Source organism: Ligilactobacillus salivarius DSM 20555 = ATCC 11741 (assembly GCF_001435955.1).
Classification (GTDB): Bacteria; Bacillota; Bacilli; order Lactobacillales; family Lactobacillaceae; genus Ligilactobacillus; species Ligilactobacillus salivarius.
Map to the genome: position 1 here is coordinate 1 of NZ_AYYT01000011.1, position 57,671 is coordinate 57,671.

A 57,671-nucleotide genomic window follows, 5' to 3' on the forward strand; every position below is an offset into this window, starting at 1 on the left:
CTCTGCCAGCTGAGCTAACCACCCATAGCGTATCAACAAAAAATATATTACCAGAATTTATAACGTTATGCAAGAATTTTTTTTAAAATAAGTTATTTCTAGAGTATTTCCACTGAAAACATGTATAATATAAAGCAAAATTCTAATGAGAGGCAGGAAGAAATATATGGCTGTGATCTATACTAGAAAAGCTACGATTGATGATTTAGATAAAATTATGTCAATTGTTGAAGATGCAAGAGCATTGTTTAAAAATGATAAAATTCCTCAATGGCAAGGAGGTTATCCTGATGAAGAACGATTTAAAGAAGATATAAATAATGAAGAAGCCTACGTACTGGTAGTAGGTGATGAAGTAGCAGGTATAGGAGTATTAACTACTGAGCGACAAGAAAATTATGATGCCATAGAAGAAGGTAGTTGGAAACGTGATGATGATTATGCGGCTATTCATCGTGCCGCAATTTCAAGTAAATTCAGAGGAATGCATCTAAGCAATTACTTATTTAGTGGACTAATTACAATTGGCATTCAAAAAGGATATAAAGATTTTAGAATAGATACTCATCCGGGAAATGAACGAATGAAAGGATTATCAGAAAAGTTTGGTTTTGAAAAACGTGGCATAATTTATGTTGATGAAAAAATTGAACCAATCAGATATGCTTATGAACTAAATTTATAAAGTGAAAAATAAGGTTGAAAAGTTTAGCGACTTTTCAACCTTATTGCGTCTAGTTGTTAAGAGCCCGACTTAGCTAACTAAGAGTGAGTGAACATTAGTTACAAACTCTGAAAATTCCCAGTTAAATCAGAATTATGACATATTCCAAGGAGAATGTGTTCCAAGAATCTAACTCAAGGGATATAGATTCTTGGATTGGAAAATGGAACTAATATTATCAACTTTAAAGCTAGTTAAAGCCCATCTGTATTATAGCATGTTTGCTTTTGAAAATAATATTTTTTTCAACATTTCATTGAAAATGTCTTGCAAAAAGTAAAAATGACGATATAAATATAGGACCAATTTTCTAATTTATGCAAATCAAACGTTTACTTGCACAAATTAGAAAATTGGTCCTATATCCAAAACCTACTTTACTAATTTTCTTAATCTCCAGAATAGAGGGACTGCTACAAGAGCACCAACTAATCCTTGAATGACATTCATAGGAACAGCTATGATACCAGTGGAGAACTTGTAAAGAAGAGAGTCAGAAACTAAATATCCTAAAACCATAAATAATACACCGGCAATTAAAGAAACAATAAGTGATTTAGCAGAAATTTTCTTATCTTCGGTTAATTTACCAACGATAAAGCCTTCTAATCCATGAACAATCAAAGAAAATACCATATATTGAGGATAACCAGAAATTAAATCTAACAAAAATCCACTAAGGCCGCCAACAACACCGCCTTTTTTAGAACCAAAAAGCCAAGCTGCTAGAAAAATACCAGTATCACAGAGATTGACATTTCCATGTGTCATAGGAATAGGTATCAAAAAAACACGAGCAATAGCGACGTTAGCAGCCACAATAACAGCAAGTAAGGTAAGTTGGTGTGTATTAACTAAATTATTAGTTTTCATAATTTTCACCTTCGTTTTCAAGAATTAATAGTTGTAATAAACGAGATAGATTGATTCCATAGCGACGTTCGCGATGCGATGTAGCTGTTTCCATTAAAGCATTAAAGGTTAATTTAGTAGTCTTTTTGACAGCTTGATGGAAATCTTTTCCATGCCATAGAAAGCTTGTTAGTAAGGCTGAAAAAACATCGCCACTTCCATAAAAGTGACCAGGCAATTGAGGATATGAACAAAACGTTACTTCTCCATCTTGCTCATAAACACAGCCGTGCTTATTTTCGAAAACAATATCAGTGATTACCACATTTCCGCCAGGATGAATTAGTTTTTTCATTGCTAACAGTAACTTGGTCAAACTCTCATAGGAGTTATCAAGTTCAGTTAATCCTGTTAAGAATTTAGCTTCGGTTAGATTAGGTGTGGTAACAGTCGCATGTTGTAACAATTTCTTTATTGTAGCAAGGTGATTATCATCTAAACCGGGATAAAAAGCACCATCATCAGCAAATGCAGGATCGATAACTACTAAATCAAGTGAATGACTTTCAATAAAATGAAGTAATTCTTGCCCAACAACTTGATTATTAAAATAACCAATTAATATCCCAGAAAAATCAAGTTGTTCTTTTGACCAATGATCGAAAGTAGATTTAATCCAATTCTCTGTTGGTAAAATGGCGGGAGTACCAAATCCTTCAGATTGAGTTGATAAGACACTTGTAGGTAGTACCGCTACGGGAATGTTCTGACATTGAAGTATAGGGGTGGCAACTGTTAGAGAAAGATCCCCTACAGCAGACAGATCTTCTGCTACGAGAAGCTGTTTGTTTTCCATTATCAATCCCCCAATATAATATATTGTGTTTAATTATATTTTAATTTTAATTTAATTTCAAGTTGTAAAAAGTCTGTCAAGAACTTATGTTAACTTGTTAATGATAAAAAGAAGAATTTAGGGGGAATGTGATATATTGAACATAGATAATAGTTATTAGTTAAGAAGGAGGGAAATTATGAAAGTTATAAAAAATAATATATTGGTTATAATTCTGATTTTGATGGTGCTGATATCAATCGCTGTATATGGTATTTTACCAACACGTTTGCCTATACATTTTACCTTAACTGGAACTGTTGATGGTACAGCACCTAAATTGGAGGGTATCAGTTTTATGCCGGTTATGGAATTAATCTTGTGGCTGATAAGCAGTTTTGGGATTAAAGACATCAATCTAAAAAAAGTAATAGATGGTATAGGAATAATATTATTTCTAGCACAGTTAGCAATAATAGGTGTAGCTTTGAAATCTACAGCAAATATTAACATGATTAATGCAGTTGCTTTGTCATGTATGATCATCATCATAGCTTTAATGACAAGAAATAACAAAATTAATCGCTATATTGGCATTAGAACCACTAGAATTATGAGTAGCGATAAAATTTGGAAAAAGACTAATACTTTTGCAAGTAACTTGTTATTGGCAGTAGGTGGTATTGGACTTATTTTAGCTGTATTTCTAAGTAACATGTCAGTTGTAATAATAATTGTATTACTATTAATGGCCGTGGTAGGGTCAATAGTATATTCTTACTATGTAAAATAAAAAAATCGAGAAGCAAAGTTCTCGATTTTTTTCGTTTAACGACTTACAGTTTCAGCATTATATTTCTTAGCATAAGCATCTTGCAAAATCTTTAAAGTCTTTCCATCTTTTCCACCAACAGGCTGACCATCAAGCTCGACTGCACGAATACCTAGGCAAGCTGAAGAGCTAACAATAACTTCATCAGCATTTCTAAGATCATCCATAGTGAATGGTGCTTCAGAAGTAGGAATATTATTTTCTTTTGCTAATTGCAAGAGATGTTTCAAAGTAATTCCTGGCAAGATTAAATTATCTCTAGGTGGGGAACAGAGAACGCCATCTTTTAGAATTAAGATGTTAGAGTGTGCGCATTCTGTAACTCTGTCACCGCGATGGAAGACTACTTCTTGGCAATGACTCTCATTAGCCTTTTGACTTGCAATAACGTTTGGAAGTAAATTCAAAGTCTTAATATTGCAATGTAAGAAGCGGGTGTCTTCGCGAGATATAAGTTTATATTCAGTATCAAATGGAACTAAACCATAAGGAGCAGTAAAAATTAATAAATTAGGTTGGCTATCTTCTGGGAAAATATGGTTACGTAAACCAGAACCACGTGAAGTTTGCCAATAAAGGATACCAGTATCAACTTCGTTAGCATCAATAACAGCGTAAAGCTTTTCTTTAAGTTCATCGCGATTTAAAGGGAAATCGATCTCTAGTAGGCGACAACTATTATAAAAACGATCAAGATGATCTTCTAAGGCAAATGCAACATTGTTCTTAAATGTAGTTGCATCGTAGCAACCATCACCAAAATAAAGTGCACGATCAGTAGCAGGCACCTTAAGTTCATTTAAATCAGCGATAGTACCATTGTAGTATCCAACTTGCTTCATAAAAATCACTCCAATTCTAAATATGATCTAGTAGCAACATCGTTACAACAATTTTAAGATCTAAATGGCAACGTTGTCAATTTATATTAATAAAAAAACCAGAAGCTTAACTTCTGATTTCTTAAATTCTACCAAATATTTACACGTTTTTCAGGAGCGAGATACATCTTATCATCTGATGTGATCTCAAATGTTGTATAAAAATCAGCTAGATTCTTAGGTTGAACATTAGCACGTAATACGTGAGGAGCATGAACATCAATTGATAATAATAATTTTTGACGTTCAATTGAAGACTTCATTCTCCAAATGCGAGCCCAGTTAATGAAGAAGGCTTTTAAATCAACATCTGGTTCACTCTTAGCAGCTTCTAATGCACAACTTAGACCACCAGCATCAGCGATATTTTCTGAAACTACAAGCTTTCCATTAACTTTACCTGCTTCAGTTTCTAGACCATCAAATTCAGCAATCATATCTTGAGCAAGTCCTTGGAAATGTTTCAAATCTTCATCAGTCCACCAATTGTGTAAATTACCAAACTCATCAAACTGAGCACCATTATTGTCAAATGCGTGTGAAATTTCATGAGCAATTACCGCACCAATTCCACCAAAGTTTTCACTTGAAGATTGATCTAAGCTATAAAATGGAGCTTGAAGAATAGCTGCTGGGAAAACAATGATATTAAATGAAGGATTATAATAAGCATTTACCATGTGAGCTGGCATTTCCCAACGACTTCTATCAACATCTTTACCCCAACGATCATAATGTTCCTTAAGGCTAATTTGAGTAAAGTTTAAGTCATTAGTAACTAAATCTGCATCTTCATCGACAACAAACTTAGTGTAAAGTGGATCTAACTTATCAGGATAACCTACATTTATTCCCAAAGTATTAAGCTTAACAATAGCTTTTTGGCGAGTATCATCACTCAACCAATCATTGGAAGCAAGGCGATTTTTATAAACATCAATCATCTTTTCTACCATATGATGAACATCAGCCTTAGCTTTAGCACCAAAATATTTATGTGCATAATATAATCCAACTACTTGACTAAATTGACCAGTAGCAAGGTAAAAGGCAGCTTTTGGGGCTTTCATAGCTTCTTTAGAACCAGACAAAGCACGAGAATATGTGCCAGCTAGAACACGAGTATCATCATCCAATAAGGTACTTACACTGATGAGAGTTTTTACTAAAAGCCAACTCTTGAAGTTTTCGAAAGTATCAGGATTAATCAAAGTTTCTAATGCTTCATAATATTTAGGTTCATCCACAATGACTTGATCAGGAGTTTGACCGATCAATTTCTTAGCAAAAGCTCCTAAATCTACACTCTTACTGAATGCTGTATAATCTTCAAAACTGTACTTATTATAGGATTTAGCATAATCAGCACGTTCGGTACTATCTTTTTGAACAGGAGCAAGTGACTTATCAAAAGCAAGCGCCTTTTCTAAAGTTGCTTGTGCAAAGTCATTGTCATAGCCAGCACGCTCAAACAAGGCAAGTACCATTTGACGATAAACACTGAGTAATGCTTCAGCTTGAGGGTGATTTTCTTCATAGTAGGTTTTATCTGGCAAAATTAAGCTAGGTACAGATGCATATAGGGCATAGTGTTGAGTATCTTTCATATCAGGTTCAACATATAATGGGAAAGGATTAGGTAGTCCCATCATAGTTAAATCATAGAGCTTTTCTTGCCAATCATTGATGTCTTTTAATGAAGTAATCTTATCAAAGTATTGTTTGGCAGGTTTAAATCCATCAGCATTACGCTTTTCAAAATTGGAAACGAGACGATAATATTTAATGAATTCATTTAAGTATTTATCATTAGATATTGCTTCACCTGTCATAAAATTGGCGAAATCTTCCATTAAAGTTTTTTCAATATCATCGGCTAAATCATAAAAGCCACCTGTAGCAGCCTTATCAGCTGGAATTTTAGCAGTCTTTAACCAGTCGCCGTTGACAGCCATATATAAGTCATCTTTTATTAATTCGTTATTAACCATGAATCCATCTCCTTAGAATATTTAATCTTATTTTAATGTAATCTGTAATTTTTTTAAAGCATAAGGCAATGTTGGTTAAAAAAATAGCCTGAAAATTACAATAGAATTTCCAGACTATAAAAATATCGAATTAAGATAATGCAAATATTCGATCTGCTTTTCTTTCTAAAGCAACGACAACGATGCCGGCTAAGACTAGATTGAATAGGAAACTACCACCATTAACAAATAAGGAGTAGAGTACAGGACTCATACCTTTTGGTGCATAGGATCCCCAGAAAATAATGCCAGCAATAAAGTGGCAGAAATATTTAGCAAATACGGCGATGAAAACAGCTAACAAACTGCGACTGAAAATTACATGCCAATTATTGTTGCTTAGTGCTTGCTTAATTTGATTGGAATAAATTCCAGCTAAACCAACAACCATGTTAGCTACAGGGTATTCCAAAATTCCTTGAGTAACTGTAAGAATAGAAGCACGACCAATTAAAATTGGAAGTAATCCCCAAAGTAATCCAGACAAAAGACCAGCTTTTAGACCACGGCGAATACTAAAAATTACGATTGGAATAATTCCCAAAGAAATATCGAACCATTCAACCGTTGGTACAACAGCACTTAGTACAGTGGCAATCGCAGCCATCAAAGCGCCTTCTAATAAAATTAATAGTTTTTCTTTGTACATAAAAAAGCCCCTCCTTGTGTGAACTCGATTAGAGCCAACACAAAGACGGTATGAATATCAGATTTATTTGTAGTTATATCTGATTTACTACACATTCCTACGCTCGCATTAACGAACAGGTTCAAAGGGTCTGAATAACTTCACTCTCAGCCAAAAAGGCTCCCCTTGTGCTAGTCAAATCTATCTTCACATAATATTGTACAAAGCACATTATAAATGAAAAGGTATTCAATTTCAAGGGTGATGCTTACTGAAATCATTTGTGAAATAAAAGATATGAAAGTTCGGTTTTTTCCTGTATACTGAAAAAGAACTGTTTTAATGAGTGTACAAAACAGAGAGGATTGGATGAATTTTGAAAAAGACAGAACTCAAGTTGGAGAGTGGACTGGTTAAGGCTTTGGAAAATGAATCATTTAACCAGTTGACAGTTGCGGAATTGGTAGCTGCCGCCGGTATTAGTCGTAGATCGTTTTATATATACTATAAAGATAAGTATGAATTTTTGAATGATGTTAGAAGTAGGATTTTAAAAGGTATTAAACAGGCGATGGAAGCCGATAGAAAAGTCATTGAACAGTTTGAAGTCCGCAGATTGCAGACAGATGAAGAAAAGTATTTATCAACACATGATGAATTTTATAAATTAGCCGTTTTTATTAATGAAAATAGTGATATGGTGCGTACTTTATTTTCAAGAAATGCAACAATAGATTTTTATCGTGATTTTATGGATTTATTAAAAGAAGAAATAACTATTCGTAATTCTTTTCATAAAATAACGTATGGGACAATGATACCTAACAGATATGCAGAGGAGATATTTGCAGGTGAAATCATAAGTACGATTAGAATTTGGGTATCAAACTATAATAAAGAATCAATGGAAAGTATCGATGAATTCCTTGATATTTTAGGGAAAATCCAAATTATTTCTCCATATCATTTATTTAGACCAATAAAGGAATAGTATACTATTTGTGCAAAATTATATAGTTTAAAATAAGTTTTCATGATATAATTATTTGTGCAATTTATGGCAAAAAAATATAATAGTAGTTTGATAAAAATTGTGAAAGGGGGAAGATTTTGATGCAATACACGGGAGAAACTATTGATTCTGCCATAAGTAAAGGATTGCAAGATTTGAGTGTAGATAGAGAAAATGTAGAGATTGAAGTCATCTCTCATGGTCGCAAAGGATTCCTGGGATTAGGAAAAAAGCCAGCAGTTATAGAATTGACTGTGAACTCAAGTGTGCAAACTGAAAGTGATACTAAACCTCAATTAGAGATTGTATCTGAGGATCAAGTAGATAGAGAATCAGAAACTTTAGATAACGAGGATAGTAAAAACATTGAAATAAATAGTGAGAAAGTAGAAAAAGAAAATCAAAATAATTTAGATGTGGTTATTCAAAATTTAGGTTACTATCTAGCTGATATAACTAAGCAGCTGGGAATAGAGGCTGTTATAGATGTTAGCCAAGGGAAAAGGGTAGTTTACTATAATTTTGATACTGAACTAGAAGGTTTATTAATAGGAAAACATGGTAGAACGTTAAATTCCTTACAACTACTAGCGCAAGATTACTTCGATAAGCATAAAAATAATAATCGAAGAATTCGTATTATGTTAAATGTAGCTGATTATCGTGAGCGAAGAGAAGAAACCTTGAACAATTTAGCTCAGAAAAAAGCACATGAAGCTATAATTTCTAGAAGTCAAATTAGTTTAGAGCCAATGCCAGCGTTTGAAAGAAAGATTATTCATTCATCCTTAGCTAAAGATGAGCATGTTAAAACTTTTTCGCGAGGTTCAGAGCCTTATCGTTATGTAATTATTGCACCAGCGAAAGCTAAATATTAATATGATAATTAAAAAGAAAGAAGTGACGGTAATATGTTAGAACATAAGCCAAATAAATTAGAAAATGAACTATGTTTTGCTGTTTACACAGCTCAAAAATTCTATAATCGTTTTTATACAGAATCATTGAAAGAATTTAAGTTAACTTACCCACAATACATCACATTATTGGTATTATGGGAAGAACAACGCCCAATGATGATCAAAGAATTAGGTGAACGTTTAGGCCTAGATACAGGTACTTTGACACCATTATTGAAACGTATGGAAAAAAATGGTTGGGTAACTCGTGAACGTACAGGTGAAGATGGACGTAAGGTATTTGTTTCCTTAACAGACTACTCAGTTAAAATGGAAGCAGAAATTAAATCACACGTACAAGATTGTTTTGAAAATGTTGATATGACACAAGCAGAATATAAGAAGAACGTTGAGCTTGTTAAAGAAATTGGGGACAAGATTTACGATAATAACCGTGAATTAGAAGAACGCCAAAGAAGAAGATTACGTTCATAATTGAAGATGTTAAAAGGCTATGTAGCTTACCAATGTTAAGCTGCATAGCCTTTTAAATTACCATACGAATGAGAGCTAATGAGATAATTCCCACAATAACTGTGATCAAAAGATTTTTAGAAATAATAGTACTGATTAGGGTTGGCAAAGATGCCAGAAGATTTTCATAGTTAATGCCAGGAAGACGCCCCAAGTGTTGAGTGAAAAGTTGACTAAACCATAAGGCAGACATAATAACAATTGGAACAAAGCTCAGATATTCAATAACAATTGCTGGTAAAGAAAATTTCTTAAGTAAAATAAATGGCAATACTTTTGAAAGCCACATTGCAAATCCACAACCAATGATTGTGAATAAGACATAATTAAAAGAAGACATGTTTCAACACCATCCCTACTGCACACCCTAATAATGTGATAATAATAATTAAAAGATTGCTAGGTATAAAAATAAGTCCTAAATAAACAAGGATAAAGGTAGCAACTACTACTAAAAGCTGTAGACTTAATTTTAATGACTTATCAGAAATCATTTGTAGGTATAACAAACCTATAAACATAGCTACCAAGGCAAAATCGATTCCTAGATTAGTGGGATTTTCGATAAAATTTCCCACTAAAGCACCTAAAACTGAAGAGAAAAACCAGACGAAGTATGCGAACCAATTGGCTGTGTCAAACCAAGCAAAATTGAGCTTATTATTTGTATAGTTGAGTTTATTCATTGCCAAAGCAAAGCTTTCATCTGTTAACAAGGATCCAATTAGGATATTATGTAACATACTATCGTTTTTGAAGTATTTAGCAGTTACTAAACTCATTAAAATCATACGTGAATTAACGAGAAAAGCAGCTGTAATGATGGAAATAATAGGACTATGTACTAACAGCATACTTACGATAATAAATTGTGCAGATCCTCCGTAGGCAATCAAGCTCATAAGACCAGCTTGCAAAGCCGACAAACCAGCAGCTTTACTAACAATCCCAAAAGCAATTCCAATACCAATATAGCCGAATGCAGTAGGAAGAACTTCTTTAATTGCTGTTTTACGATTAAGTTCAGCATTCATAAATAACACCTTCTTAAAAAAATATATAAAAAACTACCAGTAACATGATAATACTGGTAGTGAAAAGAGTTTAGATAACTGGGCGATTAGCTAATTTAGGCATCAATTCATTGAAATCATAATTTGCTAAATCAGATAATTCACCTTTGCTTGCGTCAAAGTAAGCTGTAAGAGCTTGAGAAATCATGAGATTCAATTCCTTTTCAGCATCGAATTGAACTACAATGACAGGTGTATTAGTACCAAAAGCAAGGCCAATTTCAAAAGCTGTACCAGAATCAGCTTCGTTATCACTTTCTTCTTTCTTATAATCAATAATTGCAACTACAGCATCAGCAGTATAAATATTATTGATATCAAGAGTAAAAGTAGCTTTTTGCCATTCTAGTGATCCGAATTCAGCATGTTCATATGAATGTTCTTCAGGTACAAAAATACTAGATACAGTTTTGTTAGCTTCAAGAGCTTCTTTTACTTGATTGATACGGTCGTGTTGGCCATCACTGAAAAATGGAGCCGCAAGATAAATTTTAGCCATTACAATTCTCCTCAAATATGTATATTAATTAATGATGATACAACATATGGTACCTTAATATTATTTTAAATACAAGATACCGAAAAATAATTCTTTATTTTTTAGGTTAAGATGTGTATTATTATATAGGAAAGTCTGGTTTGTATCAGAACTTTATTGAAATGCTGCTGCGTGTAGCATATTTTTTTGCTTACAATTACGGATATTTAGAAAAGAAAGGATGCTTCAATCATTTTGATTACATTATCGGGTATTATTGGCTCTGGCAAGTCAAGTTTAACAGAAATTTTAGCGAAAGAATTAGGGACTAAAGCATACTATGAACCAGTAAAGGATAACCCTGTATTACCAATTTTTTATAAGGGAAATGAAATTGCTGCTAAAAAGCGTGCTGAGGGGGATAAGGAAGCAACTAATCCATATGCTTACTTATTACAAACATTCTTTTTAAATCGTCGTTTTGCGATGATAAAGAAAGCTATGCAAGATGATAACAACATTTTGGATCGTTCAATCTATGAAGATGAAATCTTTATGCGTATGAACACTGAAATGGGAAATGCAACTCAAGTAGAATATGATATCTATAAGAGTTTATTGCACAACATGATGGAAGAATTACCACTTGCTTCACATAAAAAATCACCTGACTTGATGATCACAATCAAAGTTTCATATGAAACAATGATTAAGAGAATTGAAAAACGTGGTCGTGATTATGAATTAATTGAAAAAGATCCTTCCTTGGTAGATTACTATCAAAGACTATTGAAGCATTACGATATCTGGATGAAGGAATATGATGCTTCACCACTTTTGATCATTGACGGTGATAAATACGACTTTATGGAAAGTAAGGAAGATCGTGTTCAAGTTCTAGAAACTGTAGAAAATAAATTGTTAGAGCTAGGTAATATTAGTGAAGAACAATTTGAACATTTAAGAAAGAAACATCAAGCATTTTTAAATTAAGAAAACTAGGAATCGGGCTTTAGATCCGATTTTTTTTATATTATTAAAATCCATTAAATATTGATACATTTTTATTAAAATGTCGAATATCTCTTTTAGTGACGACAAAAAAGTTTATAATATATATTGAAAACGTTTTTAAAAGTTTTGTGAGGTGATCTTTATGAGGAAGAAGAAAGCTATAATGATAGGTGCCGGTTTAGCAAATATGGCTGGTGCAGTTTATTTGATCCAAGAAGGAAATTGGGATGGTAAAGATATTACTTTCTATGCTTTAGATACACATGGCGCTAATGACGGATCTACTGCTTCTGAAGCTGCTGAAGAATATTGGAATAAAAATCATCCAATGGAAAATACAAAGGGATTTATTGCTCGTGGTGGACGTATGTTAAACTATCGTACATACGTTGATTTGATGGATTTATTGGACAGAATTCCATCAGTTACAGAACCAGGCATGACGGCTGCTGAAGATACACGTGATTTTGATAGTAAACATCGTACCTATGATAAAGCTCGTTTGCTTCAAGGCGGCAAGGGCATCGTTGATGGTCACAAGCTTGGCTTAAATAATCTAGACAGAATATTACTTTCACGTTTAGTTATGATGCCTGATAATCAAGAAGAAAAGCTAGATAATGTAACAATTGCAGAATATTTTGAAGATTCACCACATATTTTCCAAACTAATTTCTGGTACATGTGGGAAACAACTTTTGCATTTAGAACACAATCATCAGCTCAAGAATTAAGACGTTACATGCATCAGATGATTTATGAATTTACTCAAATTGAACATTTAGTAGGGGTAAATCGTACACGTTACAACCAATATGAAAGTATTATGTTACCACTAATTAAGTATCTTGAAGGACAAGGATGTAATTTTGTTATGAATAGACGAGTTACAGATTTTGAATTTAAAGATACACCAATGCAAGATGAAATTACTGTAACTGGTTTAGAAATGGAAAACATCGAACAAGGCACAGTAGAACACGTAACTGTAGATGATGAAACAGTTGTCTTCTTTACTAACGGATCTATCACAGATTCTGCAACTTTAGGTGATTTCAACACGCCAGCTCCTGAAAATATGGATTATGGGGCAGCTTCATCATTATGGAAGAAAGCATGCGAAAGATTTTATAACCTGGGAAATCCTGATAAATTCTTCAATGATAGAGATGCATCAGAATGGGTAAGTTTTACTTTAACAACTAAGAATCATATTTTATTAAATGAAATCACTAGAATTACAACACAAGTTCCAGGAAATGCTTTAAATTCATTCATTTCAACTGAACCTATTACACCATTAGGACATAAAGATGTTAATATGTCGATTGTTGTACATCACCAACCACACTTTACAACACAAAAAGCTAATGAATCTGTAATTTGGGGATACTTCTTATATCCACGTCGTCGAGGAGAATTTGTTGATAAACAATATATCAAGATGACAGGTAAAGAAATGTTGCAAGAATTGATAGGACAATTATCTAAAGTAGATCCTGGTCCACACAATATCATGGACTTAGAAGATGAAATTATGGACAGTGTTATCAATTGTATCCCAGTATACATGCCATATGCTTCAGCATTATTTAACAATCGTGCTAAGAGTGATCGTCCAGAAGTAATTCCAAAGCATTCTACAAACTTAGCATTTACTGGAGAATTTGTAGAACAACCATATCAAATGGTATTTACTGAACAAAGTGCAGTTCGTTCAGGTGAAGTTGCTGCATTCCATTTTGCAGGAGTGTCAGAGGCTAAACTAGTTAAGAATCCACGCTTTGATAAAGATCCAAGAGTATTGCTTAGAGCAACGAAGAGAATGTTTGAATAGAGATAAAGAAAGAGTGCTAGAGAATTGAAATTTTCTCAGCACTCTTTTTAAATATCATCTTCACTGATATGTTCTTTGACTTGTTTAAAAATCATAATAATATGTTTATCTGCTAAACTATATAAAATTCTTTGACCATCACGTCGACCAGATACAAGACCTGTTTGACGTAACAGTTTAAGTTGATGAGAGATAGCAGATTGTGAAACTCCAATTTCAGAAGTGATTTCTGAGACTGAAAGTTCACGTTCATATAATAGATACAAAATTTTGTAGCGAGTATAGTCTCCAAATGCTTTAAATATTTGGACACTACGTTGAGTTTCTTCTTCTGAAGGTAATTTTGCAAAATGTTCTTTCATATAGTTCACCAAAACTAATTCTACCATTACTAGCAAAAAAAGACACGCAAAAAAGTTATAAGCTGGATTGATAGGGAAATGAAAACGTGTTATACTCTAGATGTAAATATATGAGCATATATTCATAATTTTAGAAAGTAGGTGTTTATTATGAGCTTAATAAAAAGAATGTCACCAGATGAGAAAAAAGAAAGTGGAGTAATTGCACTTTGCTTAATGCTTTTGATTCTCGCTCATTTTATACCGAAAAATATAACGATAGTTCTGTACATAGTAATTTATATTATTTCAGCTTATCCAATTTTAAAAGAAGCGATAGAAAATATACTTCATGGTAAGTGGTTTGACGAGAATTTTTTGATGTCGGTAGCTACAGTTGGGGCTTTAGCGATTGGACAATTTTCTGAAGCTATTGCAGTTATGTTATTTTATCGTGTAGGTGAAATATTTGAAGATTTAGCGATAGAAAATTCTAAAAAATCAATAACTAACTTACTAGATATTCGACCTGAATATGCTAATTTAGAATTGAATGGTAAATTACAGCAAGTTAAGCCAGAGTTATTAAACAAGGGTGACATAATCATTGTTAATCCAGGAGAGAAAATAGCGGTTGATGGAGTTGTTGAATCTGGAGAGGCATATTTAAATACTGCAGCTCTAACTGGTGAAACCAAACCCTTGTTAGTTACTAAGGATAGTCAGGTTTTAAGTGGAATGATTGTTGAAAATAGTGCCCTTAGGATAAGAGTAAGTAAAGAGTATAAAGATTCTACCGTAGTAAAGATTTTAGAATTAGTACAAAATGCTAGTGAAAAAAAGACAAAGACAGAGAATTTTATTACTAAATTTTCTCAGATATATACTCCAGTAATAGTAATATCTGCGATCATGTTAGCTAGCATCCCACCATTATTTTTAGGACAAGAATTCCAAGTATGGCTATATCGAGCTTTGATTTTTCTAGTTATTTCCTGCCCGTGTGCTTTAGTTATCTCAATACCATTAAGTTATTTTGGTGGAATTGGTGCAAGCTCTAGGGCTGGTATCTTAGTTAAAGGAAGCAATTACCTAGAGGCGCTTAGTCAAGCTAAAGCTGTTATTTTCGATAAGACAGGCACTTTAACTAGAGGTGAATTTTTTGTAACTCAAATTATACCTGCAAATGGAGTAAGCAAGAAAGAAATCGTAAAATTAGCTGCAATCGCTGAATCATCTTCTCCACACCCAATTGCCCGTTCGATTGTTAAAAATTACCCGGGAAATATTGCGCGAGTAAGCAATGTTGAAGAACTAGTAGGCCTAGGTGTTAGAGCTGAATATCAAGGTGATACTATTAGTGTAGGTAATATGAAGCTGATGAATAAGCTTCATATTGACGGAGTATCAACAATAGAAGATACTACAGGAACTGTCGTCTATGTAGCTCTAAATAATGAATATTTTGGTGCAATAGAAGTCTCAGATATGATAAAGAATGATGCTAAAGTAGCTATTCAAGGTCTTAAGAATGTAGGAATAGACAATGTTACTATGCTTACAGGGGATAAAAAGATTGTTGGGGAAAGTGTAGCTGAAAAATTAGCTATCCCTAATGTAAAGACCGAATTATTACCACAAGATAAAGTAACAGAAGTTGAGAAAATCAAATCTGAGATAGGTGATAAAGGTAAAGTGATCTTTGTAGGTGATGGCTTAAATGATACTCCAGTTTTAGCTAGTGCCGATGTAGGCGTTGCAATGGGGGCATTAGGTTCAGATGCGGCAGTTGAAGTAGCAGATGTTGTTTTGATGAAAGATAATCCAACTGCTGTTACCAAAGCAATAAAAATTGCTAGAAAGACAAAGGTAATCGTATGGGAAAATATTATCTTTGCTTTAGTAGTAAAAGCAATTTTCCTTTTGATAGGTGCACTAGGAATAGCGACAATGTGGGAAGCTGTATTTGCTGATGTAGGGGTAACCTTCATAGCTATTTTAAATGCTTTACGTTTATTGAAGATAAAGGAAGAAAATGAAAAAATAAATAAGTATCCACACTCTAAAACAGAAAAGTATAAAGTAGAAGTTAATGAAGTATAAAAAAGCGTTGAGAGTTTTTCTCAACGCTTTTGATATATATAACGACTAATAATTAGTCGATTAACTTGAATTGTTCAGCTTCGTCTAAGAATTCTTTATCACCAGCTGGAGCTTCGATAGAACCGAATGGCATTTGTGCACGTAATGTCCATTCTGCTGGAAGATCAAATTCTTTCTTGATATCATCATCAATTAGTGGGTTATAGTGTTGTAAGCTAGCACCAATACCTTGTTCTGCTAAAGCAGTCCATACAGCTTGTTGAGCACCACCAATACCTTGTTCTGCCCATGTTGCGAAGTTATCAGCATATAATGGAAATGCTTCTTCTAATTCATGAACTTTAGGTGTGTTTGTAAAGTAAAGGATTGTACCAAAACCTGCACGGAAGCTAGCGATTTTTGCTTGAGTATTCTTGAATGCTTCGTCATCATCAACAACTTTACGTAAGTTAGCTTCAACGATGTCCCATACTTTATTTGATTTTTCACCAAATAATACAACAGCTCTTACTGTTTGGCTGTGGAAAGCTGTAGGAGATTGTTGAATAGTTGTTTTTACTAAGTTAAAGATGTCATTTTTATCAGCAGTAACATTTTCACCAATAGCGTAAATTGAGCGACGTTTTTTTTGTAATTCGTTAAATTTTGATTCCATTATTAATTACCTCTTTTTCAATTATGTTGTGTTCAATAAGTACACATATAATATAACAGATTACAAAAAGTAAGTAAATAGAAAATACTAATTTTTTGTAATTAAAATGATTGATTTATTTTTTATAAATCTTAAAATTTTATTCAATAAAAGTTCACAAATTCTTCAAAAATAAAAAGTAGTATAAGTGAGTACTCAGTTTAGAGTATGTTTTTTGAAAGCATAGTTCCCAGCTGATGAACTGGGAATAACCCTTAAATATATTTCCTTTTTCTCCGCAGTTTCCCTAGCTGTGGAGTTTTTTTATGCTTTAAATAATCTAAAAAGTATTGTAAAATTTATTTAGAATATGTGTTCGGAGGGTTAAAATGGCAAGAAAAAAGAAAAATAAATCAAATAAATTTATGAGATGGTTAGCTACCGTTGCTGTAGGGGTTGCTTTAGCAGCAGTAGGGGTTAATACAAATCATATTAGTACACCATTTAATAATGAGGTTGCAAGTAGTAGTACATATAACAAAAAGGATTACACTCCTACTGAGGAACAAGCAAGTGTAGTATTAACAGATAATGTACGCCAACAATTAGGTGGTAATTTAAGCTTTAATAGGGCAGGAGCTTTCATTGTAAATAATAATAAGACTAACTTAAATACAAAAGTTTCTAGTGCACCATATGCTGTTAATGAGGTTGATTCATTGAATCGACCAACTGTTGCGAATGCTTGGCTAAATAGAACTAGTCGTCAATATAAAAATCGTCAAGCTACAGGAAATGGGCGTACAAGTTGGAAGCCACAAGGATTTAGACAGGTACAAAACTTGCCAGGTAGATTCAAGCATGCTTATGATAGAGGACATTTATTAGCATATGCGCTTGTGGGAAATGTTAGAGGGTTTGATGCTTCTGAGTCTAATGAAAAGAATATAGCTACTCAAACTGCATGGGCTAATGAATCAGCTTCTAAGGATTCTACCGGACAAAATTACTACGAAGGATTGGTAAGAAAAGCTTTAGATAGAAACAAGCAGGTTCGTTATCGTGTGACAGATGTCTATGATGGTAATAATCTAGTGCCAGCAGGAGCACATTTGGAAGCTAAATCATCAGATGGTTCGCTAGAATTTAATGTATTTGTGCCTAATGTACAAACTAACATAAATATTAATTATGCTACAGGACAAGCTACTAGAAAATAGAAAAAATGGTAAATCGATTTTTGATTTACCATTTTTATTTTTTGAAAAATTTAAATTAATTAACACCTGAAATAACAAAAAACTTAATAATAGAAATAAAGACCAAAAATAATTGTAGAATAAAGTCTATTTTATTGAAAATATTTTTGTCTGAAGTTGATTCATAAAAATGAAAATGGAACATCAACATAACCAATGAAGCAAACGCCAGTCCACCCAAATGAATTAGGTTGGAATCGATAATTGTCCAAATAAACAACAAAATTGTAACTACAAAGACAACGATTTTTGGAGTAGTAGTTGGATAATAAGAATTTTTCATGATAAATCAACCTCCCTGAATATAAGCTCCAACCATAGTATAACACGCTTTCAGTAAGAAAATTAAATGAGAGCTGTTATATTGGAGTTAAAAAAAACCGAAAAATGTGTTGACAAATAATTACAGTATGATTAGAATACAAAGCATAGAGATTAAATATAAAAGAACGCAATGAGAAAGAAGAGTAATTTGTTTGCCCTTTAAGCGAGCTTCGTTTGGTGAGAGGAAGTAAGACAGTAAGCAGATGAAAATCACTTTCGAGTGTTGTACCGAAATCCTAGTGAGAGTAAGGTGCATTGGGAACACCCATTACAGTGTTAGCGTATCGCCTAGACGTAGGCCGTACGTGAAAGGTAGCTGCAGCGATGTAGCTATAAATGCAGGGTGGTACCACGCGATAGGCGTCCTTGAATCGAGTAGTCGATTTAGGGGCGTCTATTTTTTTATTGCGTGCAAACTGAGAGTAACCAATCCGGAAGGTGCTTAATTAGTTGCTATATTTTTTCTAATAAATGAGAATTTGATGAGGGTATGATTTTATGGAGAAATTAGTAGAAAGAAAATTAACTAAAAAAGATTATTTTGTCGTTAGTTCGTTGCTATTTGCATTATTTTTCGGAGCTGGGAACTTAATTTTCCCACTACATTTAGGACAATTGGCAGGTCATAATTGGCTTCCTGCTACACTAGGATTTTTAGTAACAGGTGTTTTGTTACCATTGCTATCAGTTCTAGCTATCGCAATCACACGTTCTAAAGGTGTTTATGATGTAGGTTTACCACTAGGCCCAACTTTTGCTTTAGTATTTATGGTATTAATTCATGCTACAATCGGACCATTATTTGGTACTCCAAGAACAGCTACTGTTTCATTTACGGTTGGTTTGGCACCATTAGTTCCACAACAATATCAACAAGTAGCATTATTTGGTTTCTCTGCATTATTCTTTTTAGCAGCATTTTTATTATCATATAAAGAAAATAACATCGCATCTAATTTAGGTAAGGTTTTAAATCCAGTATTTTTGGTATTATTATTCTTAGTATTCTTGGTATCATTCTTAAAACCAATGGGTAGTGTTTCTCAAGCAGCACCTACTGCACAATATCTACATGGTGCATTTACTAATGGATTTTTAGAAGGTTATAACACAATGGATGCTTTGGCAGGTTTAGCTTTTGGTGTTACTGTTGTTACAGCCGTTCGTGCAATGGGTAAAAAACGTGAAAAGAGTGTTGCTGCCGTTACTGCTAAAGCTGGTTTCTTCTCAATGAGTGCAGTTGCAGTAATCTACTTACTTCTAATTGTTGTAGGCGCAATGTCATTAGGTAGATTTAAATTATCCGCTGATGGTGGTGTAGCATTTTCTCAAATTGTTAATGCTTATGCAGGTTCATTTGGTCAAGCTGTATTGGCTACATTAATCACAGTTACATGTTTAACAACAGCGGTAGGTTTGGTTGCAGCTTTTGCTCAAGATTTCCATGCACATTTTCCAAAGGTTAGTTATCACACATGGTTGGCATTATCATGCTTAGCATCATTCTTAACAGCTAACTTTGGATTAGAACAAATCATCGCTTGGTCAACTCCAATGTTAATGTTCTTATATCCATTATCAATGGTATTGATCCTATTATCTGTATTTTCACCTTTATTCAAGCGTGATGGTGCAGTATACTTCATGGTAGTTCTATTTACTGTAGTTCCAGCATTCTTTGATATGGTAGTTGCATTCCCAGCAGTTGTTAGTCAAAGCGCATTTGGTAAAGCAGTTGCAGCATTTAGATTGCATTACTTACCATTAGCTAGTATCGGATTATCATGGGTAGTTCCAGCATTAGTTGGATTAGTATTAGGATTAGGGGTTTACTTCTATAAGAAGGCTAGAGTATCTGTAGGAGTAACTGAAAAAGAATAGATTATAAATGTTAAAATATCGAAGTGCGTGTAGTGTATGCTATACGCACTTTTTGCGGTGTCTAGAATTATATTGGGAATTTTGTTATTATTTTATATAAAAGATGTTTGATTTTATTTGGATTTGTTTAGATGAGGTGCCAAATATGAGCTATATATTACAAAAGAAAATTGCTAATACTTTTCGTGAACAGATAATGAAAAAGGGTTTTAATCATGTTTCAGTAAGTTCTTTAATGAGAATATTAGATATCAGACGCCAAACTTTTTATGACAGTTTTCAAGACAAATATGATCTGCTAGAGTGGCAATTAAATGACACCTTGGAAGAAACAATTGATAATAATATTGACTACCTTCATTGGAAAGAAATTTTAAAGTTGTTCATTTACGAAATAGATGCTCATAAACGCTACTATTATGAATGTTTAACGGTACAAACCGAGGTTAATGTAGCAGATATTTTTGCGACACATTTGGTAGTATTATTAGCTCATGTGCTAGAAAGGCAGGAGCTTATCTCAAATAAAAAAGCACAGGATAATATGTGGATCCTATGCTTAGGTATATCTACAACTATAATTCACAATGTTACGACACCCAATCCGGTAGATTATGAATTAATTGTAAAACAAGCAATTAATGCAATTGAATATTCTTTTGAGAGTTAATTACCAAGCTGGAACATTAACGGGAGCTTGCAAGGCGTGAAGCCAGTCAGCATCTTCAACTTTTAATAATGATAGAGAAATCCCGTTAATTCCATAAGATGAAAGAAAAGTACCGACTTTATCGAATGCGATATTGATATTATCTAAAGCCAATAAAGAACAAACATCATTATTAAAAATCAAATTTTCAATAGGTGTAGTACCACCTAGAGAATTGATTAGAACAACAAATGTATCACCCTTGTACCATTGGAAATTTAAGCGCAATTTGGCTATCAACTCTCTAGCAAGTAATTCAGAAGACTTAAATTCTTCTTTGCGATAGCCAGGCTCACCATGAATACCAATTCCGTAGTATATTTCATTATCTTTTAGGTTAAAATTATCTCCAGAAAAAGCCACACCGATAGTTTTTAGGTTCTCTGTTAAATGCTGACCAATCATTTCAAGAGTATCAATATTAGCTCCTTTTTGGGCATAGTAGCCGAGAATTTTATGAATTAGGACAGTTCCAGCTACACCACGCCGTCTTTTTTCAAAGGATGAATCTACTGAGACATCATCTCTAACAATAACCATTCCAATTTGCCAGCCTTCATCTTCTAAAGTTACTTTAGCTTGAGTAAAAGCAGCAACATCTTTAGGAAAGTTTTTGACAATGTAAAAGGCTTTTTTAAGTTTAGTTGTTTTTTTAGTAACTGTAATTATTTCTTCTGGAGTAGGTGGTTCAAATAATTCTCCAGTAATTGAAGCACTTAGCATCCCAGACCCAACAAATCCCCAGTGAGCAGGATCATGACCAGCACCACCACCTGAAATTAAAGGAATGTGTTCATCATTAAAATTTCTATCTATAAATCCAAATATTCCTGAAACCTGCTTAAGAGATGGATAAGCAAGCTTGATACCTTGGATTGTGTTTTCTAAAGAAATATCATGTGTGTTTGTTAATCTCATATTAATCACTTCCATACTATTAGTATAATAATACCTTATGGGATAGAGTAACGGACAGATTTAAGATATTGTCCACTATAATTGAAAGCGTTTATATTATACAATCGAGTTGTAAATAATCATAGTTCGACATGGAGGTATAGTCATGAAGAAAATTATCAATAATCCAGCAGATGTTGTTCCAGAAATGGTTAATGGAATGGTTCGTTTATATCCACAATATATTGAAAAGATTGATGGTACTGAAGTAATGGTGCGTAGTGACAAAGAATCTATGCAAGGTAAAGTAGGTATTGTCAGTGGTGGTGGTAGTGGGCATGAACCATCACATGCAGGATTTGTAGGTAAAGGTATGTTGAGTGCAGCAGTTGCAGGGCAAGTATTTACCTCTCCAACACCTGATCAAATATATGAAGCAATCAAAGCTGTTGATAGCGGCAAAGGTGTATTTTTAGTTATTAAAAATTATTCTGGCGATGTAATGAACTTCGATATGGCTAAAGATATGGCAGAAATGGATGATATTGAAGTTAAATCAATTATTGTTAATGATGATATTGCCGTAGAAGATAGTTTGTATACACAAGGCCGCCGTGGTGTAGCCGGAACTGTATTAATGCATAAAATCTTAGGTGCTGCAGCAGATCAAGGTGCAAGTTTAGATGAAATAGAAGAATTGGCTAAGAAAGTATTACCTAACTTGAAGACTATTGGGGTAGCTTTATCAGCAGCAACTGTTCCAGAAGTTGGCAAACCAGGATTTGAATTAGCTGAAGACGAAATTGAATATGGTGTAGGAATTCATAGTGAACCTGGCTATAGAAGAGAAAAAATTAAGCCATCCAAAGAATTGGTAGCAGAATTAATTGAAAAACTTGATGAAGAACTTCATTTAGATAAGGATAAGAAATATGCTGTTTTAATTAATGGTATGGGTGCAACTCCATTAATGGAACAATATGTATTTGGTAACGATGTGCTAGATGCATTGGAAGCAAAAGGTGTTAAACCAGTATTTACGAAAGCTGGTAATTATATGACATCAATTGAAATGGCTGGTATTTCTTTAACAATATTTGAATTAGCTGAAGATAAGTGGCTAGAATATTTAAATTATCCAGTAGAAACAATTGCATGGTAAAAAGCTTAGGTAGGGAAGGAAGATTGAAATGTTAGTAACTAAAGAAAACTTAGAAAAATGGTTAGAAATATTTGGTGATTTAATTGAAACTAACAAGGCATATCTTAGTGATTTAGATACACCAATTGGAGATGGAGATCATGGTAATAACATGGCTCGTGGTATGGCTGCAGTTAAAGAAACTTTAGCAAGTAAGCAACCAGAAGATATTGTTGGAGTATTTAAGGTTACAGCGATGTCCTTGATTAGTAAAGTTGGTGGTGCTTCTGGTCCTTTATATGGAACTGCATTTTTAGAAATGGCCAAAGCTAGTGCTAAGACAGATGATTTAGCAGAATTAATGGAATTAGCTTTAGCTGGAATTAAGAAACGTGGTGGAGCTGAAGCTGGAGATAAGACAATGGTGGATGTTTGGACGGTATTAGTACCAAAATTGAAAGATAATAGTCTAACTCAAGCAGATATTGATGCAGCAGTTGAATCTACAAAGGATATGGTTGCCAAGAAAGGTCGTGCTTCTTACTTAGGTGAACGTTCAGTTGGACATTTAGACCCAGGTGCTGTATCAAGTGGTTACCTATTTACAGCCCTTTTAGAAGCGGGGGTTATGTAATGAGTTTTGGAATTACAATTGTTTCTCACGTTTATGAAGTTGCTAATGGATTGCCAAGATTGTTGACTCAGGTAGCTAAGGATGTTCCTATTACAACAGCTGGTGGAACTGAAGATAATGATGTTGGGACAAGTATGGAAAAAATCATGAATGCTTTTGAAGAAAATGATGCTGATGAAATTTTGGCTTTCTATGATTTAGGAAGTGCAAAAATGAACTTAGAGATGGCGATCGAAATGACAGATAAAAAAGTTCATCTCTATGATGTTGCTTTAATCGAAGGAGCATATACAGCAGCAACACTTCTTGAAGCAGGAGTAGATTTACAGGAAGTAGAAAAGCAGTTAGAACCACTAAAAATTAAATAGAGGTGAGTACTATGAACGGATTTATTGGTGAATTTCTTGGTACGATGATTTTAATCGTTCTAGGTGTAGGTACCGGCGCCGGCATAAATCTTAAGACGTCATATGCACGTAATGCTGGTTGGTTGTTCGTAACTCTAGCATGGGGTATGGCCGTAACGTTCGGTGTTTATGTAGCTGGTAGTTTTGGAGCCCAAGGACATTTGAATCCAGCGGTAACAATCGGATTTGCTCTTTTTGGTTTCTTCCCTTGGAGCCAAGTTTTACCATATTTATTAGGACAATTTTTAGGTGCTTTTGTTGGTGCAGTTTTAGTAATCATTCAATATGGAGCACAATTCAAGAATGCTAAGAATACTAGCGATGGTAATGTAGTTGGAATTTTTGCAACTGGTCCAGCTATTGACAATGGTTTATATAATTTCTTGAGTGAAACAATCGCAACTTTTGTATTTATCTTTACATTATTAAATCTTGGCGACTTTACAAAAGGATTGAAGCCATTAATCGTTGGTTTATTAATTATGGTAGTTGGTCAAGCTTTGGGTGGAACAACAGGTTTCGCTTTGAATCCAGCTCGTGACTGGGCTCCAAGATTTGCTTATACAGTATTACCAGTACCTAATAAGAGTAATGCAAATTGGGGCTATGCATGGGTACCAATGTTAGGTCCAATTGTTGGAGGTATCTTAGCTGCTGGCTTACAATATTTATTAGTATAAAATTTCAATTGCTTGAAATAGAGAATAGTTGAAGATTAGCTTTCAAACAGGCATAATTTTCAACTATTTTAATTTTATCCTGGACTTACGGAAAAACGTTTTATGTTATAATAGTGTCAGAATAAAGATAATTATGTTGAACACAGATAGAGTCGGCCAACTCTAAAAGTCGTGCAACATTGTAGAATTGAGAGCGGTTTTAATTTACCGCTCTTTTTTATTTGCTTAATTCATACAAATTTTTTATATTTTATGCTAGAATTAATTTATAGATAACACAAGGAAGGGATGATAGATAGTTTGGAGATAATAATTTTATTATTTGAATTGGTATTTTTTGCTGTTATCAGCATTATAATTGCTGAGATGTTTGCTAAGGTATCAATGAATTACGTTAGTCTAATTATGGGAGCGGTTTTAGGATTACTTCCTGTAACGACTTATGACATCCGTTCATTTAATCCGGAAGTTTTTATGCTTTTAATCGTAGCACCGCTATTATTCTTTGAAGGGCAAGCTACTTTCCTTAATGTAGTTGGTAAAAGGGTAAAACAAATTTTCAAAGTTACAGTTATCATGGTCTTACTTTGTGCAATCGTAGCCGGATTTAGTAGCTATGCAATTGGTAAGATTGGCTTGCCATTGGCTTTTATCTTAGCTGCAATCAGTACACCAACTGATGCAACAGCCACTCAATCAGTAACTGAAGGACTAAAAATTCCACGTCGCGAAGGATTCTTTTTAAAAATGGAATCATTATTTAATGATGCTTCAGGAATTATTTTATTAAACATGGCTGTTTTATGGTATATCAATGGAAGAATAAACTATCGTGAAACATTGACAGATTTTATTTTATCTGCTGGTGGTGGGATTGTAATTGGTTTTATAATCGCATGGATTATTGTTTTATTCAGGCAAGCACTCCTTAGAAGTTCGTATAATTCTGTAAATGCACAGGTGATTATTTATTTAATGACACCATTTATTATCTACTATCTAGCTGAAGAATTTCATGTTTCTGGGATTATTGCAGTAGTTTGTGCAGGATTGGTGCATAATGCTGAAACTCAACGCAGTCGGCTAGCGAATGCTCAAATGGTGTATATGGGTACAAATTTAGTTTCAATCATTACGGAACTTTTCAACAGCATCGTTTTTGTAATTTTAGGAATGATGTTGGTTAATATCATAAAAGATGAGAGTATCACTTATAATTCGTGGATCTGGATAACTTTAGGTGCAATTTTGTATCTATCCAATGTAATTGTACGATATATATATGGCAGAATTAAATTTAAAATGGATAATCGTGCAGGTTGGATCTTTTCTTTAGGTGGTGTGCATGGAGCTGTAACGTTATCCCTAGCATTTACAGTAGCTAAGACTAGTGTTAATAGTCAGGATTTTAGTTTAGTAGTGATGTCTGAAAGTGTACTGATTATTTTGAGCATGATAGTTCCTACTGTTATTTTTAGGTTCATTTTAGAAAAAGATGTGTCTGATGAAGACGGTGAGAAGGAATTAGATGAATTAAGAGAAGAAATGATTCAACAAGCAATCGACACTGTACAGAAAATGTACTTAGCGAAAAATGTAAAACAATCTGTAATTTTTGATTTGAAGTCTCAAAATCAAAATACAAGAACAAAGGATTTTGTTAAAGAATGGCGTAACGCAGTACGTCATCCACAATATACAGAAGCGGAAAAAGAAATGGAAAGACGTGCATTTATTAATGCATTCTATCAAGAACGACAATATTTAGATATGATTTCTCAAAAAGAAGCACGGTATGAAAAATATGTGTATCACTTATATAGTGAAATTCTTTTAGCTGAATCGATAGTTCTCAATTCGGAATTTGTTGAAGAATAGGGTTACTTTAATAAAATTGTGAGTTAGACTAAATATTAGATAATGTCTAAATTTGTCAAAGTAGCGTGAAAGGACGTTAATTCCTATGATAATTCTTACAAAAAGGCAAAAAGAAATTTTATCGATATTATTACGAATATCAAATGGGACAACGATTAAACAGCTTGAAGAAAGCATCAATGTTAGTCGAAGAACCATTTATCGTGAATTTAATGAGCTAAAACTGGATTTAGAGCGAAGAGGACTGACAATTTCTAACATTGATGGGAAATATGTACTTCAAGGACAAGAAAGAGATATTGAACAATTGCGTGAAGACATTGGTGATAGTCCTAGCCAACAAGAAATGTCAGTATCTGAAAGGCAAAGTATTTTGGCGGCAATGCTTTTACTAGAAGATGAGTCACAAAAAATTGTTAGTCTGGCGATGTCTCTAAAAGTAAGTGAAGGTACTGTACAACGAGATTTAACGGAAGTAGCCTTGGCACTTGGAAAATATGGGATAACTTTAATTAAGAAAAAAGGTGTAGGTATTTCAGTTAAAGGTACTGAGTTTCAAAGACGTCAGGTACTATGTGGTATCTTATTGAGTGAGATCAATGATTATCGTTTCTTTAAGTATATTGGCGACAATCAGGATGTTGGGGGAAACAATTACTTTTTGAGATTATTACCGAAAAAAAGGATTCAATTAGTAACTCAAGCTCTAAACAAAAGCGTATTAAAGAAAATAAATATCAAGTCAGATCACCAATCAATGCAGCTGATATTATTAACAACCATTTGTTTAGAAAGAGCTGCCTCATCTGATAATTTGGGTGAAATTAAAGCTATTGATGGTTCGTTGAAATATCAATCATTGGTTTATCAATTTATGGCTGAGTATTCACAAATAGAACCGTTAAAACTAGATAGAAAAGAAATTATCTATTTAGCTAATCAATTCCAAAGTTGTGATAATGAGAGTTCTCCGACATTTTATGATAATGATCAAGAACTGGCTTTATCACTACAAATAAAGTCTTTCGTTCAAACAGTTTCTGAAAAAATGAAATGGGATTTTCAACGTAATCCGGCATTTTTGAAACGTCTGACAACGCATATTGCTGGTTTAGTAAGTCATCAGGTTGAAAGGTTACCTAATACGAGAATTGAAACTTTAACTAGATTAAGCGAAAGGTATCAAGATTTATTTAATGCTATTAAACAAGCGTGGAAAGTTAGTTTTCCAGATGAAAAGTTAGCACAATCTGAACTACAATTATTGCTACTGTATTTCGCTAATGAATATACTAGTCGTCATTATCGAGGAGATTTGAAAGCGCTAGTAATTTGTGAAAATGGGATCGGTACATCATCGATCTTAGGACAAAGATTAAAGCAAGAAATTCCAGAAGTTAAGAAAGTAAAAATTTCTAAAATTGCACAACTTCAAGACCTTGATTTAAGTGGCTATGATTTAATTTTATCTACTTTAAAATTACCAGGTTTTCCAAGAAAATATCAAATAGTTAGCCCTCTATTATTAGATGATGAGATTAGTAATATTAAAGATTATTTGAAAAAATATCAGGAAAATTATATCGGCAAAGAAACAGAAAATAATAATGTTTATTTGAATAATTCTAAGTTACAACCAACTAAAAAGTTGAATGGTATTGCGATAGGGGCATTATTCTGTACGGAATTAGTAAATGGAATTGAAGTAATTAGGTTAAATAATAAGGCGACTGAAAGTTTATCACAGGTAATTAACGAAATTACTGGGCGAATTGGACAAGGGATTGTAAAGGATAAAAAACAAGTAGCTGCAAATTTGAAACGTAGAATAGATTTAGCTCCGATTGGAATTCCGAATAGTAACATGGCCTTGTTACATACTAGCAGCCCGGAAGTTAAACGTTGTTATTTTACCGTAATTGATTTAGACCAATCTCTAAAGATGAAAGCTATGGATCAAACTGAAATTGAGGTTTCAAGAATGTTATTAATGTTAGGGCCTGAAAGATTATCAGATATTGAGCAAGATGTAATGGGAATGGTAAGTAGCATGATTGTGATGAGCGATGATACTTTGAAATTATTTGCAACTGGTACGAAGGAAGAGTTACAAAATGCGATTGCTGTAAGGTTCTTACAAGAAATAAAATCAGCTATACCAATTAGATAAAATGATTGTTGACAAGCAATAAATATTAATGTATATTGTAGCTGTTACCTTGATTTATAAGCATTTTTAAGATTATATAATTATCTATCAAGGTCTATACCAATTTTAGAAAATAAAGATTTGAATTTGAGAGGTAAATAACATATGTGTGGTATTGTCGGTGTTACTGGTAATAATGATGCAACAAACATTTTATTAGACGGATTACAACAATTAGAATATCGTGGCTATGATTCAGCTGGAATTTATGTAAATGACCAAAATGGTAAGGACTTTTTAGTAAAAGAAAAAGGTCGTATTTCCGATTTACGCGCAGAAGTTGGTTCAGAAGTTAAGGGTTCAACAGGAATCGGTCATACACGTTGGGCTACACATGGGGTTCCTAGCAAAGTTAACGCTCATCCTCATGTATCAGCAAATGGTCGTTTCTTCTTAGTACACAATGGTGTGATTGGAAACTTTGCTCAATTACGCGATGAATACTTACAAGATGTAACTTTGGTAAGTAGTACAGATACAGAAGTTATCGTACAATTAATCGGTAAATTCTCTGATGAAGGTTTAGATACAGAAGCTGCATTTAAGAAAGTTTTAGGCTTAGTTGATGAAAGTTCATCATACTCCTTCTTATTAATGGATAAAGAAGAACCAGATACATTATTTGTTGCTAAGAACAAGAGTCCATTGTTGATTGGTGTTGGCGATGGCTTCAACGTAGTATGTTCAGACGCAATTGCAATGTTAAGTCAAACTCATGACTTCATTGAATTAGTTGACGGTGAAATCGTAATTGTAAAACCTGATTCAATTACTATCAAGGACCCAGAAGGAAATGTCATCAATCGTGAACCATTCCACGTAGATACAGATCCAGCAGCAGCTCAAAAGGGTGCATATCCATACTACATGCTTAAGGAAATTGATGAACAACCAGGTGTAATGCGTAACTTAGTTCAACATTATGTAGCAGAAGATGGTTCTATCAATATTGATAAAGAACTATTGGATGCTTTAGAAAAAGCAGATCGTTTGTATATCGTAGCTGCTGGTACAAGTTACCATGCTGGTTTGGTAGGTAAGGAATTATTTGAAAAATTAGCTAATATTCCAACTGAAGTTCATGTTGCTTCAGAATTTGCTTACAACCCACCATTGTTGTCAGAAAAACCATTCTTCATCTTCTTGACTCAAAGTGGTGAAACAGCTGATAGTCGTCAAGTGCTTACTCAAGTAAATGCACAAGGTTACCCAAGTTTAACAATTACAAACGTACAAAACTCTACTTTGGATCGTGAAGCAACATATACATTGTTACTATATGCAGGTCCAGAAATTGCTGTTGCTTCAACTAAAGCTTATACAGCACAAATTGCTTTAGAAGCTATCTTGGTTAAAGCTTATGGCGAAGCTAAGAACATTGATAAAGTTAAGGAATTCGATGTTGCTGCTGAATTAACTAAAGTAGCTAATGGTATGCAAGAATTAGTTGATGAAAAAGGTACTGTTGAAAAGATTGCTAAGGATATGTTAGCAACAACACGTAATGCTTTCTACATTGGTCGTGGAATTGACTATGATGTAGCTCAAGAAGCAGCTTTGAAATTGAAAGAAGTTTCTTACATTCAAACAGAAGGCTTTGCTTCCGGTGAATTGAAGCATGGTACAATTGCTTTGATTGAAGAAGGTACACCAGTTGTAGCTGTAATTACAGATCCTAAGACAGCTACTCATACACGTAGTAATGCTCAAGAAGTATTGGCTCGTGGTGCTAATGTGCTATTTATTGCTAGTCGCGATGTGGCTCAAGAAGGCGATCAAGTGGTATTACCAGAAGTAACACCATTGTTATCACCATTATTGGCTATTATCCCAGCACAATTATTAGCTTACTACGCATCAATCCAACGTGGATACGATGTTGATAAGCCACGTAACTTAGCTAAGAGTGTTACAGTTGAATAAAAAATAATTTATATTAATAGTAAAAGAGTTGGAATTGTCCAGCTCTTTTTTTATATGCAGCATAGGTCTTATGCTATTGCATGGTAAACTAACCTGAACTCAAACCAAAGGCTGGGGGAAAATACATTTTCAGATGAATTTTAGAAAATAGTAATAAAAAGACTATCCAATAAAAATTTCTTTCACTGAATAGTCTTGACTAAGATTTATTTTGCTGATAACGCAGCCATTGTTATATAATTATATGGTTGGTTAAAGTGTGGCAAGAAGAAAATATCTAATAAACTTAACTTATCAATAGTTACATGTTCTTGAATTGCCAGTGAGAACATGTGAATTGCCATTGAAACATCTTCCGTTGAAGCTAGTTGAGCTCCGACAATTCTCCGACTTTCTTTTTCATAAACAATTCTAATCTTAACTTCTGCATTTACATCTTTAGGCATGAAAGCTGGTTTTTGTAAGTCTTCAAAGTCTGTATACTCTACATCTAAACGGAATTTTTTCGCTGCCTCTACTGATAGTCCTGTTGAAACCATCTTCAAATCCCAAATGTTAATTCCATTTGAGCCTTGTACCCCTACTGATTCAAGCTTAGTCCCAGCAAGATTGTGAGCAGCTACAATACCTGAACGAACAGCATTAGAAGCTAGAGCAATATAAGTCATTTTATCTAGAGCATTTGAGTAAATTGTGGCACAGTCTCCAACTGCATATACATTTTTATCGCTTGTTTGTCCATAACGATCTACTAAGTAAGCTCCATTTTTGAATAGTCTCAAATGATCTTTACCTAATGAATTATTAGGTCTGAATCCGATTGCATTAATCACTAAATCAACATCATATTCACCTTCAGCAGTTACAACTTGAGTTACATGATTCTGGTCATTACCTTTATATTCTGTTACTAACTCACCAAAATGATTTTCAATACCGTGATCAGCTAAGTTTTTATCCATTAAATCGGTGAATGCTTTATCATAATGAGTAGATAAGGAACGATCAGCTGCGTCAAATAGTAATACATTCTTACCCCGACGTTTAGCAGCTTCAGCAATTTCAACTCCGATATAACCAGCTCCGATAACTGCTACATTCTTTACTTCTTCTGCAGAAATTTCTTTATCTACATCTTGACCATCTTGGAATAATTTCAAGAAATGAATTCCGTTTAAATCTTTACCAGCTACATTAGGAGATATTGGTAGAGAACCTGTTGCTAGAATTAGTTTATCGTAATCTTCAGTTAATTCTGTGCCATCTTTCTTAATATAGTGAACTACTTTTTTATCAAAATCTATATCTTTAACTTCTGCTTCAAGGGTAATTTTAGCACCTTTATTTGTGAAATCTTCTACTTTGGTATAGAACAACCCATGATAATCGTTCACTTGTCGTCCTACCCAAAGTGCTGTTCCGCATCCTAAGTAACTTAAATTAGAATTTCTATCAATCATCACTACTTCTTGATCTGGATAATTATCCAATAATGTATTAGCAGCAGCGATTCCAGCGTGATTTGTACCAATAATTACAGTCTTTGTCATCATAAAAGACCTCCTAAAATAGTTTGTAAACGTTTTAACAATCAAATTGTAACACTATTCACAATATCGTGCAATAGATTTTTTAAAATCAAAAATTCTTTTATTACATTTCTCTTATTTTTCTCTAACAAAATATCAATGGTAAGTGGTACAACTTTGATAAAGTGACCGGAACAATGACTATAGGAGAAAAATATATTCCTACACAAGATAAAGTAGTTTGGTATTCTGATGATGGAACGATGTTATATGGTTGGCAAAATATAGATGGTAAAGTACATTATTTTGACAAAATAACAGGTAAAATGACAACGGGACAAAAGAATATAGATGGTCACTGGTACTTATTTGATAGCAAAGGAGTTATGCAACAAGGTTTCCAAAATATTGGTTATCAAAATAAAACTGTTTACTACAATGAAGACGGTTGGATGCTATATGGCTGGCAAAATATAGATGGAAAAGTATATTACTTTGATAAAGTAACCGGCAAAATGACAGTAGGACAAAAGAATATAGGCGGACATTGGTATTTATTTGATAGTAAGGGAGCTATGCAACGAGGTTTCCAATACATTGCTAATCAAAGTAAGACAGTTTACTACAACAAAGATGGTTGGATGTTATATGGACATCAGTTGATAAATGGAAAGAAGTATTATTTTAATACTATAACTGGTGCGAAAGAATAATCTATACTTTTACAAGACACCTTATAATCGTTAGAAAAAAATTAACGATTGTAAGGTGTTTTTAATTTCTTGTGTGAAATTTATTGACAAAAAAGAAGTGAAATTGTATTCTTATAGTATCTTGAAATGAAGGAGTGTTAGAAAATGGCTAAAGTTTCATACCAAGCAATGTTGATGGCTCAACCATGTTGCATGATGTGTAACATGCTTTTTGGTATGTATAATTCTGGTCAAAGACTAACATCTTCACGCTAATGATGGAATATTTAATCGTATGTAAGTAATTAGATATTTAAATCGGTGAATGCTATTAGTCGGAGACAAGACTAATAGCATTTTTATTTTGAGAACATTACATAAGAAGAGAAGGTGAAAGTATATGTGGCATACAGTTATTAGTTCTTTACCTGAGTTAATATCAGCTGGAATAAAGTACACAATTCCGTTAGCAATTATTTCATTTATTCTAGGGTTGATTTTAGCTTTGGTTACAGCTTTAATTAGAATTTCGCAAACTAAAGGACCTTTCTTGGTTATCAAAGCAATTTTTAGATTTTATGTTTGGCTATTTAGAAGTACACCATTATTGGTCCAATTATTTATTGTATACTTTGGATTACCGTATCTAAAAATCAAGGGACTAGCACCAGAAGGAATAAAGTTAGATCCATTTACATCAGGAATTATAGTTTTTTCACTTAATACCGGGGCATATGCTTCCGAAACAATTCGTGCGGCAATTACTTCAATCCCTAAAGGACAATGGGAAGCTGCTGCCTCAATTGGAATGACTCATAAACAAGCATTGATGAGAATAATCATCCCTCAAGCAGCTAGAGTTTCATTACCACCGTTAGCTAATAGTTTCATTGGTTTAGTGAAAGATACATCTTTAGCAGCTTCCATTACAATTGTGGAAATGTTTGAAGTTAGTCAACAAATTGCAGCTGAAAATTATGAGCCATTAGTAATGTACTGCACAGTAGCAGTCTTATATGCAATTCTATGCACTGTATTATCCTTCTTACAAGGATGGCTTGAAAAAGTAACGTCACGTTATGTGGCAACTCAATAAGTAAAGTAAGTGAGGTGATTGAATGTTACGTTTAGAAAATGTGAATAAAACTTTTGGTGGTAATTTAGCTTTAAAAGATATTACGACAACATTTGAAAATAATCAGACTACAGTTTTAGTAGGTCCATCTGGTTCAGGAAAGTCAACAATGTTACGCTCATTGAATTTACTTGAGATGCCTGAGAGTGGGAAATATTATTTTGATGATTTAGAGCTGGACTTTAAGAAGGGAATTTCTAAAAAAGAGATTTTAGAAGTTCGTCGTGAAACAGAAATGGTTTTTCAAAATTACAACCTTTTTCCACATTTAACAGTTTTGAAGAACATTATTGAAGGACCAGTTCATGTGTTAAAAGAAGATAAGGAATCAGCAACTAAAAGAGCTTATGAATTACTCAAAAAAGTTGGCTTGGCAGATAAAGCAGATGCCTATCCGCAACAACTTTCAGGTGGGCAAGCTCAACGTGTGGCGATTGCTAGATCATTAGCGATGAATCCTAGATATATCCTACTAGATGAACCAACTAGTGCGTTGGATCCGGAGTTAGAATTAGAAGTTTTAAAAGTATTGTTACAGTTAGCTAAAGAAAAACAATCGTTGATAATAGTTACACATAATTTGGCTTTCGCACAGAAAGTTGCGGATAAAATCTTATTTGTTGAAGATGGACAAATATTGTTCCAAGGTCCTAAAGATGACTTTTTCAATTCAGATAATCAGAGAATAAAGAACTTTTTATCCGCGATGACGTTAAGTAACTTAGATTAATGGAGGGAATAATAATGAAATATGGAAAATTAATTAAATCAATTGCAGCATTTGTTGGAGTAGCTAGTTTGGGATTAGCATTTAACGTTGCTCGTCCAGCACAAGCTAGTGCAGATAAAATTTCAGCTGCTACAAGTAGTGAATTGAAGCAAAAGGGAACTTTAACAATTGGGTTAGAAGGAACTTTTGCTCCATATTCATACCGTAAAGATGGAAAATTAACAGGTTTTGAAGTTGAACTTGGTAAGGATATTGCTAAACAAATGGGCTTAAAAGCAAAGTTTGTACCAACTAAATGGGATGGATTAATTGAAGGTGTAAATACTGGTAAGTATGATATTGTTTTGAATAACGTTACAGTTACTAAGGAAAGACAAGCTAAATTTGGTTTTTCTACTCCATACATCTACTCTCACTTTGCTTTGATTTCTAAAAAAGGCAGTGGGTTGAACACATTAAAGGATATTAAAGGTGTGAAAATTGCTAGTGGTACAGGAACTGACAACTCTGTAGTAGCTAAGAAATTTGGTGCTAAAGTTGTTCCTTCTAGTGAATTTTCAACTTCCTTAGACATGGTTCGTCAAGGTCGTGTAAAGGGAACAATTAACTCAATGTCTGCATGGTATGCTTACAAGAAAGATGGTAAGAATGTCAAAGGACTTCAAGCTAAAGATGTTTCCAAAGATGAAAAGCCAGCTAAGATCAGTGCTTTGATGGCTAAGAAGAATACAGACTTGAAGAAAGATGTAAACAAAGCTTTGAAGCAATTACGTAATGACGGTACATTAACAAAACTTTCTAAGAAGTATGTTGGTGGCGATATTACTAAGTAAAGTCTAGCTAAATTAAGTAACGAGGTTTTAGTAAGACCTCGTTTTTTTATGCATAAAAATAAATCAACTTACAAATTTCTGTAATTATGAATTATAATATACTTATAAAGTGAAAGGGGCTGAGAATTATGTTTCCAGAAAAATTACGTGCCTTAAGGACTGGTAGAGGTCTTTCCTTAGCTGGTTTAGCTAAAGAAATGAATGAAATGGAAAAAGGCAAGCAAGAAAAAAAGAATACAGGGCCTCAGATTGGAAGTTGGGAACGAGGCGTAAATACACCTTCATATCTTGAAATTATAAAGTTATGTCGATTCTTTGGGGTAACACCTAACTTTTTAATTGGAGATATGAGAGGAAAAATAGATTTAAACGAACTCTTTGCCTCTAATGCACGAATGAAATTTGAAGGACGCACTTTAACTTCTGCTGATAGAACTGAGATTTATGGTTTAATTAAAGCTCATATTCGTGGAAAATATGCAGAAGTAAGTGACTTGAATGATGATGATACAGATGACCTTGTTTTACCATTAGATTAATGTAAATTTCTTGTAAAGGTAATGCTTAAAGTCACTTTAAGATAGAAAATTTTGATAAAATATACTTGGATAAAGATAGTTGAAGGGAGAATAAATTACTAATTGGATATATTACAACAATTATATGGCCCATTTTTTGATGCTAATAACTGGCGAACAGTAGTCACTTCTGGTGAAGATTGGATGATCATCCTATCACTAGTATTGATTGAATGTTTATTGTCTGTTGATAATGCGATTGTTTTGGCTGCACAGACACAGGTATTACCAGATAAAAAACAACAAGAAAAATCTCTTTTTTATGGACTTTGGGGAGCTTATATATTCCGCTTCATCTTGATTGGTTTGGGAGCCTATCTAATTCATTTCTGGGAAATAAAAGTGGCAGGGGCAGCATATTTAATGTATCTTGCTGTTAGTCATTTCTATCGTAAGAAGAATCCTAAACCAAAGAAGGACGGGAAGAAAGCTAAAAAGCGTATATTACCATTATTCTGGTCGGTAGTTGTATCCATTGAAATGATGGATATTGTATTCTCGGTTGACTCAGTTTTAGCTTCATTGGCGATTTCACCTAATCCTGTGATTGTTTTAATCGGTGGATTAATAGGTATTCTAGCAATGCGAGGAATTGCTGAAATTATCATGAGGTTAATGGAAATTGTACCAGAATTAGAAACGACAGCATATGGTTTGATTGCATTAATTGCAATTAAGCTATTCCTAACAATTCCTATGATTGATATTGAAATCCCTAATCTATTATTTGGGATAATTGTACTAGGTTCGATTGTCGCAACCTTTATTGTTCATAGAATTAAAAATTAATATGTAAAAATGCAATGAGTTGAAAAATTCATTGCATTTTTTATTGGTCAAGGACTATTGTGGTTAAAAAAATAAGAATGTGTCACAAATAAGTAGTAGAGAGAAAGTCGATTAAACCAAGCTTTTACACGCATTGTGAAGAAAATAATTAATTTTGACACTGACAACTGTGCCAAAGTCACATTTAGAATGAATTGTATCCGCATTCAGTAAACGTTATCATAAACTTGTAAGATAAATCAGGAAGAAAAGAGGAGAAAAAAATGCAAGAAGCAAAGAAGAAAACTTCACTTAAAGCGAAGGTTCAAAAGTTAGGTACATCGCTATCTAGTATGGTTATGCCAAACATTGCTGCTATTATTGCTTGGGGTTTAATCACAGCGATTTTTATGGAACAAGGTTGGTTCCCTAATGCACATATCGCTAAATTGATTACTCCAATGTTAACTTATTTATTGCCATTATTAATCGGTTATGTTGGTGGACGTATGGTGTACGAAGAACGCGGGGCTGTTGTTGGTGCCATCGCTACAATGGGGGTAGTTGTAGGTGCTAAGGTTCCAATGTTCTTAGGGGCTATGATTATGGGACCTCTTGGTGGTTGGTGCATTAAGAAATTTGACCAATTATTCCAAGATAAGATCAGATCAGGTTTTGAAATGATTTATAACAACTTCTCTAGTGGTATCTTGGGAATGTTGTTAGCTATTTTAGGAACTTATGTAGTTAACCCATTAGTTGTTGCAGGTAGCAACTTCATGAGTAAAGGTGTTGACTTCATCATCTCTATTCACATGTTGCCATTAGCTAATATCTTTATTGAACCAGCTAAGGTATTGTTCTTAAACAACGCTATTGGTAATGGTATCTTGGTTCCATTAGGTATTCAACAAGCATCAACTGCTGGTAAATCAGTATTGTTCTTACTTGAATCTAACCCAGGTCCAGGTCTTGGTATTTTGTTAGCATTCATGTTCTTTGGAAAAGGATCTGCTAAAGGTTCTGCACCAGGTGCTGCAATTATTCACTTCTTTGGTGGTATTCATGAAATTTACTTCCCATACATTTTGATGAAACCAGCATTGATTTTAGCTGCAATTGCAGGTGGTGTATCTGGTACATTTACTTTCCAACTTTTAGGAGCTGGTTTAAAAGCTGCTGCATCTCCTGGTTCAATTATCGCTATTCTTCTAATGACTCCTAAGGGATCATATCTAGCTGTATTATCAGGTGTGTTTGTAGCTGCAGTAGTATCATTCTTGGTTGCTTCTATTATCTTGAAACATGATAAGTCAACTGGCGATGATTTAGCAGAAAAACAAGCTGAAATGGAAGCTATGAAAGCTGAATCTAAAGGTAAAGAAATGCCATCAAGTCAAGCTGCACAAGATTCTGTTGATAGTTATGCAGATGTTAAGAAGATTATCTTTGCATGTGATGCCGGAATGGGTTCATCTGCAATGGGTGCTTCCTTATTACGTGACAAAGTTAAGAAAGCTGGTATCAAAGACATTTCTGTTACAAATACCGCTGTGAACCGTCTAAAAGATGAACAAGGATTATTAGTTGTTACACAAGAAGAATTAGCTGAACGTGCATTACAAAGAACACCAAGCGCAATGCATGTATCTGTAGATAACTTCTTGAGCAGTCCAAAATACGATGAAATTGTTGCAAACTTGAAGGCTCTATCCCAAATTCAAGATAAACCACAAGCAACAGAAAATACAGTAAAAACTGCAGAAGCAGGCGACTTAGGTAATGTAGACTTTGCTAAGGTTGAAGAAGTAAACTTCATTCGTCATGATCAACACATTGGTACAGTAACAATGGCTACAAGCTTGTTCAGTGATAGCATGAAGAAAGCTAACAAGCAAACACCAGTTAAAGCTGTAAGAATCAACGAACTTGAAGATTCTGATAAGCACTTAGTAATTGTAACAGCAGCTGCTAAGAAGAATTTGGCAGTTCGTTACACAGATATTCAAACTGTAGTTGTAGATGATTTATTAACAGACAAGAAGTTACAAGACGTTGTAGCTAAATTGAAATAAGAGGTGAGAGAGTAATGGAATTACAAGCAAATATGATTTCTTTAAATCAAGATGTTGCCACAAGAGATCAAGCAATTCGTATGGCAGGACAATTATTGGTAGATGCAGGTTGTGTTGAAAAAGAATATATCGACTCAATGATTGCACGTAATAATGATGTCTCAACATATATGGGTAATTTTATCGCTATCCCTCATGGTACAGATGAAGGTAAACAATACATTAAAAAGACAGGAATTTCGGTAGTGCAAATTCCAATGGGCGTAGACTTCAGTGGAGAAAATGATAGTGAACAATTGGTAACTGTTGTCTTTGGAATTGCAGGTTTAGGTAATGAACACTTAAATCTATTGTCACAAATCGCTTTATATTGCAGTGATGTTTCAAATGTCGCTAAATTAGCAGATGCACAAACACCACAAGAAATAATTAATTTATTGAAGGAAGTTGGAAAATAATGAGAGCAGTACATTTTGGAGCAGGTAATATTGGTCGTGGATTTATTGGTGAAACTTTAGCCGCAAATGGTTTTGGAATTGATTTTGTAGATGTAAATGACACTATCATTAGTGCTTTGAATCAACGTGGAGAATATGATATCGAATTGGCTGCACCTGGTCAAAAGAAGATTCATGTAGAAAATGTTGATGGAATCAATAATGGTGAACATCCAGAAAAGGTTGTTGAAGCTATTAAGACTACTGATTTAGTAACAACAGCAATTGGTCCTAAGATTTTGAAGTTCATCGCACCATTGATTGCTGATGGTATCAAGGCTCGTAAAGATGCTGATAACAAGCAAACATTAGATGTAATTGCATGTGAAAACATGATTGGTGGTTCGCAACATCTTAAAGAAGAAGTTTACAGCCACTTAGATGACGATGTAAAAGCTTTTGCTGATGAATATATTGGTTTCCCTAATGCAGCGGTAGACCGTATCGTTCCTTTACAAAAGCATGATGATCCATTGTTGGTATCAGTAGAAGAGTTCAAGGAATGGGTTGTTGATGAAAGTCAAATGAAGAATCCTAGTTTGAAGCTAGAAACAGTTCACTATGCTCCTGATCTTGAACCATATATTGAACGTAAATTATTCTCAGTTAATACAGGTCATGCTACAGTAGCATACACTGGTAAAGCTTTAGGATATGAAACAATTGGTGAAGCTATTAAGGATGAAAAAGTTCTTACACAATTGAAGAATACTTTGAAGGAAATTCGCTCACTATTATTAGCTAAGTGGGATTTCCAAGAAAAGGAATTAGAAGAATATCATGATAAGATTATTGGTCGTTTTGAAAATCCATACATCTCTGATGATATTGCTCGTGTAGGTCGTACACCTATCCGTAAGTTAGGTTATGATGAACGTTTCATTCGTCCAATTCGCGAATTAAAAGCTCGTGGCTTAAGTTACACAACATTAATGGAAACTGTTGGTAAGATTTATCACTTTGATGAACCAAAAGACGATGAAAGTCAAAAACTTCAAAAGATGCTAAAAGATGAAGATTTGAAGGATGTAATTGTTGAAACAACAGGCCTTAAAGATGATGCTGACTTAGTTGCCGAAATTGCTGCAAGTGTAAAAGCTGCTGATTAATTTAAAATTCGAGGCAGTCGATTGATGATAAAAATCATTGATCGACTGCTTTTTTGTTGACAAAGAAATTATTTTTATATATAGTTAGTTACATAAGTAATTAACTGAATATGAAAAAGAATTGAGGTGGAAATGAATGTTACACTTTAATTTCAATAGTACCGAACCAATATACTTACAAGTAGCTAATCAGTTAGAGGAAGCAATTTTTACAAAAGCTTTCTTAGATGGTACACAAGTTCCTTCTACGACTGAAATTTCAAAAGAATTCCATATTAATCCGGCAACGGTATTAAAGGGAATGAATATTTTGGTTAATGATGGACTATTGGAAAAACGAAGAGGTTTAGGAATGTTTGTAACAGAGGGTGCTTATATGAAGTTACTAGAAAGAAGGAAAGAGTCTTTTTACCAAGATTATATTGTAAAAATGATACAAGAAGCTAAGAAATTAGGCATGAATGAAGATGATTTGATTGAATTAGTGAAGAGAGGTGTGGATTAGTAATGACAGGAATTAAGATCGATGGATTATCAAAGAAATTTCGTAAGAAAAACGTATTGGATAATATATCAGTAGAATTTAAACCTAATAAGATTTATGGACTTTTAGGTAGAAACGGTGCTGGAAAGAGTACATTATTAAATATTATCGCTAATCGATTATATGCAGATCAAGGAACTTTAACACTGGATGATGAAAATTTAGTAGAAAATGACAGTACATTAGGTAAATTATATTTGATGAATGATGTCGATATGTACAACAAAAGCATGAGATTGGACAAAATTTTCGAATATACTGAACAATTTTATGGAAGTTTTGACTATGAATATGCTGAAAAGTTAGCTGAAAGATTTAAAATTGATACTCATCAAAAATTTGGGAAGTTTTCAACAGGTTATCACACAATTGCTAAGTTAATCATTGCATTATGTGTACCGGCAGATTACATTTTCTTGGATGAACCAGTATTAGGTTTAGATGCTAATCATCGAACAATTTTCTATGAGGAATTAATGACGACTTACAGTGAACGTCCACGTACATTCGTTGTAGCAACTCATTTGATTGGGGAAATTACTAATATTTTAGAACATGTCATGATTGTATCTGAAAGTAAAATTACTCTTGATGAAGATGTTGAAGATATTTTGGCTAAATCACATTTGATTGTGGGACCACAAGCTGAAACTAAAGATTATGTTGAAGGTCTAAATATCGTTGGAAAAGAAAGTTTGGGTAATTTACAAGGTTACTATGTATATGGTGATTTGAATGACGATAAGATATTACCAGATACTGTACAAATCGAACGCGTTGACTTGCAAAAGATGTTCATATATTTAACAAATCAAGGTGGTGAAAACGGTGTTAACAAGTAAAGATATTAGTGTAGTTAAGTATCTATCTAGGAAATACGCAGAAGATACAGTGAAAGGGTTAGGGATATTATTTGGAATCCATATAATTGGGACTATCCTTTTAATAATGATGTCAAGTTCTGAAGAAATTCCTAGTATTGCACTCGGATTTTGGAGCAATTTTCCGTTAGCATTTTATTTAATGGGTGCTTTATTTATAATCAGTGCGACTAATTACGAGATATTCGCATTTTTAAACCAAAATGGAATTTCACGTAAAACACTATGGAAAAATAAAATGATAGTGTTAGGGTTAGGAACTTTAATTTTAGTATTAATTGGAACTATATACGATGCAGTAGTATCAAGTAGTGGAACGAATGATTTGATAGCAATAACTTATTTAAAGGGAACTAATCCAGTAGTAAAAGTAATAGGAAGTTATCTTTTTGATGTATTAGTAACTTTTATGACAGTAACTTGGATCAGTGCAATCGGAGCAGCTTGTGGGTTACTTCCTAAAAAGCATCGTGCTTGGATAATCTTTGGAATTGTAATGGCTGCATTTTTAGTAATTACTAGAATTGTTTCATGGATTGCGATGTTACCATTTGCTTGGACAAGAGTTTTCATGATAGTTGTAAAATATTTTGGTTTATTGTTGGGCATTAGCTATCATGGAAATGAATATAGTTTTAATTTCTTACCACCAATTTTAACAATGATTGTATTAGCAATTTTAGGAGCGATTTTAACACGTCATCTTTTAATGAAGATGAAGATTAGAACGGAGGGATAATTATGTTAGTTGTAACAACAGAAAATATTCCAGGTAAAAAGTATGAAGTTTTGGGTGAAGTATTCGGTGTAACTACTCAATCTAAAAACTTTGTCAGAAATATCGGAGCAGGTTTGAAAAATATCGTTGGTGGAGAAATTAAAGATTACACCAAGATGTTACATGAAGCTCGAATGGTAGCAATTGAACGTATGAAACAGGAAGCTACTGAAAAGGGTGCGGATGCGATTGTGATGATGCGTTTCGATTCCGGATCTATTCTACAAGATATGCAATCTGTCGTGGCTTATGGAACTGCAGTTAAATTTATTGAAGATTAAAAAAGGGTAGTATCAGAATTTCTGGTACTACCTTTTCTTATTCTCTAATTAATAATTTAATGCCATTAGGATCGAACGTTTGAATTTTACGACCATAATCTTTAAATGTAATTTTAGCTTTTTGCAGATTTTCTTTAACTTGTTTTTATATAAAATATTGCTTACTAAAAGTAAACATGGATCTAAGTTGCTAAATAAATAATTTTTGTTAGAATTGAAAGTGTATACATCATATTAAGGAAGTAGAAAAATTATGAATGAACCAATGTTTTTAAAACCTGTATTCCAAGAAAAAATTTGGGGAGGAAGCCGCTTAAAGACAGAATACAATTATCCTATTCCAAGTGATCATACTGGTGAATGCTGGGCTATTTCAGCTCATCCACATGGCCCAGCAACTGTTGAAAATGGTGAATTTAAAGGACAAACATTAGATGAAGTATGGGCAAATCATCGTGAAGTCTTTGGAAATGCTGAGGGAGATGTTTTTCCATTATTGACCAAGATTTTAGATGCTAAACAAGATTTATCAGTACAAGTTCATCCTGATGATGCTTATGCTGAAGAACATGAAGGTGAATTAGGCAAAACTGAATGTTGGTATGTTTTAGCTGCTGATGAAGGTGCTGAAATGATTTATGGTCACCATGCTAAAACTCGTGAAGAATTAGCTGAGTTAATAGAAAATGGACAATGGGATAAATTGTTAAGAAGAGTACCAGTTAAACCAGGTGACTTTTTATACGTACCAAGTGGAACAATTCACGCTATCGGAAAAGGTATCATGGTATTGGAGACTCAACAAAGTAGTGATACAACTTATCGTGTATATGATTTCGATAGGGTAGATAAGACTACTGGTCAAAAACGTGAATTGCATATTCAACAATCAATTGATGTAACAAATGTACCTCATGTTGATCCTAAATTAGATATTAAGGACCAAAAAGTTGGGGATGCAGATGTAAGAACATTTGTAGAAACAGATTTCTTTAGTGTTTATCGTTGGCGCTTAGAAGGTGGAGAAGCAACTTTCACTCGTAAGGCAGCTCCATATACTTTGGTTTCTGTATTAAAAGGCCAAGGTCAAATCATTGTGAATGATAAGAGTTATGAAATTGAAAAAGGTGTGCATTTCATCTTACCTTATGATGTTAAAGAATGGACAATTAAAGGTAATTTAGAAATTATTGCTTCAGAACCAGGCTTAAAAGCTTAGGTAAAAAGTGATTTTCATATTCGATAAAAAATATGAGAATCACTTTTTTTATAGACAAAAATTATAGAGAGTGATTTTTTTTGATTGTTAGTGTAGAATTTAAGTATATTTAATGTAGGAAAGAGGAATAGGGATGGAAAACAGGAATTTGCAAGATGCGAAACGCATAGTTGTAAAGGTTGGTACAAGTTCCCTGATACGTGCCAACGGAAAAATTAATTTACAAGCGATAGATGAGTTGTGTTATACCTTGAGTGGACTGGTGAATGAGGACAAAGAAGTGGTTCTAGTATCATCAGGTGCAGTAGGTGTGGGACTCGCAAATATGGGCTTGGTACAACGACCCAAGCAAATTCCTGAACAACAAGCCCTGGCAGCGATTGGTCAAAGTCAGTTGATGACTATTTATCAACAAAGATTTGCAATGTACAGTCAAAAGACAAGTCAAATTTTATTGACGCATGATGTATTAACTTATCCTGAAAGTAGAGAAAACGTGTTGAATACTTTCAATGAACTTTTAAAATGGAAAGTTATACCAGTGGTTAATGAAAATGACACAGTTGCGGTTGATGAAATGGATCATCAAACAAGTTTTGGAGATAATGATTGGTTATCTGCAGTGGTTGCTTCTGGAATTGATGCTGATTTACTAATAGTTTTATCTGATATTGATGGATTATTTGATAAAAATCCTAAAAAATATGCTGATGCTAACTTAATTTCAGAAGTGACAGAAATTAACGAAAAAATCACAGGTGCTGCAGGTGGTACAGGAAGTCGTTTTGGAACTGGTGGAATGGCAACTAAGATTAAAGCAATGGATAGAATGATTAATGAAGGACGCAAAGCTGTCTTAGCTAATGGTAAGAGACCTTCAATCATTTTTGAAATTTTAAACGGTAAGCAAATAGGAACATTATTCCATAAGAAATAGAGGCGATATAGATGACTGTAGATTTAAATAAAATGGGACAGGCTGCTAGAGAAGCATCTCGACAATTAGCCTTGTTGGGTGAACAAAAGAAGAATCAAGTTTTAGAAACAGTAGCCCAAGAATTATTAGCAAAAGCTGACGAAATAATAGCTGCTAACAAAGTAGATTTAGAAAATGCTACTAATATGCCTGAAAAATTTATTGATAGATTAAAGATTGATAATGATAGAATTGCAGCGATGGCAGAAGGTGTAAGACAAGTTGCACAATTAGCTGATCCAATTGGTAAGATTGATGCTGGTTGGGTTAACTATGCAGGACTCCAAATTGAAAAGAAGAGAGTTCCTCTAGGTGTTGTAGGGATGATTTTTGAAGCACGTCCTAACGTAACTGTCGATGCCTCAGCATTATGCTTTAAGTCAGGAAATGCAGTAATCTTACGTGGTGGTAAGGAAGCTTTACAAACGAATATAAAAATAACTAAAGTTATTCGTCAAGCTTTGGAACAAGAAGGAATTAATCCTGATGCAGTACAAGTAATTACTGAAACATCACATGAATTAGCAAATGAATTCATGCAACTAACAGATTACTTGGACGTATTAATTCCCCGTGGATCTGCACGTTTAATTCAAACTGTTTTGAACACAGCTAAGGTTCCAGTTATCGAAACAGGTGCTGGTATCTGCCATGTTTATGTAGACAAATTTGCCGACAAGAAAATGGCAGTAGAAATTACAACAAATGCCAAAGTTCAACGTCCATCTGTCTGCAATGCAATTGAAAACTTAGTAATTCACCAAGATGTTGCTCAAGAATACTTACCAGCAATTGCTGATGAATTACAAAAGTATAATGTAGAACTTAGAGGCGATGAAAAAGTTTGTGAAATCTTAGGAGATAAAGCAACTTTAGCTACAGCTGAAGATTGGGATACAGAATACAATGATTACATTATTGCAATCAAGATTGTATCTTCAATTGATGAGGCAATTGATTTCATTAATGAACATAACACTAAACATTCAGAAGCAATTATCACTGAAAACTATACCCGTTCTCAAAAATTCTTGAACGAGATAGACGCTGCTTGTGTTTATGTTAATGCTTCAACACGTTTCACAGATGGTTTTGAATTTGGATTTGGTGCAGAAATTGGGATTTCAACGCAAAAATTACATGCACGTGGACCAATGGGATTAGAAGCCTTAACTTCAACTAAATATGTCATTCGTGGTAATGGACAAATAAGAAAATAATTATTTATTTTTCTAAAGCTTTTTGACGTTTAAAAGTTGATTGTATATAATTAAAGTAGTTGACAACCTAGATAAAACCTTCATGGAGGAAATGTGGAAATGCAAGAAAAGCAGGAGATAATGTTATTTGCCTTAAATTCTAATCCAGAATTGGCACAAAAAATTGCTGATAACTTAGGTGTTAAATTATGTGATGCTTCCGTAAAACACTTTAGTGACGGTGAAATTCAAATCAACATCAACGAAAGTGTTCGTGGTAGAGATGTATTTGTAATTCAATCTATATCTGATCCAGTTAACGAAAACTTTATGGAAGTTATGATTATGATTGATGCTTTACGTCGTGCAAGTGCAGGTACAATCAATGTGGTTATACCTTACTATGGTTATGCACGTTCTGATCGTAAGGCACGTTCTCGTGAACCAATTACAGCTAAGTTACTAGCTAACTTCATTCAAATGGCAGGTGCTGACAGAGTTGTAGCAATGGACTTGCATGCTGGTCAGTTACAAGGATTCTTCAATATTCCAGTTGACCACTTACTTGCAATTTTTGTACAAGCTCAATACTTCGGCGATTTGGGATTGAAGAAAGATGTAGTAGTTGTTGCTCCAGACCATAATGGTGTTAAGGGTGCACGTAACCTTGCTCAATTATTAAAGGCTCCAATTGCCATCGTAGATAAGCGTGGAACTGAAAGAATTGCAGAACCAACAGAAGCACATGTAATTGGTGATGTTAAGGGTCATAACTGCATTGTTTATGATGATATGATTGATACAGGTGGTAAGATGGTAGACGCTGCTAAAGCTTTAAAAGCAGCTGGTGCAGCAGATATCTATGCTTGTGCTACTCATCCTATCTTCTCTGGAAATGCTGTAGAAGAATTGAAGGTTTCTCCATATAAGGAAGTTGTAGTAACAGATACAATTGAGGTGCCAGAAGAAAAGCAATTTTCACAATTGAAAGTTTTATCAGTAGCACCTACAATTGCTAAGGCTATTTCATTGATTAATAGTAATAAATCAGTGGATTCATTATTTCAAAAACATGAAATTTAATTAAGATTAAAATTTAAACCCCATAGTTGCTAGTTTCAGCTAGTAACTATGGGGGTTTTTGTATTCGATATTTTAATGTTTAACGCCACGATAGCTATGATTACCTTTGATTTTATGCACGTGCTGTTTAAATTTAGGACCATTATTGTTAGTTAGACGGAAATTCTTCATTTTACCAATGAATGGTTTATTTTCAGAACGAATCTTAGTCCAAGTTTGCATAGCTTCAGTCATGGCCTTTAAATCTTCTAATTGTTTATCATTTTTCTCGCGTAAAGCAGCAACATAAATATCAGTTTGCAAGCGATTGGTCAAGTTGATGTGATAATTCAACAAGTCTTGCGTTAAAGGTGCGTGACGATAAGAGTTAAATAGTTTTTGAATAGTTTCCATAGCTTCGCGTACAGTTTGAGGTTGAACATAACGTTTTTTAGGTTTCATAATAAAATCCTTTCTTAGAATTTATTATTTTTATTGTAACTCAATTTAAAGCTATGACAAAAAAATAATGATAAACTAAGGAAGAGAATAAAAAGTGAGAGGTGAAAATTTATGAGTTTAGGATTTATTTTAGGTGATGCTACTAAAAATCATCGTCAAGTATTGCTAGAGCAAATAACTAACTGGCAAGCAGAAGATCCACAAGCCAAGATTTACTACATAGTTCCTAACCATAATAAATTTAGTGCTGAAGTAAAAGTATTAGACTATTTAAAAAGCCAGCAAGATAATCAAGACTTGTTTGCGACAAGTAACGTACAGACTTTCTCATTTACACGTTTAGCTTGGTATTTTATGAAAGATACGGCTACATATCAAGTTAATAGAATAACTAATGCTGGCTTGAATATGATTGTTTATCGTAGTTTGCAGGAACATAGTGATGAATTGACAATTTTTAAGGGTGAACAGACACAACCGGGCTTTATCGCTCAATTGGTATCACAATTGATAGAACTACAACAATCTTGCATTACATACGATGATATAGAAAGAATGAAAGAAAACTTAAGTCAACAAGATACAGCTGATAGTGCAGAGTTGGAAGCCAAATTACATGATATAGAGATTATCTATCGTGATTTTATGCAGATGACAGACAGTAAGTATTTAAAACCTGCTGATATTTTGCCAAGTTTGACTCAGTACTTACAAAATGAAGATCTAAGCAATAGTTATTTTATTATCGAAGGATTTTCACAATTCACAGCTCAAGAACAAGCTATAATTTCAGTTTTGCTTCAACGAGCTAAAGAAGTGAGAATTGATTTGATTTTGAATCGTGGAGTGACTGATATTGAAGATTTAAGTGATAAGCAGTCATTATTTTACCGATCTGAGAGAACTTACTATTTACTTTATCAACAGGCTAGAAAAGCACAAGTCAAAATTCTGAATGATGTTTATCCACAGGAATTACGTGTGGAAACCCTTGAATTACAATCCTTAGCTAAGTATTGGAAAGAATCCACAGATTTGAAACCAATTAATGTTGAAAAAATTGGGGATAATCATAATTTACAAGTCATAAAAGCTGATACAAGAATGACGGAAATAAAGGAAATAGCCACAAGAATAAAGCAAATGGTCGCTTTGAAAGACTATCGTTATGCAGATTTCTTGCTATTAACACCGGATTTGAATAAGTATCGAAATATCATTGAACCTATTTTTAATGACTATAAGGTTCCAATCTTTGTGGATTTAGCTAAGAAGATGATTGATCATCCACTTGTGGAATTGTTGACAGCTTTATTCAATGTGAAAGCACGTCACTATCGTTATGTAGATATGATGCGACTTTTAAAAACCGAATTGTTAATTCCAAAAACAGAATATGGTTACTTGGGAATTAAACAATTTAGACAAGATCTAGATCTAACTGAAAACTTGATCTTGAAATTTGGTTTAGAAGGAAGTCAATGGTTGCGCAAAGATGATTGGGTATACTATCGCTTTGGAAGCTCCGATTTTGGTACTCAAACTGATGTCCAAGAGAAAATAACCAAGCAAGTTAATGTTATTCGTCATTACATTAAGGAAATTTTACCACCATTTTTCAAGCAATTGGATGAAGCTGAAAATGGTAAAGAAGCCGCACAAATTTTGATGAATTTCTTAATTACTAATGGGGTTCCAGAACAGTTGATTAATTGGAGAAATCAAGCACTAGAACAAGGTGACATGGTGATGGCAGATCGTCCCGAACAGGTGTGGAACCTATTTTGTGCATTAATGGATGAATATGTAGATACTTTGGGAGATTTATCATTTAGGGAAGAAGATTTCTTGAACTTACTACAAACAGGATTTGAAGGAGCCACTTATCGCCAAGTTCCATCAACACTCGATCAAGTTATTATTTCTGAAACAACTGCAACACAAATGAATGATAGAAAAGTAACATTCATCTTTGGTGCTACAGACTTAGTAATGCCAAATCGCATTCAAAATACGATGTTACTGACAGATATGGATAGAGAATTAGTTCAAGGAACACTAGATGATGAGAAATATTTATCTGATACTGCTGAAGGGCGAATGGCAGCAGAACCATTTATGAACTATTTAGCATTCATGACACCTAAGGAAAGATTATACTTTTCTTATCCAGTTGCTGGAGTTAATGAAGATGGATTAAGAATGTCTCCATACGTAAATCGCATCATGAAACAATTTGATTTACCATTGTATGAAGCTAATGGTGAACCAACATTAGAAGATAAAAAAGTCTTGAAATTTGTGGCAACCAAGCGGACGGCTTTGAGTAATTTAATTGGGGTAGCTCGTCAAGCTAAAGGACAGAAGCAACCTTTACCGATAATGTGGAGATACATCTATCAGAAGTTACAAGAGGATGCTACTTATCGCAGACTTACGCGTAAATTGATGGCAGGGATTGAATATAGTAACATTCCTGAAAGATTGAAGACAGAATACGCAGAAAAATTATATGGTAAAACTTTGAATACCTCAGTATCTAAATTTGAGGAATTCTTCAAAAATCACTATGCCTTTTTCTTAAAGTATGGATTGAAATTAAAGGAACGTGACGTGTTTGAATTATCACCAGCTAATACAGGTGAATTCTATCATATGGCCTTAGATAAACTATTGAAGACTCTTAAACAAGATAAAGTCTCAATTGCTGATATAAATAAGCCTCAGTTTGACTCATATCTTCAACAAGTTCTAGGTGGCATGGAACAATTACCACAATTTCAAATTTTACAAAGTTCAAACAGAATGCAATTTATCTTGAAACAACTTGGAGCTACTGTAAGTCAGATGGGATGGGCTTTACATAACCAAGGCCAAAGAACGAAAATGCGCCCTTTAGAAACTGAAGTATTGTTTGGACACGTAGGAACAGAAAATGGTTTGAAGGCTTTGACTTATGATTTAGGTAATGGTCATAAGGTTAATGTTCGTGGAAAGATTGACCGAATTGATCAAATGATTATAGACAACCAACGTTATTTAGGAATTGTTGACTATAAATCAAGTAGTCATAAGTTTAACTATCAAGATGCTTACTATGGACTGGCATTACAGATGTTGACATATTTAAATGCTATGTTACAAAATACGGATTTATTGCTTGATTTAAATGCCGGAGAAGAGATTAAACCAGCTGGGGCAGTCTATATGCACTTGCAAAATCCAGTTATCAAGCAAAAAGATATTTTGAAAAATCCATATAGCGAAGTATTGTTGAAACAAAATAAATACGATGGCTTAGTCTTAGATGATCAAGAATTGCTAAGTAATTTAGATACATCAATTGAAAAATCTGGTAATTCTATCGTATATCCTGTTAGAAAATATGCAGATGGTCATTTTGGAGGAGTTAAGAATAGTGGTAATGTAATCACATTTGATAATTTAATGTTACTTCTAAAACGAAATGAAGAATTAATTCAAGAAGCCGCAAAACTTATTTTTGCTGGTGATGTGGCATTAAATCCAGTTCTATGGCCAGATAGACGATCAGCATTACAATATTCACCATATAAGGCGATTATGCAATTTGATGAACTTTTAGGAAATCAATATTATCGTTTACCAAAGGAAAATACTGCAGATATTCTCCAAAAATTAGCACAAGAAAATTCAGCAGAAAGTGAGGTTTAAACTAATGGCGAATGGATTTAAGTTTACACCTGCTCAACAGAAAGCAATTGAAGATACAGGGAAAAATATTTTAGTAGCTGCTTCAGCTGGATCTGGTAAAACAAGAGTCTTGGTTGAACGTGTTATTAATAAGATCAAACAAGGAGTAAGCATTGATGAATTACTAGTAGTAACTTTTACGGAAGCTGCAGCTAAGGAAATGAAAGAGAGAATTCAAATTGCTTTGCGTAAGGAATTATCAACGGCTGACTCTGAAGAAGAAAAGCGTAGATATCTAACGCAATTATCAAAATTAAATGTAGCTAATATCTCAACACTACACGCATTTTGTTTGCAGATAATTAAGCAATATTATTATGTAATCAATTTAGACCCAATGTTTAGAATGTTAACAGAAGATACTGAAGTTGCTTTACTACAAGAAAATGTATGGGATGATTTGCGTGAAAAATGGTATAGCAAAAAAAGTCCAGAATTTGAAAATTTAGTAGTTAATTTTTCTAGCGACCGTAACGATGATGGGTTAAGTGAATTAGTAATGAAAACTTATCAATTCGCTAATGCCAACCCTAATCCAGATGAATGGCTAAATAACTTAGTAAGTGAATATGATTTAGGTGATCAACCTTTGATGGAAAGTAATTTCTATCAAAATAAGATAAAGCCTAATGTTTTGGATCAAATTCAATTAGCGAAAGACAATCTAAAACAAGGAATGGATGAAGCTAATAAGCTAGGATTAGAAAAACTCTATCAAACTTTTGAACAAGATTGCGCAACAATTGATGAGTTACAAGATTTTGTAGTTGGATGTAAGGAATGGAATAATTTAAAGACAACTTTACAAAACTTCAAGTTCAAACGCGCTAAATCTGATAGAGGCTTGGATGATGATCAGAAAAAGCAAAAAGAAAGAATTAACAAGACTTTGCGCGATGGTAGTAAAAAGATCATAGAAGATCTAAGTGTTAAATATTTTGCTTTACCTGAAGATGAGATCAAAGAGTTAACCCAAAAATCCAAACAAATTGTTGAAACTTTAAGTGAAGTTGTAAAAGAATTTGGAGCAGAATTCAGTAAAGAAAAACGCAGAAGACATGTACTTGATTTTAGTGACTTGGAACACTTAACGCTACAAATCTTAAATACTGATACTCCTGATGGTAGACGAGTTAAGGAAAGATTGAAAAATAAATTTAAAGAAATCATGGTTGATGAGTATCAAGATACTAACCAACTTCAAGAAACAATTTTAACAACGATTGCTCATAAGAATCCTGGAAATATGTTCATGGTAGGGGACGTAAAGCAATCTATCTATGGTTTCCGTTTGGCAGATCCAGGATTATTTTTAAAGAAGTATCAGAGTTTTGCAACTGATGATAATGATGATGAAAGAATCATTCTTGCCGAAAACTTCCGGTCAATGGAAAATGTAACAGCATTTACTAACTTAATATTCTCTCAATTGATGGATGAAAAAGTGGGAGAAATGGCGTATGACGAGGATGCTCGCCTAGTTTATGGGGCAAAATATTATCCAGAAGAAACTCCTATAAAAGCTGAAGTTTTAGTATATGAAAGTGAAGATTCTAGTCAAGAAAGCGATGATGAACCTGTAAATGAAGATTTTTCAATTGATAATAAAGCTCAAGGCCAAATTGTCATGACTGCCAAGAGAATTAAAGAATTAGTTGAAAATGGTGAAAAAATCTATGATAAGAAACAAGGAACTATTAGGCCAATCGAATATCGAGATATTGCAATTTTAGCTCCAACTCGTAAGAATAACTTGATCTTGACAGAAGAATTTAAACGTCTAGGAGTACCAATTTTTGTTCCTGATGCACAAAATTATTTCCAAACAACTGAATTAAAAATAATGATGTCATTCTTACAAATAATTGATAATCCTTACCAAGATATTCCTTTAGTGGCAGTGTTGCGTTCACCGATTGTTGGACTAAAAGAAAATGAATTAGCCTATCTCAGAATTAATGATAAAACGGGTGATTATTTTCAAGCAGTAGAGAGTTTCTACGATAATTTTGAAGTTGAGAAAGCTTCAGCATTTGCTCAAAGTTTATATGAAAAGATAACAATTTTCTTGAAGCAATTAACTGAATTTAGAAATATGGCTCAACAAAATGAGTTAGCAAGTTTAATTTGGAAAATCTATGAAGAAACTGGTTTCCTTGATTATGTTGGAGGAATGCCAGGTGGCTTGCAACGCCAAGCTAACTTACATGCTTTATATGAAAGAGCTGCAGAATATGAAGAAATGAGCTTTAAAGGCTTATTCCAGTTTGTACGTTTCATTAACAAGATGCAGACTAAAAATAAAGATTTGTCAGAAGCTACAACGCAAGTTTCTGATGATGCAGTTACAGTTATGACTATTCATGGTAGTAAGGGATTGGAATTTCCGGTTGTTTTCTTATTGGATGCTACTCACAAATTTAATGTGGGAGATTTGAATAAACCATATTTATTGAATGCAGATGATGGGATAGGGATTTCTTATCTTGATCCTGATACTCGAGTAAAGACAGATACTTTGATGAAAGTAATTGCTGGTGAACAGGCATTGAAGAAATTGGCAGCTGAACAAATGAGATTGCTATATGTAGCTTTAACCCGAGCAGAACAGCAATTATTTATCGTTGGCTCATATAAAGATAAAAATGAAGCTTTGAGTAAGTGGGAGAAAGCTACGCAAAGTGAGTCACTAGTCTTAAATGCAGGTGTTAGGGCATCGGTTAGAAACTTCATGGACTGGATTGGTATGTGTTTAACAAGAAGTGAGATCTTCAAAGAAGTTGATGATACAGTAGATGCGAAGGAACCAGCATATATAGGGGAATTACCAGTAAAATTTGCGGTTAAATTCTATAGTAATCAGGATCTACGTGAAGAAAATATTACTTTAGATGAGAATGGTGAATCTTGGTTAAAACAACAGCTTAAGAAGATAGGAGGACAAGAACCTTTAGAAATTAATGACAAGCAATATAGAATTATTGATAAAATTTTACAAAGTAAGTATCCTAATGAATCATTAACTAAAACGACTGCTTACCAAGCTGTGTCGGATTTAAAACGAGCTTTTGATGATCCAGATAATAATATGATGCAAAGCTTGGAGATTGATTGGCAAGATCAAGCACCACAAGGAATTAATAGATATGTACAAGGCGAGTTGAAATTACCTAAGTTTATGACGACAAAAGTGAAAGTATCACCTGCACAAGTAGGGACGGCTACACACTTACTATTACAAAAATTACCACTTGATGATGAAGTAACACTTGAAGAACTGATGCAATTACTATCACAGTTGGTAGAAGATAAATTGATCACACCGGAAGTGGCTAAGGAAATTAATTTAGATCAAATTAAGAATTTCTATGCCAGTGATTTAGGTAGAAAAGTTCTAGAGAATAAAGATAAAGTAAAACGAGAATTACCATTTGCGATGATTATACCTGCTGGGAGATTATTTAGTAATGTGGATAATGATGTAGAGCAGCCGATCTTAGTTCATGGTATTATCGACGGATTAATTGAGTTAGATGATGAAGTTATTATCTTTGATTATAAGACTGACCACCATACTTCCGAAGATAAGTTGATTGAAAATTACCGTGGACAATTAAACTTATATGCAATGGCGGTTGAAAGCATGTTGAATAAGAAAGTTTCACAAAAAATCATATATTCTTTAGATCTAGGAAAAAGCATTGTTCTCTAAAGTTGTGGTAAAATGGAACTACTATTCTAGTAGTAAAGGATGAGTGAAATGTCTAAAATATGGAAAGTCCTGCAATGGGTAATAGTGGTTGTCTTGATGGTTGTAGGGTTAGCTTTAATTTTTAACGAGCAAATTAAAAGCTATGTGGTTAACCACATGAGTCAAACTGCTATTAGTAAGCCGGTTGATACTAAGACAAAACATAAAGGAAATTTTGACTTTGAAAGTGTTAAAGCCGTTGATATTAAAGGTGTTAGTAAAGCAACTCAAGATGATACTGCTGCAATTGGAAAAATTGCGATTCCAAGTATCGGTTTAAAGCTTCCTATTTTCTACGGATTAGATAATAATAATTTAATGCGTGGAGCTGGTACAATGAAGGCTGACGAAAAAATGGGAGCTGAAAATAACTATGCAATTGCCGGACACCATATGGAAGATCCTAATATCTTATTTGGACCTTTGAGTAAGGCTAAAATTGGCAAAAAAATATATTTAACTGATGAGAAGAAAGTTTATGTATATAAGATAACCAAGAAAACAGTTGTAGACGAAACTCAGGTTAAATGGATTGATGATGTTCCTGGTGAAAGCTTGGTAACATTAGTAACTTGTGCTTCAGGTACAGAAGGAGAAGTCAATCGAATTATCATCCAAGGATCATTGGTAAGTACTGAGACAGCAAGTAAGAGTAATTTGAAGTATTTTAACAATTAATAATAATGCAATCTATCAGAAATTTTCTGGTAGATTGTTTGTTTTTAAAATTAATTTGCTTGCTAAAGATGAAATAAAGCACTATCCTATTATTAGGAATAAAAAAATCGGGGGAAATTCAGGAGAAGCTGAATGAAAGGAAAAATGGGAATATTTAAACAAAGTAAAATACAAATTATATCTTTGATATCGTTGGTAGCAATGATATTACTATTAATATTAGGTGGAAATATTGCAAAAGCTGATGATGTTAGCAGTTCTAGCAGTAGCTCTATAAGTGAGACATCATCAAGTGTAGTTGTTGAGAGTCAAGATTCTTCAAATGTTTCACGTGAAACAAGTAGTTCTGCTACTAGTTCCAACAGTTCCAGTAGCGTATCGTCAACTAGTGGAAGTTCTAGTTCAGTTCAGGGAAATGCTACTTCAAAAGCAAATACGCAAGTCTATGTAGTAGCAACAGTTGATAATTCTAAGGCTAATAATACAGATAAAGATACTGATCAACAAGCAGATGTTAGTTCAGTTGAAGTGGTAGTAGCTGATAACGAAAGTCAACCTAGTGAGTATGCTAGTGTAAAAGTTAGCAATAAGAATGTAAAGAAACATTCTGAATTATCAATGCCTAAGATAGAATCCACTAATAACTTTCCTAAAACAGGAGATAACGCTAAAGAATGGTTGCCAGTCTGGGGTGCAGTTGTTCTAGCAGTTGGAAGTATCCTAGCAAGTATTTTATATGCCCAAGAGAAAGAAGGTAAATAATATGGCTAAGAAAGTAGCGGTATTAATTGCAGATGGTTGTGAAGAGATAGAAGCACTAACTCCTGTCGATGTTTTACGTCGTGCCGGAATTCAATGTGATATGGTAGGATTAGACAGTTTAGACGTGATGGGTGCTCATCAAATTGCATTAAAATGCGATAAAGTTTTAGATGATTCATTATTAGATTATGATTTAGTAACTTTACCTGGAGGAATGGGTGGAGCAACTAGATTAAGAGATAGTGAAAAGTTACAAGCTTTAATGGTTAAGCGTGCTGATCAAGGTAAGTGGAATGCTGCAATGTGTGCTGCACCAATGGCACTAGCTAAGTATGGATTACTTAAAGGTCATGATTATACTATGTTCCCTGGTATGTACCAAGAACATGGCGATGCAGAGGGTAGATTCCATGAAGACATGGTAGTGGTCGATGAAGCAGCTCGTTTAGTAACTAGTCGTGGGCCAGCAACAGCTATGCCATACTCATTTAAGTTAGCAGAAGTTTTAGGAGTCGATACAAGCGAACTTCGTGAAGCGATGCTTTATAATTTCTTATTAGATCAAAAATAATTAAAATCAAAAATCATCATTATTTAACTGATTTAGTTAAATAATGATGATTTTTTTATCTTGTCATGAAATTATAAATTTCTTCAAGTGAATCAGAAAATAGAAGTTTATTTCTATCTTCAGTTGTTAAGAAACCTTCTGTAACCATATGATCGAAGAAGTCAGCTAATTTATCATAAT

Annotated in this window: 55 protein-coding genes, 1 riboswitch and 1 other annotated feature (1 of these 57 running past the window's edge); of the genes, 40 read left to right on the plus strand and 15 right to left on the minus strand. The window is 33.7% G+C overall.

Annotation, left to right across the window (positions count from 1 at the left end):
• The first annotated feature begins 166 nt into the window (after positions 1-166).
• Positions 167-685, plus strand: a complete 519-nt coding sequence (locus FC55_RS05940; RefSeq protein ID WP_035150116.1) for a GNAT family N-acetyltransferase — start codon at positions 167-169, stop codon at positions 683-685.
• Between the two features lie 411 nt (positions 686-1,096).
• On the opposite strand, the gene FC55_RS05945 is transcribed toward FC55_RS05940, so the two are convergent.
• Positions 1,097-1,597: an ECF transporter S component gene (locus FC55_RS05945; RefSeq protein WP_003700992.1), complete on the minus strand. Its 501-nt coding sequence runs from the start codon at positions 1,595-1,597 to the stop codon at positions 1,097-1,099.
• Complete coding sequence (locus FC55_RS05950) at positions 1,587-2,432, minus strand: PfkB family carbohydrate kinase (RefSeq protein WP_003700994.1); 846 nt, start codon at positions 2,430-2,432, stop codon at positions 1,587-1,589. The genes FC55_RS05945 and FC55_RS05950 overlap by 11 nt, the downstream gene beginning before the upstream one ends.
• A 178-nt stretch (positions 2,433-2,610) precedes the next feature.
• Between FC55_RS05950 and FC55_RS05955 the strand changes: the two genes are divergently transcribed.
• Positions 2,611-3,204: an SdpI family protein gene (locus tag FC55_RS05955; protein ID WP_003700995.1), complete on the plus strand. Its 594-nt coding sequence runs from the start codon at positions 2,611-2,613 to the stop codon at positions 3,202-3,204.
• A gap of 35 nt (positions 3,205-3,239) precedes the next feature.
• Here the strand turns inward: FC55_RS05955 and FC55_RS05960 are convergent, their stop codons facing one another.
• From FC55_RS05960 to thiT, 3 genes are all read right to left on the minus strand, one after another.
• Positions 3,240-4,085 carry a D-amino acid aminotransferase gene (locus tag FC55_RS05960; protein ID WP_003700996.1) on the minus strand — a complete coding sequence of 282 codons (846 nt, stop codon included), beginning with the start codon at positions 4,083-4,085 and terminating at the stop codon, positions 3,240-3,242.
• Positions 4,086-4,213: 128 nt separating this feature from the next.
• Positions 4,214-6,115, minus strand: a complete 1,902-nt coding sequence (locus tag FC55_RS05965) for a M13 family metallopeptidase (RefSeq protein ID WP_003700997.1) — start codon at positions 6,113-6,115, stop codon at positions 4,214-4,216.
• Between the two features lie 130 nt (positions 6,116-6,245).
• A complete protein-coding gene (thiT, locus tag FC55_RS05970; RefSeq protein ID WP_003700998.1) occupies positions 6,246-6,803 on the minus strand; it encodes an energy-coupled thiamine transporter ThiT in 558 nt (185 codons plus the stop codon).
• A 77-nt stretch (positions 6,804-6,880) separates the two neighbouring features.
• A riboswitch (TPP riboswitch) is annotated at positions 6,881-6,979 on the minus strand.
• A gap of 179 nt (positions 6,980-7,158) precedes the next feature.
• On the opposite strand from thiT, the gene FC55_RS05975 reads away from it, so the two are divergent.
• The 3 genes from FC55_RS05975 to FC55_RS05985 all read left to right on the plus strand — a co-directional run bounded on the left by FC55_RS05975 (position 7,159) and on the right by FC55_RS05985 (position 9,188).
• On the plus strand, positions 7,159-7,773 hold the full coding sequence (locus tag FC55_RS05975) for a TetR/AcrR family transcriptional regulator (protein WP_003701000.1): 615 nt from the start codon (positions 7,159-7,161) through the stop codon (positions 7,771-7,773).
• A gap of 122 nt (positions 7,774-7,895) precedes the next feature.
• Positions 7,896-8,672 carry an RNA-binding cell elongation regulator Jag/EloR gene (jag, locus tag FC55_RS05980; RefSeq protein ID WP_003701001.1) on the plus strand — a complete coding sequence of 259 codons (777 nt, stop codon included), beginning with the start codon at positions 7,896-7,898 and terminating at the stop codon, positions 8,670-8,672.
• A 33-nt stretch (positions 8,673-8,705) separates the two neighbouring features.
• Positions 8,706-9,188, plus strand: coding sequence for a MarR family winged helix-turn-helix transcriptional regulator (locus FC55_RS05985; RefSeq protein WP_003701002.1), 483 nt, complete (start codon positions 8,706-8,708; stop codon positions 9,186-9,188).
• A 52-nt stretch (positions 9,189-9,240) separates the two neighbouring features.
• Here FC55_RS05985 and FC55_RS05990 read toward each other — a convergent pair whose 3' ends face one another.
• From FC55_RS05990 to FC55_RS06000, 3 genes are all read right to left on the minus strand, one after another.
• Complete coding sequence (locus tag FC55_RS05990) at positions 9,241-9,567, minus strand: AzlD domain-containing protein (RefSeq protein ID WP_003701003.1); 327 nt, start codon at positions 9,565-9,567, stop codon at positions 9,241-9,243.
• On the minus strand, positions 9,554-10,261 hold the full coding sequence (locus FC55_RS05995; RefSeq protein WP_003701004.1) for an AzlC family ABC transporter permease: 708 nt from the start codon (positions 10,259-10,261) through the stop codon (positions 9,554-9,556). Before FC55_RS05995 ends, FC55_RS05990 begins: the two co-directional genes overlap by 14 nt.
• Positions 10,262-10,331: 70 nt before the next feature.
• Positions 10,332-10,799 carry a nucleoside 2-deoxyribosyltransferase gene (locus FC55_RS06000; RefSeq protein WP_003701005.1) on the minus strand — a complete coding sequence of 156 codons (468 nt, stop codon included), beginning with the start codon at positions 10,797-10,799 and terminating at the stop codon, positions 10,332-10,334.
• 234 nt (positions 10,800-11,033) lie between these two features.
• On the opposite strand from FC55_RS06000, the gene FC55_RS06005 reads away from it, so the two are divergent.
• Entirely contained in the window at positions 11,034-11,771 is a 738-nt protein-coding gene (locus FC55_RS06005; protein WP_003701006.1) for a deoxynucleoside kinase, read from the plus strand.
• A 163-nt stretch (positions 11,772-11,934) separates the two neighbouring features.
• Positions 11,935-13,629, plus strand: coding sequence for an oleate hydratase (locus tag FC55_RS06010; RefSeq protein WP_003701008.1), 1,695 nt, complete (start codon positions 11,935-11,937; stop codon positions 13,627-13,629).
• A 47-nt stretch (positions 13,630-13,676) separates the two neighbouring features.
• On the opposite strand, the gene FC55_RS06015 is transcribed toward FC55_RS06010, so the two are convergent.
• Entirely contained in the window at positions 13,677-13,991 is a 315-nt protein-coding gene (locus FC55_RS06015; RefSeq protein WP_003704272.1) for an ArsR/SmtB family transcription factor, read from the minus strand.
• Between the two features lie 150 nt (positions 13,992-14,141).
• Between FC55_RS06015 and FC55_RS06020 the strand changes: the two genes are divergently transcribed.
• Positions 14,142-16,073: a heavy metal translocating P-type ATPase gene (locus FC55_RS06020; protein ID WP_035150120.1), complete on the plus strand. Its 1,932-nt coding sequence runs from the start codon at positions 14,142-14,144 to the stop codon at positions 16,071-16,073.
• 52 nt (positions 16,074-16,125) lie between these two features.
• Here the strand turns inward: FC55_RS06020 and FC55_RS06025 are convergent, their stop codons facing one another.
• Positions 16,126-16,728 (minus strand): nitroreductase family protein, encoded by a 603-nt coding sequence (locus FC55_RS06025; RefSeq protein WP_003701011.1) that lies wholly within the window; start codon positions 16,726-16,728, stop codon positions 16,126-16,128.
• Positions 16,729-17,096: 368 nt separating this feature from the next.
• Between FC55_RS06025 and FC55_RS06030 the strand changes: the two genes are divergently transcribed.
• Positions 17,097-17,927 (plus strand): DNA/RNA non-specific endonuclease, encoded by an 831-nt coding sequence (locus tag FC55_RS06030; protein ID WP_003701012.1) that lies wholly within the window; start codon positions 17,097-17,099, stop codon positions 17,925-17,927.
• A gap of 55 nt (positions 17,928-17,982) precedes the next feature.
• Here FC55_RS06030 and FC55_RS06035 read toward each other — a convergent pair whose 3' ends face one another.
• Positions 17,983-18,249 carry a hypothetical protein gene (locus FC55_RS06035; RefSeq protein ID WP_003701014.1) on the minus strand — a complete coding sequence of 89 codons (267 nt, stop codon included), beginning with the start codon at positions 18,247-18,249 and terminating at the stop codon, positions 17,983-17,985.
• A gap of 162 nt (positions 18,250-18,411) precedes the next feature.
• Positions 18,412-18,661: a binding site (T-box leader), on the plus strand.
• A 127-nt stretch (positions 18,662-18,788) separates the two neighbouring features.
• Between FC55_RS06035 and brnQ the strand changes: the two genes are divergently transcribed.
• Both brnQ and dhaS read left to right on the plus strand, forming a co-directional pair.
• A complete protein-coding gene (brnQ, locus tag FC55_RS06040; protein WP_003701015.1) occupies positions 18,789-20,171 on the plus strand; it encodes a branched-chain amino acid transport system II carrier protein in 1,383 nt (460 codons plus the stop codon).
• A 145-nt stretch (positions 20,172-20,316) separates the two neighbouring features.
• A complete protein-coding gene (dhaS, locus tag FC55_RS06045; protein ID WP_003704309.1) occupies positions 20,317-20,841 on the plus strand; it encodes a dihydroxyacetone kinase transcriptional activator DhaS in 525 nt (174 codons plus the stop codon).
• Here the strand turns inward: dhaS and dhaQ are convergent, their stop codons facing one another.
• Positions 20,842-21,798 carry a DhaKLM operon coactivator DhaQ gene (gene dhaQ / locus FC55_RS06050; RefSeq protein ID WP_035150124.1) on the minus strand — a complete coding sequence of 319 codons (957 nt, stop codon included), beginning with the start codon at positions 21,796-21,798 and terminating at the stop codon, positions 20,842-20,844.
• Between the two features lie 145 nt (positions 21,799-21,943).
• Here dhaQ and dhaK point away from each other — a divergent pair, with 145 nt between their 5' ends.
• The 7 genes from dhaK (at position 21,944) to glmS (ending at position 30,649) form a co-directional block, all read left to right on the plus strand.
• Positions 21,944-22,939 carry a dihydroxyacetone kinase subunit DhaK gene (dhaK, locus tag FC55_RS06055; protein ID WP_003701020.1) on the plus strand — a complete coding sequence of 332 codons (996 nt, stop codon included), beginning with the start codon at positions 21,944-21,946 and terminating at the stop codon, positions 22,937-22,939.
• A 28-nt stretch (positions 22,940-22,967) separates the two neighbouring features.
• Entirely contained in the window at positions 22,968-23,552 is a 585-nt protein-coding gene (dhaL, locus tag FC55_RS06060) for a dihydroxyacetone kinase subunit DhaL (protein ID WP_003701021.1), read from the plus strand.
• Positions 23,552-23,920 carry a dihydroxyacetone kinase phosphoryl donor subunit DhaM gene (gene dhaM, locus FC55_RS06065; RefSeq protein ID WP_003701022.1) on the plus strand — a complete coding sequence of 123 codons (369 nt, stop codon included), beginning with the start codon at positions 23,552-23,554 and terminating at the stop codon, positions 23,918-23,920. The genes dhaL and dhaM overlap by 1 nt, the downstream gene beginning before the upstream one ends.
• Before the next feature lie 11 nt (positions 23,921-23,931).
• On the plus strand, positions 23,932-24,639 hold the full coding sequence (locus FC55_RS06070; protein WP_003701023.1) for an MIP/aquaporin family protein: 708 nt from the start codon (positions 23,932-23,934) through the stop codon (positions 24,637-24,639).
• A gap of 288 nt (positions 24,640-24,927) precedes the next feature.
• On the plus strand, positions 24,928-26,517 hold the full coding sequence (locus FC55_RS06075) for a cation:proton antiporter (protein ID WP_003701025.1): 1,590 nt from the start codon (positions 24,928-24,930) through the stop codon (positions 26,515-26,517).
• Between the two features lie 85 nt (positions 26,518-26,602).
• Positions 26,603-28,687 carry a BglG family transcription antiterminator gene (locus FC55_RS06080; RefSeq protein ID WP_003701026.1) on the plus strand — a complete coding sequence of 695 codons (2,085 nt, stop codon included), beginning with the start codon at positions 26,603-26,605 and terminating at the stop codon, positions 28,685-28,687.
• Positions 28,688-28,831: 144 nt separating this feature from the next.
• Positions 28,832-30,649, plus strand: coding sequence for a glutamine--fructose-6-phosphate transaminase (isomerizing) (gene glmS, locus FC55_RS06085; RefSeq protein WP_003701027.1), 1,818 nt, complete (start codon positions 28,832-28,834; stop codon positions 30,647-30,649).
• Positions 30,650-30,855: 206 nt separating this feature from the next.
• Here glmS and nox read toward each other — a convergent pair whose 3' ends face one another.
• Positions 30,856-32,199, minus strand: a complete 1,344-nt coding sequence (gene nox / locus FC55_RS06090) for a H2O-forming NADH oxidase (RefSeq protein ID WP_035150128.1) — start codon at positions 32,197-32,199, stop codon at positions 30,856-30,858.
• Positions 32,200-32,375: 176 nt separating this feature from the next.
• Here nox and FC55_RS06095 point away from each other — a divergent pair, with 176 nt between their 5' ends.
• From FC55_RS06095 to FC55_RS06175, 17 genes are all read left to right on the plus strand, one after another.
• Positions 32,376-32,891 carry an N-acetylmuramoyl-L-alanine amidase family protein gene (locus FC55_RS06095; RefSeq protein ID WP_003701032.1) on the plus strand — a complete coding sequence of 172 codons (516 nt, stop codon included), beginning with the start codon at positions 32,376-32,378 and terminating at the stop codon, positions 32,889-32,891.
• Positions 32,892-33,270: 379 nt separating this feature from the next.
• Entirely contained in the window at positions 33,271-33,966 is a 696-nt protein-coding gene (locus FC55_RS06100) for an amino acid ABC transporter permease (protein WP_003701033.1), read from the plus strand.
• A 22-nt stretch (positions 33,967-33,988) separates the two neighbouring features.
• Positions 33,989-34,735, plus strand: coding sequence for an amino acid ABC transporter ATP-binding protein (locus FC55_RS06105; RefSeq protein WP_003701034.1), 747 nt, complete (start codon positions 33,989-33,991; stop codon positions 34,733-34,735).
• 14 nt (positions 34,736-34,749) lie between these two features.
• Positions 34,750-35,568, plus strand: a complete 819-nt coding sequence (locus FC55_RS06110) for a transporter substrate-binding domain-containing protein (protein WP_035150132.1) — start codon at positions 34,750-34,752, stop codon at positions 35,566-35,568.
• Between the two features lie 128 nt (positions 35,569-35,696).
• Positions 35,697-36,107 carry a helix-turn-helix domain-containing protein gene (locus FC55_RS06115; RefSeq protein WP_003701037.1) on the plus strand — a complete coding sequence of 137 codons (411 nt, stop codon included), beginning with the start codon at positions 35,697-35,699 and terminating at the stop codon, positions 36,105-36,107.
• Between the two features lie 102 nt (positions 36,108-36,209).
• The gene (locus FC55_RS06120) at positions 36,210-36,935 is read left to right on the plus strand and encodes a TerC family protein (RefSeq protein WP_003701039.1); all 726 of its coding nucleotides are present in this window, start codon (positions 36,210-36,212) and stop codon (positions 36,933-36,935) included.
• A gap of 263 nt (positions 36,936-37,198) precedes the next feature.
• Positions 37,199-38,989: a PTS mannitol transporter subunit IICBA gene (locus FC55_RS06125; protein WP_003701040.1), complete on the plus strand. Its 1,791-nt coding sequence runs from the start codon at positions 37,199-37,201 to the stop codon at positions 38,987-38,989.
• Between the two features lie 14 nt (positions 38,990-39,003).
• Complete coding sequence (locus FC55_RS06130) at positions 39,004-39,447, plus strand: PTS sugar transporter subunit IIA (RefSeq protein WP_003701041.1); 444 nt, start codon at positions 39,004-39,006, stop codon at positions 39,445-39,447.
• Complete coding sequence (locus FC55_RS06135) at positions 39,447-40,595, plus strand: mannitol-1-phosphate 5-dehydrogenase (protein WP_003701042.1); 1,149 nt, start codon at positions 39,447-39,449, stop codon at positions 40,593-40,595. Before FC55_RS06130 ends, FC55_RS06135 begins: the two co-directional genes overlap by 1 nt.
• A 136-nt stretch (positions 40,596-40,731) precedes the next feature.
• Positions 40,732-41,100: a GntR family transcriptional regulator gene (locus tag FC55_RS06140; RefSeq protein WP_003701043.1), complete on the plus strand. Its 369-nt coding sequence runs from the start codon at positions 40,732-40,734 to the stop codon at positions 41,098-41,100.
• Between the two features lie 2 nt (positions 41,101-41,102).
• Positions 41,103-41,981, plus strand: coding sequence for an ATP-binding cassette domain-containing protein (locus FC55_RS06145; protein WP_003701044.1), 879 nt, complete (start codon positions 41,103-41,105; stop codon positions 41,979-41,981).
• Positions 41,968-42,759, plus strand: a complete 792-nt coding sequence (locus tag FC55_RS06150; RefSeq protein WP_003701045.1) for a hypothetical protein — start codon at positions 41,968-41,970, stop codon at positions 42,757-42,759. Before FC55_RS06145 ends, FC55_RS06150 begins: the two co-directional genes overlap by 14 nt.
• A gap of 2 nt (positions 42,760-42,761) precedes the next feature.
• Positions 42,762-43,079, plus strand: a complete 318-nt coding sequence (locus FC55_RS06155) for a heavy metal-binding domain-containing protein (RefSeq protein ID WP_003701046.1) — start codon at positions 42,762-42,764, stop codon at positions 43,077-43,079.
• A 253-nt stretch (positions 43,080-43,332) separates the two neighbouring features.
• Positions 43,333-44,298, plus strand: a complete 966-nt coding sequence (gene manA / locus FC55_RS06160; protein ID WP_003701048.1) for a mannose-6-phosphate isomerase, class I — start codon at positions 43,333-43,335, stop codon at positions 44,296-44,298.
• Between the two features lie 133 nt (positions 44,299-44,431).
• A complete protein-coding gene (gene proB, locus FC55_RS06165; RefSeq protein ID WP_003701050.1) occupies positions 44,432-45,235 on the plus strand; it encodes a glutamate 5-kinase in 804 nt (267 codons plus the stop codon).
• Positions 45,236-45,246: 11 nt separating this feature from the next.
• Positions 45,247-46,494, plus strand: coding sequence for a glutamate-5-semialdehyde dehydrogenase (locus tag FC55_RS06170; protein WP_003701052.1), 1,248 nt, complete (start codon positions 45,247-45,249; stop codon positions 46,492-46,494).
• A 99-nt stretch (positions 46,495-46,593) separates the two neighbouring features.
• A complete protein-coding gene (locus tag FC55_RS06175; RefSeq protein ID WP_003705524.1) occupies positions 46,594-47,556 on the plus strand; it encodes a ribose-phosphate diphosphokinase in 963 nt (320 codons plus the stop codon).
• Positions 47,557-47,628: 72 nt separating this feature from the next.
• Here the strand turns inward: FC55_RS06175 and FC55_RS06180 are convergent, their stop codons facing one another.
• Positions 47,629-47,997 carry a hypothetical protein gene (locus FC55_RS06180; RefSeq protein WP_003701056.1) on the minus strand — a complete coding sequence of 123 codons (369 nt, stop codon included), beginning with the start codon at positions 47,995-47,997 and terminating at the stop codon, positions 47,629-47,631.
• 111 nt (positions 47,998-48,108) lie between these two features.
• Here FC55_RS06180 and FC55_RS06185 point away from each other — a divergent pair, with 111 nt between their 5' ends.
• From FC55_RS06185 to FC55_RS06205, 5 genes are all read left to right on the plus strand, one after another.
• Positions 48,109-51,690, plus strand: a complete 3,582-nt coding sequence (locus FC55_RS06185; protein WP_003701058.1) for a PD-(D/E)XK nuclease family protein — start codon at positions 48,109-48,111, stop codon at positions 51,688-51,690.
• A 4-nt stretch (positions 51,691-51,694) separates the two neighbouring features.
• Positions 51,695-55,441, plus strand: a complete 3,747-nt coding sequence (gene addA, locus FC55_RS06190; RefSeq protein ID WP_035150135.1) for a helicase-exonuclease AddAB subunit AddA — start codon at positions 51,695-51,697, stop codon at positions 55,439-55,441.
• Between the two features lie 48 nt (positions 55,442-55,489).
• Positions 55,490-56,158 carry a class A sortase gene (locus tag FC55_RS06195; RefSeq protein ID WP_081036613.1) on the plus strand — a complete coding sequence of 223 codons (669 nt, stop codon included), beginning with the start codon at positions 55,490-55,492 and terminating at the stop codon, positions 56,156-56,158.
• A 132-nt stretch (positions 56,159-56,290) separates the two neighbouring features.
• Positions 56,291-56,920 carry a hypothetical protein gene (locus tag FC55_RS06200; protein ID WP_003701064.1) on the plus strand — a complete coding sequence of 210 codons (630 nt, stop codon included), beginning with the start codon at positions 56,291-56,293 and terminating at the stop codon, positions 56,918-56,920.
• 1 nt (position 56,921) lies between these two features.
• The gene (locus FC55_RS06205) at positions 56,922-57,491 is read left to right on the plus strand and encodes a DJ-1 family glyoxalase III (RefSeq protein WP_003701066.1); all 570 of its coding nucleotides are present in this window, start codon (positions 56,922-56,924) and stop codon (positions 57,489-57,491) included.
• A 55-nt stretch (positions 57,492-57,546) separates the two neighbouring features.
• Here FC55_RS06205 and FC55_RS06210 read toward each other — a convergent pair whose 3' ends face one another.
• Positions 57,547-57,671 carry the 3' portion of an LOG family protein gene (locus FC55_RS06210; protein ID WP_003701068.1) on the minus strand. 412 nt of this gene lie beyond the right edge of the window, so only the last 125 of its 537 coding nucleotides appear in the window; the start codon falls outside the window, past its right edge; its stop codon occupies positions 57,547-57,549.

Coding starts and splice junctions, on each gene's coding strand:
- FC55_RS06175 (WP_003705524.1), top strand. CDS start 46,594: ATGCAAGAAAAGCAGGAGATAATGTTATTTGCCTTAAATTCTAATCCA.
- FC55_RS06105 (WP_003701034.1), top strand. CDS start 33,989: ATGTTACGTTTAGAAAATGTGAATAAAACTTTTGGTGGTAATTTAGCT.
- dhaM (WP_003701022.1), top strand. CDS start 23,552: ATGAGTTTTGGAATTACAATTGTTTCTCACGTTTATGAAGTTGCTAAT.
- FC55_RS06115 (WP_003701037.1), top strand. CDS start 35,697: ATGTTTCCAGAAAAATTACGTGCCTTAAGGACTGGTAGAGGTCTTTCC.
- FC55_RS05960 (WP_003700996.1), bottom strand. CDS start 4,085: ATGAAGCAAGTTGGATACTACAATGGTACTATCGCTGATTTAAATGAA.
- FC55_RS06075 (WP_003701025.1), top strand. CDS start 24,928: ATGATAGATAGTTTGGAGATAATAATTTTATTATTTGAATTGGTATTT.
- FC55_RS06140 (WP_003701043.1), top strand. CDS start 40,732: ATGTTACACTTTAATTTCAATAGTACCGAACCAATATACTTACAAGTA.
- FC55_RS06125 (WP_003701040.1), top strand. CDS start 37,199: ATGCAAGAAGCAAAGAAGAAAACTTCACTTAAAGCGAAGGTTCAAAAG.
- FC55_RS06025 (WP_003701011.1), bottom strand. CDS start 16,728: ATGGAATCAAAATTTAACGAATTACAAAAAAAACGTCGCTCAATTTAC.
- FC55_RS06135 (WP_003701042.1), top strand. CDS start 39,447: ATGAGAGCAGTACATTTTGGAGCAGGTAATATTGGTCGTGGATTTATT.
- FC55_RS06195 (WP_081036613.1), top strand. CDS start 55,490: ATGTCTAAAATATGGAAAGTCCTGCAATGGGTAATAGTGGTTGTCTTG.
- FC55_RS06170 (WP_003701052.1), top strand. CDS start 45,247: ATGACTGTAGATTTAAATAAAATGGGACAGGCTGCTAGAGAAGCATCT.
- jag (WP_003701001.1), top strand. CDS start 7,896: ATGCAATACACGGGAGAAACTATTGATTCTGCCATAAGTAAAGGATTG.
- FC55_RS06000 (WP_003701005.1), bottom strand. CDS start 10,799: ATGGCTAAAATTTATCTTGCGGCTCCATTTTTCAGTGATGGCCAACAC.
- manA (WP_003701048.1), top strand. CDS start 43,333: ATGAATGAACCAATGTTTTTAAAACCTGTATTCCAAGAAAAAATTTGG.
- FC55_RS06015 (WP_003704272.1), bottom strand. CDS start 13,991: ATGAAAGAACATTTTGCAAAATTACCTTCAGAAGAAGAAACTCAACGT.
- dhaK (WP_003701020.1), top strand. CDS start 21,944: ATGAAGAAAATTATCAATAATCCAGCAGATGTTGTTCCAGAAATGGTT.
- brnQ (WP_003701015.1), top strand. CDS start 18,789: ATGGAGAAATTAGTAGAAAGAAAATTAACTAAAAAAGATTATTTTGTC.
- FC55_RS06110 (WP_035150132.1), top strand. CDS start 34,750: ATGAAATATGGAAAATTAATTAAATCAATTGCAGCATTTGTTGGAGTA.
- FC55_RS05950 (WP_003700994.1), bottom strand. CDS start 2,432: ATGGAAAACAAACAGCTTCTCGTAGCAGAAGATCTGTCTGCTGTAGGG.
- glmS (WP_003701027.1), top strand. CDS start 28,832: ATGTGTGGTATTGTCGGTGTTACTGGTAATAATGATGCAACAAACATT.
- FC55_RS06080 (WP_003701026.1), top strand. CDS start 26,603: ATGATAATTCTTACAAAAAGGCAAAAAGAAATTTTATCGATATTATTA.
- FC55_RS05940 (WP_035150116.1), top strand. CDS start 167: ATGGCTGTGATCTATACTAGAAAAGCTACGATTGATGATTTAGATAAA.
- FC55_RS06185 (WP_003701058.1), top strand. CDS start 48,109: ATGAGTTTAGGATTTATTTTAGGTGATGCTACTAAAAATCATCGTCAA.
- FC55_RS06070 (WP_003701023.1), top strand. CDS start 23,932: ATGAACGGATTTATTGGTGAATTTCTTGGTACGATGATTTTAATCGTT.
- FC55_RS05965 (WP_003700997.1), bottom strand. CDS start 6,115: ATGGTTAATAACGAATTAATAAAAGATGACTTATATATGGCTGTCAAC.
- FC55_RS06155 (WP_003701046.1), top strand. CDS start 42,762: ATGTTAGTTGTAACAACAGAAAATATTCCAGGTAAAAAGTATGAAGTT.
- nox (WP_035150128.1), bottom strand. CDS start 32,199: ATGACAAAGACTGTAATTATTGGTACAAATCACGCTGGAATCGCTGCT.
- dhaL (WP_003701021.1), top strand. CDS start 22,968: ATGTTAGTAACTAAAGAAAACTTAGAAAAATGGTTAGAAATATTTGGT.
- FC55_RS05985 (WP_003701002.1), top strand. CDS start 8,706: ATGTTAGAACATAAGCCAAATAAATTAGAAAATGAACTATGTTTTGCT.
- proB (WP_003701050.1), top strand. CDS start 44,432: ATGGAAAACAGGAATTTGCAAGATGCGAAACGCATAGTTGTAAAGGTT.
- FC55_RS06030 (WP_003701012.1), top strand. CDS start 17,097: ATGGCAAGAAAAAAGAAAAATAAATCAAATAAATTTATGAGATGGTTA.
- FC55_RS06100 (WP_003701033.1), top strand. CDS start 33,271: ATGTGGCATACAGTTATTAGTTCTTTACCTGAGTTAATATCAGCTGGA.
- FC55_RS06180 (WP_003701056.1), bottom strand. CDS start 47,997: ATGAAACCTAAAAAACGTTATGTTCAACCTCAAACTGTACGCGAAGCT.
- FC55_RS06020 (WP_035150120.1), top strand. CDS start 14,142: ATGAGCTTAATAAAAAGAATGTCACCAGATGAGAAAAAAGAAAGTGGA.
- dhaS (WP_003704309.1), top strand. CDS start 20,317: ATGAGCTATATATTACAAAAGAAAATTGCTAATACTTTTCGTGAACAG.
- FC55_RS05995 (WP_003701004.1), bottom strand. CDS start 10,261: ATGAATGCTGAACTTAATCGTAAAACAGCAATTAAAGAAGTTCTTCCT.
- FC55_RS06010 (WP_003701008.1), top strand. CDS start 11,935: ATGAGGAAGAAGAAAGCTATAATGATAGGTGCCGGTTTAGCAAATATG.
- addA (WP_035150135.1), top strand. CDS start 51,695: ATGGCGAATGGATTTAAGTTTACACCTGCTCAACAGAAAGCAATTGAA.
- thiT (WP_003700998.1), bottom strand. CDS start 6,803: ATGTACAAAGAAAAACTATTAATTTTATTAGAAGGCGCTTTGATGGCT.
- FC55_RS06095 (WP_003701032.1), top strand. CDS start 32,376: ATGACTATAGGAGAAAAATATATTCCTACACAAGATAAAGTAGTTTGG.
- FC55_RS06035 (WP_003701014.1), bottom strand. CDS start 18,249: ATGAAAAATTCTTATTATCCAACTACTACTCCAAAAATCGTTGTCTTT.
- dhaQ (WP_035150124.1), bottom strand. CDS start 21,798: ATGAGATTAACAAACACACATGATATTTCTTTAGAAAACACAATCCAA.
- FC55_RS06200 (WP_003701064.1), top strand. CDS start 56,291: ATGAAAGGAAAAATGGGAATATTTAAACAAAGTAAAATACAAATTATA.
- FC55_RS05990 (WP_003701003.1), bottom strand. CDS start 9,567: ATGTCTTCTTTTAATTATGTCTTATTCACAATCATTGGTTGTGGATTT.
- FC55_RS06145 (WP_003701044.1), top strand. CDS start 41,103: ATGACAGGAATTAAGATCGATGGATTATCAAAGAAATTTCGTAAGAAA.
- FC55_RS06130 (WP_003701041.1), top strand. CDS start 39,004: ATGGAATTACAAGCAAATATGATTTCTTTAAATCAAGATGTTGCCACA.
- FC55_RS05945 (WP_003700992.1), bottom strand. CDS start 1,597: ATGAAAACTAATAATTTAGTTAATACACACCAACTTACCTTACTTGCT.
- FC55_RS06205 (WP_003701066.1), top strand. CDS start 56,922: ATGGCTAAGAAAGTAGCGGTATTAATTGCAGATGGTTGTGAAGAGATA.
- FC55_RS05955 (WP_003700995.1), top strand. CDS start 2,611: ATGAAAGTTATAAAAAATAATATATTGGTTATAATTCTGATTTTGATG.